The organism is Sphingopyxis indica (assembly GCF_032879645.1).
Taxonomy (GTDB): domain Bacteria; phylum Pseudomonadota; class Alphaproteobacteria; order Sphingomonadales; family Sphingomonadaceae; genus Sphingopyxis; species Sphingopyxis indica.
In genome coordinates, this window is sequence record NZ_CP076394.1 from 610,172 (window position 1) to 666,917 (window position 56,746).

General features: G+C 66.3%; 53 protein-coding genes (2 of these 53 cut by a window edge). 29 read left to right on the top strand and 24 right to left on the bottom strand.

The genetic code is table 11. From position 1 onward, the window contains the following. The 10 genes from purH to KNJ79_RS02870 all read right to left on the bottom strand — a co-directional run. Positions 1–106, bottom strand: partial view of a bifunctional phosphoribosylaminoimidazolecarboxamide formyltransferase/IMP cyclohydrolase gene (gene purH, locus KNJ79_RS02825; RefSeq protein WP_317152719.1) — the start only. Its footprint begins 1,487 nt before the window's first position; 106 of the gene's 1,593 nt are visible here — the first part of the coding sequence; it begins with the start codon at positions 104–106; its stop codon lies beyond the left edge, outside the window. Between the two features lie 211 nt (positions 107–317). Further along, positions 318–1,346 carry a phytase gene (locus KNJ79_RS02830; RefSeq protein ID WP_317152720.1) on the bottom strand — a complete coding sequence of 343 codons (1,029 nt, stop codon included), beginning with the start codon at positions 1,344–1,346 and terminating at the stop codon, positions 318–320. Between the two features lie 357 nt (positions 1,347–1,703). After that, positions 1,704–3,482, bottom strand: a complete 1,779-nt coding sequence (locus KNJ79_RS02835; protein WP_317152721.1) for a heparinase II/III family protein — start codon at positions 3,480–3,482, stop codon at positions 1,704–1,706. Beyond that, on the bottom strand, positions 3,482–4,156 hold the full coding sequence (gene rpe / locus KNJ79_RS02840) for a ribulose-phosphate 3-epimerase (protein ID WP_089216820.1): 675 nt from the start codon (positions 4,154–4,156) through the stop codon (positions 3,482–3,484). Before rpe ends, KNJ79_RS02835 begins: the two co-directional genes overlap by 1 nt. A 349-nt stretch (positions 4,157–4,505) precedes the next feature. Continuing rightward, positions 4,506–4,766: a hypothetical protein gene (locus KNJ79_RS02845; RefSeq protein WP_317152722.1), complete on the bottom strand. Its 261-nt coding sequence runs from the start codon at positions 4,764–4,766 to the stop codon at positions 4,506–4,508. A gap of 2 nt (positions 4,767–4,768) precedes the next feature. Beyond that, positions 4,769–4,972, bottom strand: coding sequence for a toxin-antitoxin system HicB family antitoxin (locus tag KNJ79_RS02850; RefSeq protein ID WP_317152723.1), 204 nt, complete (start codon positions 4,970–4,972; stop codon positions 4,769–4,771). Positions 4,973–4,993: 21 nt separating this feature from the next. Continuing rightward, entirely contained in the window at positions 4,994–5,899 is a 906-nt protein-coding gene (locus KNJ79_RS02855) for an SPFH domain-containing protein (RefSeq protein ID WP_317152724.1), read from the bottom strand. Positions 5,900–6,246: 347 nt separating this feature from the next. Next, positions 6,247–6,639 (bottom strand): hypothetical protein, encoded by a 393-nt coding sequence (locus tag KNJ79_RS02860; RefSeq protein ID WP_317152725.1) that lies wholly within the window; start codon positions 6,637–6,639, stop codon positions 6,247–6,249. A 227-nt stretch (positions 6,640–6,866) separates the two neighbouring features. Beyond that, a complete protein-coding gene (locus KNJ79_RS02865) occupies positions 6,867–9,062 on the bottom strand; it encodes a M3 family metallopeptidase (protein WP_394357166.1) in 2,196 nt (731 codons plus the stop codon). Positions 9,063–9,145: 83 nt separating this feature from the next. Continuing rightward, positions 9,146–10,015 carry an SMP-30/gluconolactonase/LRE family protein gene (locus KNJ79_RS02870; protein ID WP_317152727.1) on the bottom strand — a complete coding sequence of 290 codons (870 nt, stop codon included), beginning with the start codon at positions 10,013–10,015 and terminating at the stop codon, positions 9,146–9,148. Between the two features lie 333 nt (positions 10,016–10,348). Between KNJ79_RS02870 and KNJ79_RS02875 the strand changes: the two genes are divergently transcribed. From KNJ79_RS02875 to KNJ79_RS02890, 4 genes are all read left to right on the top strand, one after another. Beyond that, complete coding sequence (locus KNJ79_RS02875) at positions 10,349–11,503, top strand: acyl-CoA dehydrogenase family protein (protein ID WP_317152728.1); 1,155 nt, start codon at positions 10,349–10,351, stop codon at positions 11,501–11,503. A gap of 158 nt (positions 11,504–11,661) precedes the next feature. After that, a complete protein-coding gene (locus KNJ79_RS02880; protein WP_317152729.1) occupies positions 11,662–12,831 on the top strand; it encodes an acetyl-CoA C-acetyltransferase in 1,170 nt (389 codons plus the stop codon). 146 nt (positions 12,832–12,977) lie between these two features. Then, positions 12,978–13,760, top strand: a complete 783-nt coding sequence (locus KNJ79_RS02885; RefSeq protein ID WP_317152730.1) for an SDR family NAD(P)-dependent oxidoreductase — start codon at positions 12,978–12,980, stop codon at positions 13,758–13,760. A 1-nt stretch (position 13,761) separates the two neighbouring features. After that, on the top strand, positions 13,762–14,199 hold the full coding sequence (locus KNJ79_RS02890; RefSeq protein ID WP_089217006.1) for an acyl-CoA thioesterase: 438 nt from the start codon (positions 13,762–13,764) through the stop codon (positions 14,197–14,199). A 332-nt stretch (positions 14,200–14,531) separates the two neighbouring features. Here the strand turns inward: KNJ79_RS02890 and gmk are convergent, their stop codons facing one another. After that, a complete protein-coding gene (gene gmk, locus KNJ79_RS02895) occupies positions 14,532–15,194 on the bottom strand; it encodes a guanylate kinase (RefSeq protein ID WP_317152731.1) in 663 nt (220 codons plus the stop codon). A gap of 97 nt (positions 15,195–15,291) precedes the next feature. On the opposite strand from gmk, the gene KNJ79_RS02900 reads away from it, so the two are divergent. Continuing rightward, a complete protein-coding gene (locus tag KNJ79_RS02900) occupies positions 15,292–15,807 on the top strand; it encodes a DUF2585 domain-containing protein (RefSeq protein WP_317153849.1) in 516 nt (171 codons plus the stop codon). A gap of 47 nt (positions 15,808–15,854) precedes the next feature. Here the strand turns inward: KNJ79_RS02900 and KNJ79_RS02905 are convergent, their stop codons facing one another. Genes KNJ79_RS02905 through KNJ79_RS02920 form a run of 4 tightly spaced genes read right to left on the bottom strand, consistent with a single transcriptional unit; the run spans position 15,855 to position 18,448 of the window. Further along, the gene (locus tag KNJ79_RS02905) at positions 15,855–16,217 is read right to left on the bottom strand and encodes a hypothetical protein (RefSeq protein ID WP_317152732.1); all 363 of its coding nucleotides are present in this window, start codon (positions 16,215–16,217) and stop codon (positions 15,855–15,857) included. 20 nt (positions 16,218–16,237) lie between these two features. Further along, positions 16,238–17,653, bottom strand: coding sequence for a class II fumarate hydratase (fumC, locus tag KNJ79_RS02910; RefSeq protein ID WP_317152733.1), 1,416 nt, complete (start codon positions 17,651–17,653; stop codon positions 16,238–16,240). Next, positions 17,650–17,964: a hypothetical protein gene (locus KNJ79_RS02915; protein ID WP_089217001.1), complete on the bottom strand. Its 315-nt coding sequence runs from the start codon at positions 17,962–17,964 to the stop codon at positions 17,650–17,652. The genes fumC and KNJ79_RS02915 overlap by 4 nt, the downstream gene beginning before the upstream one ends. 4 nt (positions 17,965–17,968) lie before the next feature. After that, the gene (locus tag KNJ79_RS02920; protein ID WP_089217000.1) at positions 17,969–18,448 is read right to left on the bottom strand and encodes an SspB family protein; all 480 of its coding nucleotides are present in this window, start codon (positions 18,446–18,448) and stop codon (positions 17,969–17,971) included. 86 nt (positions 18,449–18,534) lie between these two features. Here KNJ79_RS02920 and hisB point away from each other — a divergent pair, with 86 nt between their 5' ends. The 5 genes from hisB (at position 18,535) to KNJ79_RS02945 (ending at position 22,687) form a co-directional block, all read left to right on the top strand. Beyond that, positions 18,535–19,122: an imidazoleglycerol-phosphate dehydratase HisB gene (hisB, locus tag KNJ79_RS02925; RefSeq protein ID WP_317152734.1), complete on the top strand. Its 588-nt coding sequence runs from the start codon at positions 18,535–18,537 to the stop codon at positions 19,120–19,122. Positions 19,123–19,228: 106 nt separating this feature from the next. Then, positions 19,229–19,837, top strand: coding sequence for an imidazole glycerol phosphate synthase subunit HisH (gene hisH / locus KNJ79_RS02930; protein ID WP_317152735.1), 609 nt, complete (start codon positions 19,229–19,231; stop codon positions 19,835–19,837). After that, positions 19,825–20,592 carry a 1-(5-phosphoribosyl)-5-[(5-phosphoribosylamino)methylideneamino]imidazole-4-carboxamide isomerase gene (hisA, locus tag KNJ79_RS02935; protein ID WP_317152736.1) on the top strand — a complete coding sequence of 256 codons (768 nt, stop codon included), beginning with the start codon at positions 19,825–19,827 and terminating at the stop codon, positions 20,590–20,592. The genes hisH and hisA overlap by 13 nt, the downstream gene beginning before the upstream one ends. Positions 20,593–20,668: 76 nt before the next feature. Continuing rightward, positions 20,669–21,454, top strand: coding sequence for an imidazole glycerol phosphate synthase subunit HisF (gene hisF, locus KNJ79_RS02940; RefSeq protein WP_317152737.1), 786 nt, complete (start codon positions 20,669–20,671; stop codon positions 21,452–21,454). A 156-nt stretch (positions 21,455–21,610) separates the two neighbouring features. After that, complete coding sequence (locus tag KNJ79_RS02945; protein ID WP_317152738.1) at positions 21,611–22,687, top strand: calcium:proton antiporter; 1,077 nt, start codon at positions 21,611–21,613, stop codon at positions 22,685–22,687. A gap of 118 nt (positions 22,688–22,805) precedes the next feature. On the opposite strand, the gene KNJ79_RS02950 is transcribed toward KNJ79_RS02945, so the two are convergent. Then, positions 22,806–23,942 carry a beta-ketoacyl-ACP synthase III gene (locus KNJ79_RS02950; RefSeq protein ID WP_317152739.1) on the bottom strand — a complete coding sequence of 379 codons (1,137 nt, stop codon included), beginning with the start codon at positions 23,940–23,942 and terminating at the stop codon, positions 22,806–22,808. Positions 23,943–24,132: 190 nt separating this feature from the next. On the opposite strand from KNJ79_RS02950, the gene KNJ79_RS02955 reads away from it, so the two are divergent. From KNJ79_RS02955 to trmB, 5 genes are all read left to right on the top strand, one after another. Further along, on the top strand, positions 24,133–24,684 hold the full coding sequence (locus KNJ79_RS02955; protein ID WP_089217019.1) for a hypothetical protein: 552 nt from the start codon (positions 24,133–24,135) through the stop codon (positions 24,682–24,684). A gap of 94 nt (positions 24,685–24,778) precedes the next feature. Then, on the top strand, positions 24,779–26,524 hold the full coding sequence (lnt, locus tag KNJ79_RS02960; RefSeq protein WP_317152740.1) for an apolipoprotein N-acyltransferase: 1,746 nt from the start codon (positions 24,779–24,781) through the stop codon (positions 26,522–26,524). A gap of 48 nt (positions 26,525–26,572) precedes the next feature. Beyond that, positions 26,573–27,799 (top strand): methionine adenosyltransferase, encoded by a 1,227-nt coding sequence (metK, locus tag KNJ79_RS02965; RefSeq protein ID WP_317152741.1) that lies wholly within the window; start codon positions 26,573–26,575, stop codon positions 27,797–27,799. A 65-nt stretch (positions 27,800–27,864) separates the two neighbouring features. Then, positions 27,865–28,950 (top strand): hypothetical protein, encoded by a 1,086-nt coding sequence (locus tag KNJ79_RS02970; RefSeq protein WP_317152742.1) that lies wholly within the window; start codon positions 27,865–27,867, stop codon positions 28,948–28,950. Positions 28,951–28,995: 45 nt separating this feature from the next. Continuing rightward, a complete protein-coding gene (trmB, locus tag KNJ79_RS02975; RefSeq protein WP_317152743.1) occupies positions 28,996–29,709 on the top strand; it encodes a tRNA (guanine(46)-N(7))-methyltransferase TrmB in 714 nt (237 codons plus the stop codon). Between the two features lie 115 nt (positions 29,710–29,824). On the opposite strand, the gene KNJ79_RS02980 is transcribed toward trmB, so the two are convergent. Then, positions 29,825–30,160 carry a hypothetical protein gene (locus KNJ79_RS02980; protein WP_089216990.1) on the bottom strand — a complete coding sequence of 112 codons (336 nt, stop codon included), beginning with the start codon at positions 30,158–30,160 and terminating at the stop codon, positions 29,825–29,827. Between the two features lie 83 nt (positions 30,161–30,243). Here KNJ79_RS02980 and KNJ79_RS02985 point away from each other — a divergent pair, with 83 nt between their 5' ends. Both KNJ79_RS02985 and KNJ79_RS02990 read left to right on the top strand, forming a co-directional pair. Then, positions 30,244–31,170: a LysR family transcriptional regulator gene (locus KNJ79_RS02985; RefSeq protein WP_089216989.1), complete on the top strand. Its 927-nt coding sequence runs from the start codon at positions 30,244–30,246 to the stop codon at positions 31,168–31,170. Positions 31,171–31,286: 116 nt separating this feature from the next. After that, positions 31,287–32,057, top strand: coding sequence for a sulfite exporter TauE/SafE family protein (locus KNJ79_RS02990; protein WP_089216988.1), 771 nt, complete (start codon positions 31,287–31,289; stop codon positions 32,055–32,057). A 34-nt stretch (positions 32,058–32,091) separates the two neighbouring features. Here KNJ79_RS02990 and KNJ79_RS02995 read toward each other — a convergent pair whose 3' ends face one another. Together KNJ79_RS02995 and KNJ79_RS03000 are read right to left on the bottom strand one after the other, a co-directional pair. After that, positions 32,092–32,841, bottom strand: coding sequence for a sterol desaturase family protein (locus KNJ79_RS02995; protein ID WP_317152744.1), 750 nt, complete (start codon positions 32,839–32,841; stop codon positions 32,092–32,094). Next, positions 32,838–33,383: a GNAT family N-acetyltransferase gene (locus KNJ79_RS03000; RefSeq protein WP_317152745.1), complete on the bottom strand. Its 546-nt coding sequence runs from the start codon at positions 33,381–33,383 to the stop codon at positions 32,838–32,840. The genes KNJ79_RS02995 and KNJ79_RS03000 overlap by 4 nt, the downstream gene beginning before the upstream one ends. Before the next feature lie 352 nt (positions 33,384–33,735). On the opposite strand from KNJ79_RS03000, the gene crtY reads away from it, so the two are divergent. Genes crtY through KNJ79_RS03020 form a run of 4 tightly spaced genes read left to right on the top strand, consistent with a single transcriptional unit; the run spans position 33,736 to position 37,896 of the window. Continuing rightward, positions 33,736–34,893 (top strand): lycopene beta-cyclase CrtY, encoded by a 1,158-nt coding sequence (crtY, locus tag KNJ79_RS03005; RefSeq protein ID WP_317152746.1) that lies wholly within the window; start codon positions 33,736–33,738, stop codon positions 34,891–34,893. Continuing rightward, positions 34,890–36,368, top strand: a complete 1,479-nt coding sequence (locus KNJ79_RS03010) for a phytoene desaturase (protein ID WP_317152747.1) — start codon at positions 34,890–34,892, stop codon at positions 36,366–36,368. The genes crtY and KNJ79_RS03010 overlap by 4 nt, the downstream gene beginning before the upstream one ends. Continuing rightward, positions 36,368–36,949: an LOG family protein gene (locus KNJ79_RS03015; RefSeq protein ID WP_317153850.1), complete on the top strand. Its 582-nt coding sequence runs from the start codon at positions 36,368–36,370 to the stop codon at positions 36,947–36,949. Before KNJ79_RS03010 ends, KNJ79_RS03015 begins: the two co-directional genes overlap by 1 nt. Continuing rightward, positions 36,949–37,896: a phytoene/squalene synthase family protein gene (locus KNJ79_RS03020; RefSeq protein WP_317152748.1), complete on the top strand. Its 948-nt coding sequence runs from the start codon at positions 36,949–36,951 to the stop codon at positions 37,894–37,896. The genes KNJ79_RS03015 and KNJ79_RS03020 overlap by 1 nt, the downstream gene beginning before the upstream one ends. A gap of 126 nt (positions 37,897–38,022) precedes the next feature. Here KNJ79_RS03020 and KNJ79_RS03025 read toward each other — a convergent pair whose 3' ends face one another. Together KNJ79_RS03025 and purD are read right to left on the bottom strand one after the other, a co-directional pair. Further along, positions 38,023–38,571: a hypothetical protein gene (locus tag KNJ79_RS03025; protein WP_317152749.1), complete on the bottom strand. Its 549-nt coding sequence runs from the start codon at positions 38,569–38,571 to the stop codon at positions 38,023–38,025. Between the two features lie 250 nt (positions 38,572–38,821). Beyond that, positions 38,822–40,099: a phosphoribosylamine--glycine ligase gene (gene purD / locus KNJ79_RS03030; RefSeq protein ID WP_317152750.1), complete on the bottom strand. Its 1,278-nt coding sequence runs from the start codon at positions 40,097–40,099 to the stop codon at positions 38,822–38,824. Between purD and xseA the strand changes: the two genes are divergently transcribed. The 5 genes from xseA (at position 40,098) to KNJ79_RS03055 (ending at position 46,417) form a co-directional block, all read left to right on the top strand. Further along, a complete protein-coding gene (xseA, locus tag KNJ79_RS03035; protein ID WP_317152751.1) occupies positions 40,098–41,510 on the top strand; it encodes an exodeoxyribonuclease VII large subunit in 1,413 nt (470 codons plus the stop codon). The two genes, purD and xseA, sit on opposite strands and share 2 nt — an antisense overlap. 124 nt (positions 41,511–41,634) lie before the next feature. Next, on the top strand, positions 41,635–41,847 hold the full coding sequence (locus tag KNJ79_RS03040) for a DUF2093 domain-containing protein (RefSeq protein WP_089216979.1): 213 nt from the start codon (positions 41,635–41,637) through the stop codon (positions 41,845–41,847). Next, positions 41,844–42,776: a M23 family metallopeptidase gene (locus KNJ79_RS03045; protein WP_317152752.1), complete on the top strand. Its 933-nt coding sequence runs from the start codon at positions 41,844–41,846 to the stop codon at positions 42,774–42,776. Before KNJ79_RS03040 ends, KNJ79_RS03045 begins: the two co-directional genes overlap by 4 nt. Before the next feature lie 272 nt (positions 42,777–43,048). Beyond that, positions 43,049–46,066 (top strand): TonB-dependent receptor domain-containing protein, encoded by a 3,018-nt coding sequence (locus KNJ79_RS03050; RefSeq protein ID WP_317152753.1) that lies wholly within the window; start codon positions 43,049–43,051, stop codon positions 46,064–46,066. A gap of 69 nt (positions 46,067–46,135) precedes the next feature. Continuing rightward, on the top strand, positions 46,136–46,417 hold the full coding sequence (locus KNJ79_RS03055) for a hypothetical protein (protein WP_317152754.1): 282 nt from the start codon (positions 46,136–46,138) through the stop codon (positions 46,415–46,417). A 90-nt stretch (positions 46,418–46,507) separates the two neighbouring features. Here the strand turns inward: KNJ79_RS03055 and KNJ79_RS03060 are convergent, their stop codons facing one another. Then, positions 46,508–47,035, bottom strand: a complete 528-nt coding sequence (locus KNJ79_RS03060) for a hypothetical protein (RefSeq protein WP_317152755.1) — start codon at positions 47,033–47,035, stop codon at positions 46,508–46,510. Between the two features lie 504 nt (positions 47,036–47,539). On the opposite strand from KNJ79_RS03060, the gene KNJ79_RS03065 reads away from it, so the two are divergent. From KNJ79_RS03065 to KNJ79_RS03075, 3 genes are all read left to right on the top strand, one after another. Continuing rightward, entirely contained in the window at positions 47,540–50,713 is a 3,174-nt protein-coding gene (locus KNJ79_RS03065; protein WP_317152756.1) for a TonB-dependent receptor domain-containing protein, read from the top strand. A gap of 97 nt (positions 50,714–50,810) precedes the next feature. Next, on the top strand, positions 50,811–52,325 hold the full coding sequence (locus KNJ79_RS03070) for a putative 2OG-Fe(II) oxygenase (protein WP_317152757.1): 1,515 nt from the start codon (positions 50,811–50,813) through the stop codon (positions 52,323–52,325). A 7-nt stretch (positions 52,326–52,332) separates the two neighbouring features. Further along, positions 52,333–54,216: a tetratricopeptide repeat-containing sulfotransferase family protein gene (locus KNJ79_RS03075; protein ID WP_317152758.1), complete on the top strand. Its 1,884-nt coding sequence runs from the start codon at positions 52,333–52,335 to the stop codon at positions 54,214–54,216. 216 nt (positions 54,217–54,432) lie between these two features. Here the strand turns inward: KNJ79_RS03075 and KNJ79_RS03080 are convergent, their stop codons facing one another. Beyond that, entirely contained in the window at positions 54,433–54,744 is a 312-nt protein-coding gene (locus KNJ79_RS03080; RefSeq protein ID WP_317152759.1) for a hypothetical protein, read from the bottom strand. 1 nt (position 54,745) lies between these two features. After that, a protein-coding gene (gene clpB, locus KNJ79_RS03085; protein ID WP_317152760.1) for an ATP-dependent chaperone ClpB crosses the window boundary here: on the bottom strand, positions 54,746–56,746 show its 3' portion. The gene runs 576 nt beyond the window's last position; 2,001 of the gene's 2,577 nt are visible here — the last part of the coding sequence; its start codon lies off the right edge, out of view; it ends in the stop codon at positions 54,746–54,748.

The following is a 56,746-nucleotide window of genomic DNA, read 5'->3' on the forward strand; positions in this document are numbered from 1 at the left end:
ATACCAGCTCGACGCCGTGGCGCACGAGCGCGGCGGCAAGCTCGGCGAGGCCCGCCTTGTCGCTGACGGACAGCAGGGCGCGGCGGACGGGAACGAGATCGGTCATGGGGAAGGCGGCCTTTTGCGAGACGGGAAAGACGCGGCTCCCCTAGGCGCGATGGAACGTCAGGGCAAGGCACCAGTGCCCAGAAGCCGCCTCCCCGAGCGAAGACGAGGGGCATTGCCGAGCGAAGTCGAGGCCGCTTGCTTGCCGGTTCTCGCTTCGCTCGAACGAGCCCCTCGTCTTCGCTCGGGGAGACGGGGAATTTTCGGGCGTTCTACAGCCCCAGCGCCGCCGCGATGCGGTCCCAGCGGACGATCTTGAAATTCTGCGCGTCCGGTGCATTGTCGCCGTCCTGCGCGATGAAGATGCCGTCGGGATAGGCGGCGCCGAAATTCCCCGCGACCGCTTCGATCCCATCGGTCTCGCTCGTCGCGCCAAAATCGCCTGCGGCGACCGCGAAGCGGCCGACATAGTCCACCCCCGGCAGACGGAACACCGCATAGGCATTGTCGCCCTGGCTCGACGCGATCAGATAGCGCTCGCCCTTGTGGTCGATCGTCGCGAGACCCTCGACATCGGCGACGAGGCGCTCGTTGTCGACCGGCGCGACGAGCGTCGCGTCTGCTGTCGTGCCATTCGGCACCAACCGCCAGATGCCCGCATCCTCTTCGCCGACGTAAAGCGTGTCGCCGTCGAAGACGCAGCCTTCGGACTGGGTCGGGATCTTATATTCCCACTGCACCGCGAATGCCGGCTGTGCGCCCTCGGCGAGCGTCAGCGTGCCCACGCGGACGGTGCCGTCCTTCACGATCAGCGCGGCGGTGATCTGCGCGCCCGGTGCGCTGCGCTGGACGCACAGGCCATAGGCTTCGCCCGTTCCGGCGCTGGCGCGGCCGAGCGGCGTGATGGCAGGCTTGTCGGGGTCGAGGCGGAAAACCGCCAGATGCGCGTTGACCCCGTCGTTGCGGTCGCTCGCGACGATGATGTCGCCCGCGACATCGACATTGTTGACCAGCCCGCCTTTGGTGAAGGCCAGGTCCTTGCCGGTGAGGTCATAGACGTGCAGCCCCGCCTTCTTGTCGGTCGCGACGATCAGCGCGCGGCGCGGGTTCGCGGGATCGACCCAGATCGCCGGATCGTCGGCGGCGTCGGCCTTGCCGGTGCCGACCGGCTGCGTCTCCCCGCTCGCCGTTACGGGCGCGGGGGGCAGGCCGGCGATCACGGGCTCGGCGGGCGCGCAGCCGCCGAGCAAGCCGGCGAGTGCCGCCGATAGCAGCAAGCGCTTCGACGTGAAGATCCTCATCGCATGTCCCCCTGTTTCCGGCCGCGCCGATTCTGTCGCGCGCCAGTCCCAGCAAAGCGGTTTCGCGTCAATCCCCCAATATTTCCGTCACTTGTTCGTCATGTGCGTGTCATATTACGGCGTCGGCCCGTTTGGCAGGCTCGGCGTTGTTTGATTCGCACGAAGCCACGAAGCCACAAAGAAATCTCTCGACCCCGTTCGCCCCGAGCTTGTCGAAGGGCTTTCCTTTCTCCAATCGGAGGAGAAATGCGGTGCTTCGGCAAGCGCAGCACGAACGGAAAAGAAGCCATCTTTGTGGCTTGGTGGCTTCGTGCGAACAAATTTTACGGCGCAGCTATCGCGGACGCACCGATGCCGTCAGCCGATATGCTTGAACAGCCAGCCGATGCTCGCGCCGCCCGCGGGCGCGGTGCCGGTGACGACGAGCTGCTCGGTCGGGTGCGGCCGGCCTTCGCCGTCGACCCACAGGCTTTCCTCGACGTCGAGCGCGCCTTCGGAGGTGCGGAACTGCCACAGCGGACCGCCGGCGACGCGCAGCAGCGCGCCCAATTTGTCGGCGGTCAGGCTCGCCGAGACATTGCGCCCCAGATGGAAGCGCAGGGTAAAGCCCTTGTCGCTCTTGCGCCGGCTGCGCGGGGCGGGGAGCAGCATGTCCTCGCCGCGCAGCTCGCGGCCGTTGGGGGAGAGGATGAGGAGGCGGCGGTGGATCAGTCCGTGACGGCGCGCATAGCCGTCGTGGCTCATCTCGAGCCGGCTGCCCTGCGGCGTCTCGCGCCGGTCGAGCTCGACCTCGGTGACGCCCTTGCCGAGCGTGCCATTGGGAAGGATCGCGGTCGAATTGCTGTCGGCGATCGTCAGCGTCGAATGCGCTGCGGTGGTGCGCAGCCCGCGCGCGAGGTCGGCGGGGATCGTCGCGCCGGTCAGTGCCGCGCCGCCGCAATTGACGACGATGCGCTCGTCGCCGTCGGACAGTTCGAAGGCGAGGGTCGAGGCGCATCCCGCCTCGGTCACGCGCGCGATCGGCGGCGGCGCCGCGTCGGCGAGGACGACGACCTTGCTCGCGACGAGCCGCTGATAGCCCCAGTCGCGCGCCTGCTTGAGCGGCCGCGTGCGCACCCCGCTCGCCCGGACGATCGCGTCGATCTGCTCGGCACTCGTAGCGCCGCTGCCCTGCCAGCTCCCCATGCCGCCGTCGCTGTGGGTCAGGCCGAGCAGCGCGGGCACGGTGCGGTCGAGCACCTCCTGCACGAAGGGCGGGATCTCCATGCGGCGCATGTCATAGGCGCGCGCGAGCATCGCCAGCGCCATGATCGCGTCGAGCTGCGCCTGCGGCGAGCGCGAGATATTGCCGCCGTCGGCATAGAAGCTCGTTTCGAGCACGCGGCGGAGCCCCGCCTCGCCGAACACTTGTCTCGGCTCGCCGCCGGGCATCAGCAGCGACGCGGCGACGATGCCGACCCATGCGACGAGCTGGCCGACGCCGGGGCGGGTCTTGTCGGCGATACGGTCGAGGTGGCGCGCCGCGCGCGCGAGATGGTTGAGCACCGCCGAGCGATAGATGAGGTCGCTCGACGACAGGATCAGCGGCGCGTGGCTCGCCCAGAACAGGATGCGCCAGCCGCTGTTTTCGGCGCTCCACGCGGGCTCGCTCACCGTCTCGCCGTGCGCGGTGAGCCACTGCCGGACCATCGTCTCGGCGATCGGCGCACTCTCGGCGCGCGTCCCTGCGGCGGCGAGATCGCGCAGCCAGGCGAAGCCGTGCAGATAATCGGCGAAGGCGGGCGCGACGCCCGGCGCGGCGAAATCGAGTTCGCCGATTGGCAGCTTGAGCCCGCGGTGGAGGAAGTGGCCGGCGCGGATCGCGGTGCCGGCGCGCACGTCGCCGGGCACGGGGTCTTCGGGAACGCCGAGCAGCTTAAGCGGAAAGCGCCCTTTCAGGCGAAAGGCGTGCAGCGGCGTACGCCAGGTCAGGCGCGTGATATGATTGGCGATGCGATCGCCGAGTGACAGCCCCTTGTCGGCGGGCAGGCGGATCAGCCTTTTGCCCGGCTCGATCGTGTCGTCGAGCGGCACCGCCGCTTCGGCGTCGGGAAGCGGGTCGGCGGGGGCCGAGGTCAAGGGCCGTCCCTCGCCCATCAGGCGCCGCGCAGCCGGCGGATATTGCCGGCATAGGCGTCGGGCCCGCCCTTGAAGGTCGCGGTGCCCGCGACGAGCACATCGGCGCCCGCCGCGATTGCCTGCGGCGCGGTGTTCGCGTCGATCCCGCCGTCGACCTCCAGCCTGATGTCGCGGCCCGACTTGTCGATCATCTTGCGCACCGCCTCGATCTTCCGGAGCTGGCTCGTGATAAAGCTCTGCCCGCCGAAACCGGGGTTGACGCTCATCACCAGCACCAGGTCGATCTCGTCGATCAGATAGTCGAGCATCTTCGCCGGCGTCGCGGGATTGAGCGACACGCCCGCCTGCTTGCCGAGCGACTTGATGTGCTGAACGCTGCGGTGGATATGCGGTCCGGCTTCGGGATGGACGGTGATGATGTCGGCGCCGGCGGCGGCAAAGGCGTCGAGGAAGCCGTCGACGGGGCTTATCATCAGATGGACGTCGAAGGGCAAGGTCGAATGCGGGCGCAGCGCCTTCACCACCGCGGGGCCGATCGTCAGATTGGGCACGAAATGGCCGTCCATCACGTCGATATGCACCCAGTCGGCACCCGCCGCCTCGATCGCGCGCACCTCCTGCCCCAGCGCGGCGAAATCGGCGCTGAGGATCGAGGGAGCGATGCGGACGAGGGTAGGCGTTTCGGCGGTCATGGACCGCCCTTAACCGTCCTGCGGGGGACGGGCAAGGTGCCGCCCGCTCGCTTGCGGCGGGCGCGGTGGATAATACGCCGATCCTCCCTGCGGTGCGCTGATGGGGGCTTGCAATGCCGAGGTGGAAATGGCGGGTTGCGGGCGGTAGCGGGCGTAATAAGCCCCTCCTCTTTAGAGGAGGGGTTGGGGGTGGTGGCGCGCGATAGCGCGCAAGACGTCTAGCACCACCCCGCTGCGACTAAGCCAGCAAGCTGGCAAGTCTCGCTGCCCCTCCTCTGAAGAGGAGGGGTTTGGTCGAATGTCAGCTAACCACCCCAAAGCCGACATCCAGGGATCTGGCGACGCTTGTTCAACCCTGGCGCCAGCGCCTGTCACCGTCGGTGCGCTTGCGGCAGACGATGAGGAAGATCGCCGTCGCGAGCAGCGCGAGGCCAAAGGCCATTCCGGCCGGCGTCTGGCCGGTTCCTTCTACGAGCCCGATGATTCCGGCGAGCGCGAGCAGATAGGATGCGATGAGCACCCAGCCTTGCCACTTGATCGGGATCGCGGCTCCCAGGCCGCGATCCTTGACGCGAAACCAGGGTTCCTTGCCCATAAACAGATGCAGCATCGTCATGTCTCCTTCCTGGGGGGGCGTCCGCGTTTCGGCGGCGCCGGCGGGTCGACCTTCACGCCGCGGCGGGCGAGCGCCTCGCGCAGCAGCACTTCGATTTCGGCATTGGCGCTGCGCAGGTCGGCCGCCGCTGCGCGCTCGATCGCCGCATAGAGCGCGGGATCGAGGCGGAGGGCAAAGGCCTTCTTGGGCGGCGCGGGCATCGTTCAGCCTTTCGGGACGGCTCAATAGAGCGTCCCGGCGTTGACCACCGGCTGGGTGTCGCGTTCGCTGCACAGCACGACCATCAGGTTCGACACCATCGTCGCCCGGCGCTCGTCGTCGAGGTGGACGACATCCTTTTCGGACAGGTGCCTCAGCGCCATCTCGACCATCGTTACCGCGCCCTCGACCAGCTTCTTGCGCGCGCTGATCACCGCTTCGGCCTGCTGGCGGCGGAGCATCGCGCCGGCAATCTCCTGCGCATAGGCAAGGTGGGTCAGGCCGCATTCGTCGACGGTGATTCCCGCGACCGCGAGCCGCTCGATCAGCGCCTTCTTGAGCTCGGCGCCGACTTCGTCATGGTTGCCGCGCAAGGTGATTTCCTGATCCTCGATGTCGTCATAGGGATAGCGCGAGCCGATCGCGCGCACCGCGGCCTCGATCTGCGCGATCACGAATTCCTTGTAATCGTCGACGTCGAACAGCGCCTGCGCGGTGTCGGTCACGCGCCAGACGACCTGCGCCGCCATCTCGATCGGATTGCCGCGCAGGTCGTTGACCTTGATCTTTTCCGAGATGATGTTGTTCGCGCGCACCGCGATCTTCTTGCGCGTCAGCCACGGCAATACCCAGCGCAGCCCGGTCGCGCGATCGGTGCCCTTGTAGCTGCCGAACAGCTGGATCGCCGCGGCTTCGTTGGGGTTGATCAGATAGAAGCCGCTGAGGATCAGCGTGCCGAGAATCGCCGCGACGACGACGACGGCCCATTTCCATGCGACCTGATAGTCGGCGGTGCCGTTGCTGATCCCAGCCCACAGCGCGAGGACGAGCAAGGCCAGCCAGACGAACAGCATCAGATAGCCGCTCGCGGTCGCGGCGCGCACCTCGCGCGTCGGATTGAGCGCGGCGGTCAGGTTCGAATCACTCATGACACCCTCCGATATAAAGATGATATCATATTTATATCGGATTGGGGGAGGGTCAAGCGGATTCGGCTGGAGGGGCGGTGTCGGCTTTGGGGTAATCTGTTGTTCTTGCCGTCTTCTGTTGTCGCGGGCGCCGCGTCGTTTCAAAGTTCAGTAAAGTTCAGCCTTGTGCGGCCGCCGCTGGGCCGCGTCCGCCGAACATGCCGCGTCGGCTCCCGTCCGTATCCGCAAACCGGGCCGTGACGGCATTTGTCCACATATCGAAAGAGCCGGATGAAGGCTGGCACAGTCGAATGATGTAGGACAGCAGTTTTTTCGGCGGATGCCCGGCTTGGGGTGGGGAGCGGACATTATTGACCGGTTGAGACGCGGTTCTTTGCCCACTCTAAATCACTCTCCGTGAGCGGAGCGCTTTCATCAGCGACGCGAAAAATCGCATCTGCAACCCCGTCATCCTCCCACTCGAAGTCTTCGCTCATGATTAGCGCATCCGCGATATAGCTGGCGGCGGCCATAGGCAGCTCGGCGGTGGAAAGAGCACCGATAAGAACCGCCACATGCTCAGGCGAGATCTTTGTCAGCGGGCCTGCCGTAATGACGACTGCTCCGACGCCACTCTTGGCGCAACCCGTGAGGCAATCGTTCACCTCGCGCTCAATCTCGCACCAAAGGTCTTCGGCGGTTCGTTTGCCATTGAGAAACAAGGTGAGGGATTCATGCTGCACGGCAGCGATCATATCCAACGAATGCAGATATCCGCAATCGGTCGATTCCGGACACCCCTATTCCCGTTCGTGTCGAGCGAAGTCGAGACACCCGCCTAAATAGCGCGACGCCGAGGGGCATCTCGACTTCGCTCGATGCGAACGGGTTGGGATAGGCCAGAACGTCCCCTTAGCGGTCGGAAAGCATCCAGCCCCTCGCCACCCCAAAACAAAGGGGGCCGAAGCCCCCTTGCCCGATGGCTGCCCTATTCGGTCGGGAAGCCGCGCCGTTCGAGCAGCGCCTTTACATCGGGGTCGCGGCCGCGGAAGGCGCGGTACGCTTCGGCGCGGTCGGTTTCGTTGCCGGTCATCAACAAGATGGTGCGGAACCGGTCGGCGACCTTGCGGTCCCACGGTCCGCCCGCTTCCATGAACGCCGCCCAGGTGTCGGCGTCCATCGTTTCGGACCAGAGATAGGAATAATAGCCCGCCGAATAGGCGTCGGAGCTGAACAGGTGGCCGAATTGCGGCAGCCGGTGCCGCATCACGATTTCCTTCGGCATTCCGATCTCGGCGAGCGTGTCGCGCTCGAAGGCGTCGATGTCGGTCACCGGCTCGGTACGGTCGTGCAGCTTCATGTCGACGATCGCGCTCGCCAGATATTCGACCGTGTCGAAGCCCTGGTTGAACTTCTGGCTCGCGAGAATCTTGTCGACCAGCGCCTGCGGCATCGGTTCGCCGGTCTGATAGTGCGTCGCATATTTCGACAGCACCTCGGGCGTCAGCAGCCAATTCTCGTTCACCTGGCTCGGATATTCGACGAAGTCGCGCGGCACGTTCGCGAGCCACGGATAGGTGACGTGCTGGAGCAGATAATGGATGCCGTGGCCGAATTCGTGGAACAAGGTCGAGGCATCGTCGAGGCTGACGAGTGTCGGTTCGCCCTTTGCGCCTTCGGTGAAATTATTGTTGTTCGAGGCGAGGACGTTGCGGTCGCCGCCCAGCGTCTGCTGGCTGCGATAGGTCGTCATCCACGCGCCCGAGCGCTTGCCGTCGCGCGCGAAATTGTCGAGATAGAGCAGCCCGACATTTTCGTTCGTCTTGAGATTATAGACCTCGAAGGTCTTCACCTTGGGATCGAACACCGGGACCTTCCCCCTATTCTCGCGGAAGCCGAGGTCATAGAGCCGCCCCGCCGACCAGAACATCGCGTCGCGCAGCTTGTCGAGCTGGAGATAGGGCTTCACCTCGCTTTCATCGAGGTCGTATTTCGCCTTGCGGACCTTCTCCTGATAATAGCGGTAATCCCACGGCTCGATCGTGATTTTCGGGCCCGTGCCGGCCTTTGCCTCGGCATCGGCGATTCGCTGCATGTCGGCGACCTCTTCGTGGACGCGCGCGACCGCGGCCGGCCAGACCTTCATCATCAGCGCCATCGCATTGGCGGGGGTCTTCGCCATGGTGTCGGCCATGCGATAGTCGGCGTGCGTCCTGAAGCCGAGCAGCTCGGCGCGCGCCTGGCGCAGCTTCAGGATCTCGGCGATCGTCGCATTGGTGTCGTTCGCATCGCCATTGTCGCCGCGACCCACGAAGGCGCGCCACACTTTTTCGCGCAGGGCCCGGTTGGTCGCGTTCTGGAGCACCGGCTGCGCCGACGAGCGGGTGTTCTTGATCGCCCATTGTCCCGGCTTGCCCTGCGCTTCGGCCGCCGCGGCGAGCGAGGCGACGAAGGCGGGCTCGAGCCCGTCGAGCTCGGCCTTGTCGGTTACGAACGTATAGAGCTTTTCGTCGGCGAGCAGTTTCGAGGAAAAGGCCGAGAACAGCCCCTCGAGCTTCGCATTCATCGCGACGAGCTTCGCCTTGTCGGCGGGCGACAGATTGGCGCCGTCGCGCACCATCTCGTCATAGCTGCGCTCGACGATCCGGATCTGCTGCGCGTCGAGGCCGCTGTCGTGGCGCTTGTCGTATATCGCCTTGTAACGCGCAAAGAGTTTGGGATCGAGGTTGAGCTCGGTGAAGAAGCTCGACAGTTTCGGGCTCCATTCGGCGTCGATCGCCTCGACGCGCGGGGTCGACTTGTTCGACGTCTGGACACCCCACAGCGCGAAGAGCCGCTCCATCGTCTCGCCCGCGAGCATCATCGGGACGAAGGTGTTTTCGAAGGTCGGGGGTTCGGGATTGTCGATCACCGCCTGCACCTCGGCCTTGGTTTCGGCCATCGCCTTTTCGAACGCGTCGGGGAAGAGTTCGGGGTCGAGCTTGTCCCACGGCGGCACCCCCTCGAAGGGGCCGGTCCATGGCGCGAGCAGCGGGTTGCCGCCAACGGGCTCGGTCGCGGCCGGGGCGGCGGCGGGTTCGGCGGCATTGGCAGGGGTCTGGCTGTCCATGCCGGCATAACCCGCGAAAAGCGCGGTGGATGCAAGCAGCATCGACAGGGAAGGGCGGGGCGCGGAACGCGGCATCATCATATCTCCCGGAAAGGATGGTTTCGAACGAAACCTTGTCCTGTCTTAACCGGATAAGACGGCGCGGCGCAAGCGGTCGCTTACCCCCCAAAACCCGGCTGCGCGATCCCCGGCACATCGACGCGGAAGGTGAAGAGACCGCCCGCGTGCGGCTGGCGCGCGCGTTCCTCGTCGGTCAGATTCTTGCCCGCGCTGGTGACGAAGGCGGTGCAGAGGTCGGGTCCGCCAAGGGTGATCATCGACGGGCGCTGCACCGGCAGTTCGACGGTCTGGAGCAGTTCGCCCGCGGGCGACAGGCGGACGACGCGCCAGCCGTCCCACAGCGCCGACCAATAGCAGCCCTCGGCATCGACCGTGCCGCCGTCGGGGCGGCCGGTGCCATGCTCGAACTGGTGGAAGAGCCGCCCTTCGCCGAGCAGGCCGGTCGCGGGATCGACATCATAGGCCTTCAGCGCGTGGGTCGGCGTGTCGGCGTGATAGAAGATGCGCCCGTCGGGGCTGAAGGCGGCGCCGTTGCTCGTCAGCAGTCCGCCGAACAGCGTGTGAAGCGCCCCGTCGGGGTCGAGGCGATAGAGGTGCGCGGCCGGGTTCGCCTTGTCGCTCGTCACGCTGCCGACCCAGAAGCGCCCCGCGGCATCGACGCAGGCGTCGTTGCAGCGCTGTTCGGGGATGCCGGCGAGCATCTGCGGTCCGAATGGGCGCGGCGTATCGCCCCAGGCGTCGATCAGCGCGCAGCCGTCCTTCAATCCCGCGATCAGCCCGCCGCCGGCGCGCGGCGCGATGCAGCCGACCGGCCCATCGAGCTGCATCACTTCGTCGGCCGCCGTTGCGGGATCGGTGCGGTGGATGCGGTGCGCGTCGATGTCGACCCAATAGAGGCGTCCGTCGGCGCTATTCCAGCGCGGCGATTCGCCCAGCAGCGCGCGGGCGTCGAGAAGCAGGTCAACCATGCGCGCGCCTTAGCGCGGACCGGCGTCGCTGCCCAGCGTCGCAGACCTATTCCGCACAGCGTGAAATAGCCGAATCGGCGTCTAACTCCTTGCGTCATCCCGGACTTGATCCGGGATCCAGATTTCGACGCGGCGCGATTGGACCCCGGATCAAGTCCGGGGTGACGAAAAGGAGGAGGCAGCGTCCAGGAACTTTGTGCCGTAACGGCATTTCTACTTGACGTGGACGTAAACGTAAGGTCCATTAGCATTCGAAGGACGCGCCGCGATGCGCGGCCAGTTGCTGCGGCCGGCTCCCTGCCTGCGTCCGGTCCGCGAAGGGAAAGGAAGACCATGTCGCTCGATAATCTGTCGCGTACCGCCTATAATGAGGATCATGAGGCGTTCCGCGCGACGGTGCGCCAGTTTCTCGAAAAGGAAGTCGCCCCCAACCAGGCGCAATGGGCCGAGGACAAGATCGTCCCCAAGGCGCTGTGGCCCAAGGCGGGCGAGATCGGCATGCTCTGCCCGACGGTGCCGGAGGAATATGGCGGGCTCGGCCTCGACTTCGGCTATAATGCGATCGTCGACGAAGAGAGCGCCTATTACGGGCGCGTGACCACCGGCTTCTCGCTCCAGTCGGACATCGTCGCCAATTATATCGTCCGCTACGGCAGCGAAGAGCAGAAGAAGCACTGGCTGCCCAGGATGGTCGCGGGCGAAGTCATCACCGCGATCGCGATGACCGAACCCGGCACCGGCAGCGACCTGCAGGGGATGCGCACGACCGCGAAGAAGGATGGCAATCACTATGTCATCAACGGGTCGAAAACCTATATCACCAACGGCCAGAACGCCGACCTGATCCTCGTCTGCGCCAAGACCGACACCGACGTGCAGCCGGCGTGGAAGGGCGTGTCGATCGTCCTCGTCGAAGCCGACCGTGAAGGCTTCGAGCGCGGCCGCAACCTCGACAAGATCGGGCAGGACGAGGCTGACACGTCCGAACTTTTCTTCAACGACGTCCGCGTGCCGATCACCAACTGCCTCGGCGAAGAGGGGCAGGGGTTCATCTATCTGATGAGCGAGCTGCCCCAAGAACGCCTGTCGATCGCGGTCAGCGCGCAGGCCTCGGCGCAGCGCGCCTTCGACGATACGGTCGACTATACCCGCGACCGCAAGGCGTTCGGCAAGCCGATCCTCGACTTTCAGAACAGCCGCTTCGTCCTCGCCGACCTGAAGGCGAAGCTGCAGGTCGGCTGGGCGCACCTCGACTGGGCGCTCGCGCGCCACATGAAAAAGGAACTTACACCCGAAGAGGGCGCCGCGGCGAAGCTGTGGCACACCGACCTCCAGTGGGAGGTGATGGACAAGTGCCTCCAGCTGTTCGGCGGCGCGGGTTACATGAACGAATATCCGATCGCCCGCGCCTGGCGCGCGGCGCGCGTGACGCGCATCTTCGGCGGCACCAACGAGATTATGAAGGAACTGATCGGGCGGAAATTATAACCCCCTCCCGCTTGCGGGAGGGGCAGCGAGACTTGGGAGCTCGCTCCCTAGTCGCAGCGGGGTGGGTCCGCTCACCCCCCGATGCTCGCTCCGCTCGCGCCCACCCCTAGCCCCTCCCGCAAGCGGGAGGGGGATTGATGCAGGAAAGGAACTCCCCAATGGCTACTGCTTATATCGTCGATGCCGTGCGTACCGCGGGCGGCCGCCGCGGCGGCCGGCTTGCGGGGGTGCATCCCGTCGACCTCGGCGCCGCGGTCTATGATGCGATCGCCGACCGCAACGATTTCGATACGTCGGCGATCGACGACGTCATCACCGGCTGCGTCAGCCAGGGCGGCGAGCAGACGATGGACCTCGGCCGCAACGCCGTCCTCGCCTCGAAGCTGCCCGACTCGATTCCCGCGGTCACGATCGACCGCCAGTGCGGATCGTCGCAGCAGGCGATGATGTTCGCCGCGCAGGCGGTGATGTCGGGAACGCAGGACATCGTGCTCGCGAGCGGGATCGAGAGCATGACGCGCGTGCCGATGGGCAGCGTCGCGACTTTGTTCATGAAGGAAGGGCTCGGCAATTATAAGTCGCCGCGGCTCGAGGAGAAATATCCCGGCATCATGTTCAGCCAGTTCATGGGCGCCGAGATGATCGTCAAGAAGCACGGCTTCACCAAGGACGACCTCGATGCCTTCGCGCTCGAAAGCCACCGCCGCGCCAAAGCGGCGACCGAGGGCGGCAAGTTCGAGCGCGAGATCGTGCCGATCGCGATCGAAACCCCCGAAGGCGCCGCGATGCACAAGGTCGACGAGGGCATCCGCTTCGACGCGACGCTTGAGGGTATCGCCGGCGTCAAGCTGCTCCAGGAAGGCGGCACGATCACCGCGGCGTCGAGCTCGCAGATCTGCGACGGCGCCTCGGCCGCGCTGATCGTCTCCGAACAGGCGCTCAAGGATCATGGCCTGACCCCGCGCGCGCGCATCCACCATATTTCGGTGACCGCGGGCGACCCCGTCATCATGCTCGAAGAGCCGCTGTTCGCGACCGAAAAGGCGCTGAAGAAGGCGGGGATGAAAATCGGCGACATCGACGCCTATGAGGTCAACGAGGCGTTCGCGCCGGTGCCGCTCGCGTGGATGAAATATCTCGGCGCCGACCATGCGCGGCTCAACGTCCACGGCGGCGCGATCGCGCTCGGCCACCCGCTCGGCGCGAGCGGCACCAAGCTGATGGCGACTTTGCTCGGCGTGCTCGACGCGACCGGCGGGAAGTACGGCCTCCAGACGATGTGCGAAGGCGGCGGGCAGGCGAACGTCACGATCGTCGAGCGGCTTTGAACATGAAACAGCCGTTCGTCCTGAGGAGCCATTGAGCTTGTCGAAATGGCGTCTCGAAGGACCGCGACCCAGCGCCCCTTCGAGACGGGGCTTCGACAAGCTCAGCCCCTCCTCAGGGCGAACGGGATTAGGGAAGGAACATTAGAATGAAACTCGATTCCACCGTATCCGCCGTCGTCACCGGCGGCGCTTCGGGCCTCGGCGCCGCCACCGCGCGCGCGCTCGCGGCAAAGGGCGTCAAGGTCGCGATCTTCGACCTGCAGGAAGAGAAGGGCAAGGCGATCGCCGAGGAAATCGGCGGCGTCTTCTGCGAATGCAACGTCACCGACGACGCGAGCGTCGATGCCGCCTTCGCCAAGGCGCGCGCCGCGATCGGGCAGGAACGCATCCTCGTCAACTGCGCCGGCACCGGCAATGCGATCAAGACCGCGAGCCGGTCGAAGGAAGACGGCAGCATCAAGCATTTCCCGCTCGATGCGTTCAACTGGATCATCCAGATCAACCTCGTCGGCACCTTCCGCTGCATCGCCAAGTCGGCGGCGGGGATGCTGACGCTCGACCCGATGGAGGACGGCGAGCGCGGCGCGATCGTCAACACCGCGAGCGTCGCCGCCGAGGACGGGCAGATCGGCCAGGCCGCCTATTCGGCGTCGAAGGGCGGCGTCGTCGGCATGACGCTCCCCGTCGCGCGCGACCTGGCGAGCGAGAGCATCCGCGTCAACACGATCCTGCCGGGGATTTTCGACACCCCGCTGCTCGCCGGCGCGCCGCAGAATGTCCGCGACGCGCTCGGCGCCTCGGTGCTCAACCCGAAGCGGCTCGGCGATCCGCAAGAATATGCGAACCTCGCCATGTGCATGATCGAGAACGGCTATTTCAACGGCGAGGACGTGCGCCTCGACGGCGGCATCCGCATGGGGCCGCGCTGATATGGCGAAACCGGAAAGCTGGCGGCTCGACGCCGCCAGCTACCCCGTCTGCATCGAATTGCAGACGCGCTTTCAGGACATGGACATCAATGGCCACCTCAACAATGTGGCCTTTGCCGCGCTGTTCGAAAGCGGCCGCGTGCTGATGAATCGCCGCATCCGCCCCTTCGGCGACCGCCCCGCGAACGAGCGCACGATGGTCGCCGCGGTCGAGATCAACTATCTGGCCGAGGGAAATTTTCCCGACCCGGTCGAGATCGCGACCGGCATCGGCCGGCTCGGCACCTCGAGCTGGACGATCGTCCAGGCGATGTTCCAGAACGGCCGCTGCATCGCGACTTGCGACACGGTCGTCGTGTGCCGCACCGACGGGCAGGCGAAACCGCTGCGTGCGGAGATGGTGGCGGAACTGGAAACGAATCTGGCGCGGGCGGGTTGATTGCTCGTCCATCGCTAGCCGCTTCGGGATGGGACGTCCATTGCCATTCCTTCGTCATCCCGGACTTGATCCGGGATCCATTCCTCCGGCGCTGGTGTGGATGGATCCCGGATCAAGTCCGGGATGACGATGAAAGCGACCAATTAAATAGGGACTGTCCCTATTTAGAGCAAATTGCGCGAAATCTGAATCATCCGCATCCCCGAGCGAAGACGAGGGGCTCGTTCGAGCGGAGCGAGAACCGCAGCGTCGCCGCCTCGACTTCGCTCGGCAGAGCCCCTCGTCTTCGCTCGGGGAAACGGTGCAGATTTCCGGCACGATGCTCTAATTGCCTAAAGCGTCGGATCGGCCTCGGGCACCGAGCGGATCAGGTCGCGGGCGAAGCCGATCAGCCCGATCTGGCGGCGGCGCTTCAGCCGTTCGGCGCGCAGGATCGCCTTCACCTCGTCGAAGCAGCCTTCGACATCGTCGTTGATCAGCACATAGTCATAGCCGTCCCAGTGGCTGATCTCGTTCGCCGCGCGCGCCATGCGCGCCGCGATCACCTCGTCGCTGTCGGTCTTTCGCGCGCGCAGCCGGCGTTCGAGTTCGGCCATCGTCGGCGGCAGGATGAAGACGCGCACGACGTCGGGGCCGGCCTCCTGATACAGCTGCTGCGCGCCCTGCCAGTCGATGTCGAACAAGACGTCCTTGCCCGCCGCGAGCAATTCCTCGACCCGCGCGCGCGGCGTGCCATAGCGGTGGCCGAAGACATGCGCCCATTCGAGGAATTCGCCGTCGGCCGCCATTTTCTTGAAGGTATCGACGTCGACGAAATGATAGTCGACCCCGTCCTTCTCGCCGGGGCGCATCGGCCGCGTCGTCGCCGAGATCGACAGCGCGATGGCCGGATCGCCCGCGAGCATCTTTTTCGAAATGGTGGTCTTTCCCGCGCCCGACGGCGAGGATAGGACGAACAACACGCCGCGGCGATCGAGATGCATGGATTCAGCCATTGGGGCTATTTGCGCGAGGACGCGCCGCGGTCAAGCGCGAAGGGGGACGATCATCTTAGGAATTTCACGCAGGGGCTGGTTCGTGGCCGCGGCGCTAATGCTGCTCTTCGCCGCGATCCTGTTCGCGATGGGGCGCCCGCCGATCTGCCCGTGCGGCACGGTCAGCCTGTGGCACGGCACCGTCCAGTCGAACCAGAACAGCCAGCAAATCTCCGACTGGTACAGCTTCAGCCATGTGATCCACGGCTTCATCTTCTATGGCCTGTCGCGCTGGCTGATGCCGCGCGCGCCGCTCGGCGCCGCGCTGGCGCTCGCGATCGGGATCGAGGGCGCGTGGGAGGTCCTCGAAAATTCGCCCGTCATCATCGACCGCTATCGCGAGGTGACGATGGCCTATGGCTATTCGGGCGATTCGATCCTCAATTCGGTGAGCGATGCGGGCTTCATGATTCTCGGTTTTCTCGCTGCAAGCCGGATGCCGTGGCGCGCGACGTTTGCCATGGCGATCGCGTTCGAATTGTTCACGCTATGGGCGATCCGCGACAATCTGACCTTGAACATATTGATGCTCGTCGCGCCGGTCGAGGCCGTAAAGGACTGGCAGGGAGGCTGATCGTCCGCCGCCCCGGCTTTCGCTGGGGCGACGATTGGTGATGCGTGTCAGTGGATCGACGGGCGTGTTCCATCGCCGCCGACGGGAATGGCGGGCGGCAGCGCGTCGCCGATGCTCCGGCCATCGGGCTCGTCGATGCCGGCATAGGTGTCGACCACATCTTCAGACACAATATTCGGATCAGCGACGTGCGCCGCCGCGGCTGCCCGCCGCGCCTCCGCCCGGTCGGCCCATTTTTTGGTCAGATAGGCGGCCGCCGCGGTTGCGGCGATCACCGCATAGCGCTGCGGAAACAGCCGCCGCGCCGCGAACAGCGTGCCCGCGCCGATCACCGCACCCGCGACCGGGTGATTGCCCTTGCCGCGGCCGATCAGGCTGCCGAGCGCGCCGCCGACGATCCGTCCCATCATCTCGTCTCTCCTTCGCCCCCTCAATCCGCGGGAGGGCGGCCGGGTTCCGTGCCCAGCATCCGCCGCGGATCGACGAGGCGGTCGAAGGTCGCGGCATCGACATAGCCGAGTGCCAGCGCCGCCTCGCGCAGGGTCGTCCCTCGCTCGTGCGCCTGCTTGGCGATCTTCGCTGCCTTGTCGTAGCCGATCTCGGGCGCAAGCGCGGTCACGAGCATCAGCGAGCGCTCTACGAGTTCGGCGATGCGGCCTTCGTTCGCCTCGATCCCCTCGACGCAGCGGGCCGCGAAGCTCTCCATGCCGGTCGCGAGCAGGTCGATCGAGCGCAGGACATTGGCGCCGATCAGCGGCTTGAACACGTTGAGCTCGAGATGCCCCTGCATCCCGCCGACCGTCACCGCCTGATGGTTGCCGATGACCTGCGCCGCAACCATCGTCAGCATCTCGCACTGGGTCGGGTTGACCTTGCCCGGCATGATCGAGCTGCCCGGCTCGTTCGCGGGCAGCGACAGCTCGCCGAGCCCCGCGCGCGGACCCGAGCCCAAAAGGCGGATGTCGCCCGCGATCTTGGTGAGCGCGACCGCCAGTGTATTCAGCGTTCCCGACAGATGGACGAGCGGGTCGTTCGACGCGAGCGCCTCGAACATATTCTCGGCCGGCAGGAAGGGATGGTTGCTGATTTCGCTCAGCGCCGCGCAGAATTCGTCCGAAAAGCCGGCGGGCGCGTTGAGCCCGGTGCCGACCGCAGTGCCGCCCTGCGCCAGCCGGTTGGTGCCGTTGACGATCGCCGGTTCGATCCGCCGTCCGGCGCGATAAAGCTGGTTGGCGTAGCCCGAAAATTCCTGCCCCAGCGTCAGCGGCGTCGCGTCCTGCAAATGGGTGCGGCCGATCTTGACGATGCCTGCCCACGCCGCCGCCTTCGCGTCGAGCGCGTCGCGCAGCCGCGCCAGCGCGGGAAGCAGCCGCTTCGTCGCGGCGAGCGAACAGGCGATGTGCAGCGCGGTGGGGAAACTGTCGTTCGACGACTGGCTGCGGTTGACGTCGTCGTTCGGATGCACCGGCGCCTTGCCGCCGCGCGTGCCGGTCAGCATCTCGTTGGCGCGCCCCGCGATCACCTCGTTGACGTTCATGTTCGACTGGGTGCCGCTGCCGGTCTGCCAGATGACGAGCGGAAACTGGTCGTCGTGCTTGCCCGCGACCACTTCCCGCGCCGCCGCCTCGATCGCGTCGGCCTTATCGGGCGCAAGCCCGTGGCGGCGGTTGACCCGCGCCGCAGCCTGTTTGACCAGCGCGAGCGCGTGGACGATCTCGACCGGCATCCGCTCGCGCGCGCCGAAGGGGAAATTCTCGATCGACCGCTGCGTCTGCGCGCCCCAATAGGCGCCCGCCGGCACGGCGATCTCGCCGATGCTGTCGCTCTCGATCCGCGTGTCGCTCATCCCAGCAATATCCTCGTGACCAGCACCGATCCGGCCCAGATCGCCGCGACCAGCCCCAGCATCTGCCAATAGCCGCCTTCGCCGACCCGCCGCCGCAGCCACGCCGCGGCGCTCCAGACGAGGACGAGCGCCGGGGTGAGGACCAGCAGGCCGAAGCGCAGCAGCCCGTCGGCGATCTGGCCGCGCGGATAGTGGCTTTCGATCATGGCATAGCCCTCGACCCCCCACCAGAAGGCCGCGGTCAGCACCACCATCCCGGCGAGCGCCCAAAATTGCCAGAAACGGCTGGGGGGCCATAGGGGGCCGCCCACCGCGCTATTTCTTCTTGCCGAAATCCACGGTGACGACGTTCGACCCGTCCTCGCTCGCGACCTCGGGGCGGTCGTTGTGCGCCTCGTCGTGCGGTTCGGGCTCTTCGGCCTCGTCGCTGACCTGGAACTGCAGCCCGAAATCGACCGACGGATCGACGAAGGCGGTGATCGCCGCATAGGGAATGGTCAGCATCGTCGGGGTCTGGTTGAACGACAGGCCGACGCTGAAATGATCGTCCTCGACAGCCAGGTCCCAGAAGCGGTTCTGCAGCACGATCGTCATCTCGTCGGGGAATTTGGCGATCAGATGCCCCGGAATCGCGACGCCGGGCGCCTGCGTCTTGAAGGTGATATAGAAATGATGCTCGCCCGGCAGGCTCTCGTGCCCCTCGATCTGGCGCAGCACGCGGCCGACCACGGCGCGCAGCGCGTCCTGCACGATCTCGTCATAGGGAATCAGGCTGTCGCGGACTTCGTCGTTCATAGGCGAGGGGGATGAACGGCGCGTGTTCGCGGGTCAAGAGGGGAGAGTCACCTTGCACGGCGAAAAGTGAGTGCTATGGGGGCGCCATGCGAACCGCCACCGTCCAGCGCACGACCAAGGAAACGGATATCGCGATCACCGTCGATCTCGACGGCACGGGCGACTATTCGGTATCCACCGGCATCGGCTTCCTCGACCATATGGTCGAGCAGCTGTCGCGCCATTCGCTGATCGACATTTCGATGACCGTGAAGGGCGACCTTCATATCGACCAGCATCACACCGTCGAGGATTCGGCGCTCGCGCTGGGCGAGGCGGTAGCCAAGGCGCTCGGCGACAAGCGCGGCATCGCGCGCTATGGCGAAGCGCATGCGCCGATGGACGAGACGCTGACCCGCTGCGTGCTCGACATTTCGGGGCGCCCGCATTGTGTCTGGAAATCGGGCTTTTCGCAGCCGCGCCTCGGCGAGATGGACACCGAGTTGTTCCCGCACTGGTTTCATAGCTTCGCGCAGACCGCGGGCATCACGCTGCACATCGAAACCCTCTATGGCGAGAATAATCATCATATCGCCGAGAGCATGTTCAAGGCGCTCGCGCGCGCCTTGCGGCAGGCGGTGGAGATCGACCCGCGCAAGGGCGATGCGATCCCGAGCACCAAGGGGGTTTTGTGACGCTCCCCTCCCGCTTGCGGGAGGGGCCGGGGGAGGGCCTGTTTCAGGTCACCGCCATTCGTCAGGCACGCCCTCCCCTAACCCCTCCCGCAAGCGGGAGGGGAATTTGAGCGCCATCGCCCTGATCGACTATGGCGCTGGCAACCTCCGCTCGGTGCATAATGCGCTCGTCGCGGCGGGTGCGGAGGGCGTCGCCGTCACTGCCGACCCCGATACGGTCGCAAAGGCCGACCGCATCGTGCTGCCCGGCGTGGGCGCCTTCGCCGCCTGCATGGCCGGGCTCGGCGCGATTCCGGGCCTGATCGAAGCGATGGACCGGCGGGTGCGGGGGCAGGGCGCGCCCTTCCTCGGCATCTGCGTCGGGATGCAATTGCTCGCCGATGCGGGCGAGGAGCATGGCACGCACAAGGGGCTCGGATGGATCGGCGGCACCGTGCGGCCCTTCGCCCCGGCGCCAGGGCTGCGCATCCCGCACATGGGCTGGAACGACGTCGTCCCGACCTTCGCGCATCCGGTGATTGCGCGCGGCGAGGCCTATTATCTCCACGGCTATCATTTCGCGGGCGCCGCACATGCCGCGGCGACGAGCGACCATGGCGGGCCGTTCACCGCCGCGGTCGCGAAGGACAATCTGGTCGGCGTCCAGTTCCACCCCGAAAAAAGCCAGGCCTATGGCCTTGCGACATTGGAAAGATTTCTCGCATGGCGCCCGTAGATTCTGGCCTGACCATCTTTCCCGCGATCGACCTCAAGGGCGGGCAGGTGGTGCGGCTTGCCGAGGGCGATATGGCGCGCGCGACCGTCTATGGCGACGACCCGGCCGCGCAGGCGCGCCTGTTCGCCGAGGCGGGCGCGACGCACCTCCATGTCGTCGATCTCGACGGCGCCTTTGCGGGGGAAAGCGTCAATGGCGCGGCGGTCGAAGCCATCGTCGCGGCCTTTCCCGGCAAGGTGCAGGTCGGCGGCGGCATCCGCAATCGGGAAGGCGTCGACCGCTGGCTCGCGCTCGGCGTCTGCCGCGTCATCATCGGCACCGCGGCGCTGAAAGACCCCGAATTCGTCAAATCGGCGGCGCGCGACCTGCCGGGGCGGATTATCGTCGGCGTCGACGCCCGCGATGGCATGGTCGCGACCGAGGGCTGGGCCGATGTGTCCGACGTCCGGGTCGAGGACCTCGCGCGCCGCTTCGAGGATGCGGGGGTCGCGGCGCTGCTCTTCACCGACGTCGGGCGCGACGGGCTGCTGAAAGGATGCAATGTCGCGGCGACGGTGGCGCTGGCCAAGACGGTCGATATAAAGGTGATCGCGAGCGGCGGTGTGGCGGGAATTGCGGATATCCACGCGCTGCGCGGCCATGTTGGCGACGGCATCGAGGGGGTCATCACCGGCCGCGCGCTCTATGACGGGCGGCTCGATCTGGCCGAGGCGATTGCGGCGGGAAATTCCCCTGCCGCAGGCGGGAGGGGTTAGGGGAGGGCATGTTTTACACGCCGACTCTTGACGACATGCCCTCCCCCAACCCCTCCCATAAATGGGAGGGGAGCAGATGACCGTCCGCGTCCGCGTCATCCCCTGCCTTGATGTCGCCGACGGGCGCGTCGTCAAGGGCGTCAATTTCGTCGACCTGCGCGACGCCGGCGATCCGGTCGAGGCGGCGCGCGCCTATGACGCCGCGGGCGCCGACGAGCTGTGCTTCCTCGACATCAGCGCCAGCCATCAGGGGCGCGGCACGCTGCTCGACATGGTCGCGCGCACCGCCGAGGTCTGTTTCATGCCGCTCACCGTCGGCGGCGGGGTGCGCAGCGCCGACGATGCGCGCGCGCTGCTGCTCGCCGGTGCCGACAAGGTCGCGGTGAACAGCGCCGCGGTCGCGCGCCCCGAACTCGTCGCCGACATCGCGGACCGCTTCGGCAGCCAGTGCGCGGTCGGCAGCATCGACGCGCGCCGCGTTGTGGAGGGGCGCTGGGAAATCTTCACCCACGGCGGGCGCCAGCCGACGGGGATCGACGCGGTCGCCCATGCGGTGCGCCTTGCGACGCTCGGCGCGGGCGAACTGCTCGTCACCAGCATGGACCGCGACGGGACGAAGGATGGCTATGACCTCGCGCTCACCCGTGCGATCGCCGATGCGGTGTCGGTGCCGGTGATCGCGAGCGGTGGGGTCGGCAATCTCGACCATCTCGTTGCCGGCGTCCTCGAGGGCGGCGCGAGCGCCGTGCTCGCCGCAAGCATCTTCCATTTCGGCGAGGCAACGATCGCCGAGGCGCATGCGCGGTTGGCAGCGGCAGGACTTCCCGTTCGCGCGCAGCATATGAGGGCAGTTCCCGATTAAAAAGCCGTGTGTCCCCGCGAAGGCGGGGACCCATCTCCGAACGGCTCCATGCCGAGCCGGCAGGAGATGGGCTCCCGCCTTCGCGGGAGCACATGGGCTATGCTTTGTCGTTATGCGGGGCTGGCGCGGCGGCGCGCTGGCTGCAATAGATGGGCGATGACGAGCCCGATCCGCCGCTACGCCCCCGAAGCCTTCCCCATCCTCGGTTTCGTCGCGGCGCTGGCGAGCTTCGCGATGCCGCTCAATCCTTTCCTCGTCGGCCTGATCCTCGCGGGTGCGGTCGTTGCGGCGGTTCACCATGCCGAAGTGATCGCGCACCGCGTCGGCGAACCCTTTGGCACGCTGATCCTTGCGCTTGCGGTGACGGTGATCGAGGTCGGGCTGATCCTGACGCTGATGCAGGCCGAACCGGCGAAGGCCGCGACGCTCGCGCGCGATACGGTGTTCGCGGCAGTGATGGTCATCCTCAACCTGCTGATGGGACTTTGCCTTTTGAGCGGCGCGATCCGCCATCACGAACAAAGATTCCAGCGCACCGGCATCGGCGCCGCGCTCGCGACGCTGACCGTGCTGACGATCGTGACGCTGGTGCTGCCCAATTTTACCTCGAGCGTTCCGGGGCCGCGCTATTCGACATCGCAGCTCGCTTTCGTCGCGGCCGTCTCGCTGATCCTCTACGCGACCTTCGCGCTCGTGCAGACGGTGCGGCACCGTGACTATTTCCTGCCCGAGGGCGAGGCGCAGGACGAGCCCGACGCGCATGCTGCACCGCCGGGCAAGCGGCGCACCGCCCTGTCGGGTGCGCTGCTGCTCGCCAGCCTGTTCGCGGTGGTGATGCTCGCCAAATCGCTTTCGCCGGTGATCGGCGAACTGCTCGCCGGGGCCGGGGCGCCGCCCGCCGTGCTCGGCGTGCTGATCGCGGCGCTGATCCTCGCGCCCGAGGGGCTGGCGGCGGTGCGCGCGGCGAAGGCCGACCGCTTGCAGACCAGCCTCAACCTCGCGCTGGGCTCGGCGCTCGCGACGATCGGCCTCACGATTCCCGCGGTCGCGATCCTGTCGATCGTCGCCGACATGCCGATCAGCCTCGGCCTCGACGCCAAGTCGACGGTGCTGCTGTTCCTGTCGCTGATCGTCGCCTCGCAGACGCTTGCGAACGGGCGGACGACGGTGCTGCAGGGCGCGATCCACCTGATGCTGTTCGCGATCTATCTGTTCACGACCTTCGTGCCGTAAGATGATGAATAGTCTTTCGTCATTGCGAGCGGAGCGAAGCAATCCAGAGCGGTTTACACAGGCTCTGGATTGCCGCGTCGCCTTCGGCTCCTCGCAATGACGATTTAAGGCTTACGCCTCACGTCTTCCGGACGAACACCGTTCCCGCCGAATATCCCGCCCCGAACGAGCAGATCAGCCCATTGTCGCCTGCCACCATATCTTCATGGTTCAGGTGAAAGGCGATGATCGACCCCGCGCTCGACGTATTGCCATAGGTGTCGAGCACCGTCGGGCTCTCGTCCTCGCTCGCCTCGTGGCCGAGCACGCGCTGCGCGATCAGACGGTTCATATTGGTGTTCGCCTGATGCAGCCACAGGCGGCGCATGTCGGCGCCTTCGAGTCCCAGCTTTTCCATCTCCGCGACGATCATCGCCGCGACCATGGGGACGACCTCCTTGAACACCTTGCGGCCTTCCTGGACGAAGAGCTTGTCCGACTTCGGCCCAGACTGGTCGATCGCGCCGTGGGTGCGGTTGAGGAAACCGAAATTGTTGCGGATATTGTTCGAAAAGACCGTCTTCAGCCTGGTCCCCAATATGTCCCAATGGCCCGCGGGCGCTATGTCCTTGTCCTCGACCAGGATCGCGGTCGCGACGTCGCCGAAGATGAAATGGCTGTCGCGGTCGCGCCAGTTGAGGTGCCCCGAACAGATTTCGGGGTTCACGACGAGCACGCTCTTCGCATGATCCGCGCGGATATAGTCGGCGGCGGTCTGGATGCCGAAGGTCGCCGACGAGCAGGCGACGTTCATGTCGAAAGCGAAGCCGTCGATGCCGAGCGCGTCCTGAATCTCGATGGCCATCGCCGGATAGGCGCGCTGCATGTTCGACGCCGCGCACAGCACCGCATCGACGTCCGAAGCGTCGCGTCCGGCGCGTGCGAGCGCATCCTTCGCCGCCGCGACGCCGATCTCGGCAAGGATCGACAACTCGTCGTTCGCGCGCTCGCGAAGCCGCGGCGCCATATGTTCGGGGTCGAGGATGCCCGCCTTGTCGACGACGTGGCGCGAGCCGATACCGCTCGCCTTTTCGATGAATTCGACGCTCGATTCGGTCAGCGCGGCAACCTCGCCCGCCGCGATCGCTTCGGTATATTTTCTATTGTGCAGTGCAACATATTCGTTAAAACTGGCGACAAGTTCTTCGTTGGAGATGGCTTCGGCGGGGGTGAAAAGGCCGGTGGCGGAAATCACCGGCTGCGGTGCGTCGGGCATGATGGCTCTCTTGCGGATCTATGGTTTCAAGACGCTGATTAGGCCTGCCGCCCGTGCTGCGCAACGCCCCGCGACCTTGCTGAACCTGTCCCGACGTCGTGGTTAACCAGCCGCTAACCGGCCTGGTGGCATAGTGGCAGATGCAGGCCTCCGGGGGATGGCTTTCCGGGCGCCGTGCGGGAGCATGACGATGGCGACGCGTTCAGGACCGGCAGCGGGCGATCTCTCGATCGCCGAAATCAGGGAGTTTGCGGGCTTCCCCGCCGCGACCCAGCGCTATATCCGCCGCTCGCTCGACATCGGGCTCGAACGCGAGGACGCGATCGCGCGCTGGTCGCGCGACATGGTCGAGGAAACCGCGATCCGCGTGCAGGCCAAGGTCTATCAGCGGCTCGGCGAGATTCGCGCGCACATCCCCGACGATAGCGGACTCGATTCGCTCGAAGGCTTCATGGCGCCGCTCGTCACCGTGTCGGCGTTCGATCTGGGGCAGGACCGGCTTCCGGGCTTCTCGCCCTATCGCTTTCTTTACGAACGCCTGCTCGGCGCGCACGCTCGGCCGTGGCTGCCCGGCGCCTTTTGTGCCGCCGCCTCGCTGCCGCACCTTCACCCCGACAAGCGCAAGACGCTGCTCCAGTCGATCAGCGAAGCCGCCGCCACCGCGCCGGGCTGGTCGGCGCGCGAGCCGAGCTTCTATCCCGAATGGGTCGACAAGATCGACGAGACGCGGCCGGCGAACTGACGCACAGCGCGGCCGACGCCGCCGGCCGGCCGGTTTCGTCGCGGCGGTCCATGCCGCATTGTCGCGGCGCCGCGGCGCGGTTAAAGCAGCGCGCGTGACCGCCTCTTCTTCCCGCATCGCTGTTTTCGCCGACCGCTGGCCCAAGGGCCTGGCACTACTGCTCGGCCTCGTTTCGGCGACCGGCTTCGCGCCGCTGAACCTGTGGCCGCTGACCCTGCTCGCGCTCGCGGGGTGGATGCTGCTCGTCGCACGAGCTCCGCGCGGCTGGCGCGCGCTAGGGATCGGCTGGGCCTTCGGGGTCGGCCATTTCGCGCTCGGGCTGGGCTGGATCGCGACCGCCTTCACCTATCAGGCGGCGATGCCGGCGTGGCTCGGCTGGGTCGCGGTACTGCTGCTGTCGCTCTACCTCGCCCTTTATCCGGCGCTCGCGGCGTGGGGGGCGTGGATTGTCACCGTCGCCCCCGCGAAGCCTGTCCTGAGCGCCTGCACGGCAGTCGAAGGGGCGGGGGCCGCAATCGGTTTACACCGCGATGCTGGAACAAGCCCTCCAGCGGCCCCCGCCTTCGCGGGGGCGACGTTCTCCTTCATCCTCGCCTTCGCCGCATTGTGGACGCTTACCGAGTGGCTGCGGAGTTGGTTGTTCACAGGTTTTGCGTGGAACCCGCTGAGCGCAATCTTTGTCCCGCTGACCCCAATTCTCGCGCCGACACGCATCATTGGGACATATGGCATGTCAGCGATATTGATCCTGCTTGCCGGCATTCTGCTGATGGAAGCGATCCGCCGGCTGCCCGCTTGGCATCGCGCGCTCGCACCATCGTTCAAGGACGGAACGTTTCCGACAATCATTCTCGGCGGTCTGCTGCTGGCGATCGCCGGTTTCACGGCCATCCTCCTCGAACTCAACCAGTTGTCCAGCGCCATTGCCCCGGCCCAGCCGGGTCGCGCGAACTCGACCCCCATCACCCTCGTCCAGCCCAATATCGGGCAGGAGGACAAGTGGGAAGGGGGCAAGGCCGACGTCAATTTCGTCAAGCTCGCGCGGCTCACCGCGCCGAAGGACGCGCGCCCGCGTCTGATCCTGTGGCCCGAGGCGGCGATCCCCGATTATCTCGAAACCGGCTATCCGGCCTATTATTACGACCGCTCGCCCGCCGAGGCGCGCGGGCGGCTGACCAGCCTGATGAACCCCGGCGACGTGATGCTGCTCGGCGCGCTGAAGCTGGAGATCGACCGGACGGGCGAGGCGGTCGGCGCGCGCAATGCGGTGATGACGGTGCATTCCGATGGTTCGCTCGGCCCGCGCTACGACAAGGCACATCTCGTCCCCTATGGCGAATATCTGCCGATGCGGCCCTTGCTGTCGGCGATCGGCCTGTCGCGGCTCGCACCCGGCGACATCGACTTCTGGCCGGGGCCGGGGCCGCGGACGCTCGACCTTGGTGCGTTCGGCAAGGCGGGGCTGCAAATCTGTTACGAGATCATCTTTTCGGGACAGGTCGTCGACCGCGCCCACCGGCCTGATTTCATCTTCAACCCGTCGAACGACGCGTGGTTCGGGGCGTGGGGGCCGCCGCAGCATCTGGCGCAGGCGCGGCTGCGCGCGATCGAGGAGGGGCTGCCGATCGTGCGCGCGACCCCGACCGGGATCAGCGCGGTGATCGACGCCGAGGGGCGCGTGCTCGAATCGATCCCGATGCACGCGGCGGGGCGCATCGACACGGTGCTGCCGCGCCCGCACGCGCCGACGCTATTTGCACGCCATGGCAACATCCTGCCCGTCGGTTTCGCGCTGCTGCTGCTCGCACTCGCCATTGCGTTCCGTCGTCGCGGCCGCTAACAGCAATCGCACATAAAGCTTCCTTTATATCGCTTCAGAAAGCCTCACATGCGCAACAGCTTCCTCTTCACCTCCGAAAGCGTGTCCGAAGGGCATCCCGACAAGGTGTCCGACCAGATTTCGGATTCGATCGTCGACCTGTTCCTGTCGAAGGACCCCGAAGCGCGCGTGGCCTGCGAGACGCTGACCACCACCCAGCTCGTCGTGCTCGCGGGCGAGATACGCTGCAAGGGCGTCTATGAAGATGGCGCGTGGGCGCCCGGCGCGATCGAGGAGATCGAAGCCACCGTGCGCAAGACGGTGAAGGACATCGGATACGAGCAGGACGGCTTTCACTGGGAGACGCTGCGCCTCGAAAATCACCTGCACGGCCAATCGGCACATATCGCGCAGGGCGTCGATGAAGGCGAGAACAAGGACGAGGGCGCGGGCGATCAGGGGATCATGTTCGGCTATGCCGCCGACGAGACCCCCGACCTGATGCCCGCGACGCTCGATTACAGCCACAAGATCCTGCAGCGCCTGGCCGCGGACCGCAAATCGGGCAGGGCGCCCTTCCTCGAGCCCGATGCGAAGAGCCAGGTCACGCTGCGCTATGCCAACGAGCGCCCGGTCGAGGCGACCGCGATCGTCGTGTCGACCCAGCACGCGCCGGGCTATTTTTTCCACGGCGGCGAGGGCGACGAAGCGAAATATGAGGAACTGCGCGCCTATGTGAAGGGCGTGATCGCCGACATCCTGCCCGCCGAGCTGCTCACCGCGAATACCGTCTATCATATCAACCCGACCGGCCGCTTCGAGATCGGCGGGCCAGACGGCGACGCGGGGCTGACGGGGCGCAAGATCATCGTCGACACCTATGGCGGCGCGAGCCCGCACGGCGGCGGCGCGTTCAGCGGCAAGGACCCCACCAAGGTCGACCGCTCGGCGGCCTATATCACCCGCTATCTGGCGAAGAATATCGTCGCCGCCGGCCTCGCGCGCCGCTGCACCATCCAGCTGTCCTATGCGATCGGCGTCGCCGAGCCGCTGTCGGTCTATGTCGATTTGCATGGCACGGCGGCGGAGGGCGTGACCGAAGCGGCGCTCGAACAGCTCCTGCCGCAGCTCGTGCGCCTGACCCCGAAGGGCATCCGCACCCACCTCGGCCTCAACAAGCCGATCTACAAGCAGACCGCCGCCTATGGCCATTTCGGCCGTCAGGCGAGCGGTGACGCCTTCCCGTGGGAGCGCACCGACCTCGTCGACAGACTGAAGGCGGCGTTCGACCGATAAGAAGCCGCTTGTCATACGCACGGCGATCTGCCAGCGTCCGGGTCTGGTCGGGCTGGGGGGCACGCATGGCAAGGCATTGGTTCAGAGGCTTTTTCTGGGCAGCGATGGCGGCGGCGTCCGCCATCCCGGCCGGCGCCGCGGCGCTCGAGCCGGCGGAAGTCGCCGTGCCCGCCGGGCAGGCATGGACGCACCCGCACAGCGGCATCGCAGTCCCGGCAACGCTGGGCGGCATTACGCGCACGAAGGTCATTGCATTCGCCCCGGACAATCTTGACGTCGGGGTTGCCTTTGAAACCAAGGGGGCGGCCGAATCGCTTACCCTCTATGTCTTTCGCGATACCAGTGGCGACATTCCCGTCTGGTTCGCGCAGGCGCAGGGCAGCGTCGAAGCTCGCGCTCTGTTCGGGAATCCGAGCCCGGCCATAGCGCCGCAAGCTTTCGTGCCGCCGGGCCAGGCCACCGCGTCGGCGCTCCGCACCGTCTATGCCCCACATGGCGATTCGGGATATCGCAGCACCGGCATCGTCATGCTCGCCGTCGGTGACTGGTATGTGAAATTGCGTGCCTCGTCGAAATCGCGCGGCCCCGCCGAGCTCGCCGCGTGGATGAACGACATTCTGGCCGAAATCCGATGGCCCGACCGGATTGAGGGACATGCGCCCGCAACACCCGTCACCGACTGCGCCGTCCCGCTCGCCTTTGCCGCCGACGCCGCCGATGCGCCGAGCGATGCGGGAAGCCGCGCCGCCGCGGCGTTCGGCGTCATGTTCCAGCAACAGGGCACATCGTCCAATCCGTTCAAGGCGCAGCCCATCGCCCGCTGGTGCCGCGACGAGGTGGTCGGCGACAATATGCGTGTCTATCGCCCCGACGATGGCAGCGACCGCTATCTGATCGCGCTCGGCGACAATGGCAACGCCGTGCTCGTTGGCAAGACGGGCGCCTGGAGCGCGGTCACGCCTGCCGGCAACGCCTCGGCGCCCTATCAGATCCTGCTGGTCAGCGCGGCCGAAACCATGCTCTATGCGCCGCAAACAGGCCTTCCTTCGATCGACCGTGTCGCCGAGGTCCTCAACGCGGGCCATCCGGTCGCCCGGTTGAGCGGCTGGGGCAAGGATGCGGAGATCGACATACTGACCGATCCGAAGTAGCGGACACCCTTTCGCTTGCCGCGCCCGCGCGCTAGGGCGCGCGGCATGACCGCTTTCAAGTCGGGCGATCCGACAACCCTCAACCGCCTCTATGGCCGCGCCAAGGGCAAGCCGCTGCGCGCCGGCCAGCAGGACCTCGTCGACAATCTGCTGCCGCAGATCGCGGTGCCGGCCGAGGGCGCGATCACCGCCGAACGGCTGTTCGGTTACGACCGCCCGCTGCATTTCGAGATCGGCTTCGGCGGCGGCGAGCATATGGCGGCGCGCGCCGACATGCTGCCCGATCATGGCTTCATCGGGGCCGAACCCTTCGTCAACGGTGTCGCGCAGGCGCTGGTCCATGTCGCGGGCGACCATGGGGCGCATCCGCCGCTCGGCAATGTCCGCATCCAGCACGGCGACGCGCTGGAGGTGCTGCGGCGCATCCCCGATGGCGCGCTCAGCTTCGCCTATCTGCTCCACCCCGACCCGTGGCCCAAGGCGCGCCACGCCAAGCGGCGGATGATGAACGACGGGCCGGTCGACCTGATCGCCGCCAAGCTGAAACCCGGCGGCGAGTTCCGCTTCGGCACCGACCATCCCATATATCTCGCCCACGCGCTGATGGTGATGCGCCGCCACCGCCACCAGTTCGAATGGCTGGCAGAGAAGGCGAAGGATTTCCTTGCCCGCCCCGCCGGCTGGCCCGAAACGCGTTACGAGGCCAAGGCGCGGGCGCAGGGGCACGAAGTCTGGTACTTCCGCTATCGGCGGCGCTGAAGGACGCGCCGCGCCCGCGAATCAAAATGGGGCGGCCCCTTTTTTGGGTGCCGCCCCAGTTGTGGTGCCTGCCGTGGAGAGGGAGAGAGGCAGGCCGGAGATTGGTGTCGAAGGCTCAGCGGGCCGCCATCTTGCTGTCGGTTTCGACTTCGGCGACGCCGGCGATCTTGAGCGCGGCGCGATACTGCTTGGCGGCGGCGCGTTCGTTGCCCGCTTCGCACAGCTTGTTGCCGGTCGCGACGAAGCGCTGCGCGCTCGACTGCTTGTCGCCCTGCGTATCGTTGGCCGCGGTCTTCGCCTGATCGGCGAGGCCCGTGCAGCGATAATCCTGGCTGTCGCGGGCATAGGCCGGCGAGGTCGAGGCGATCAGGCCGGTGAAGGCGAGCGCCGAAGCCGCGACGATCGCGAAGGCGGATGGGAAACGGCGGTAAGAGGAGAGCTGATAGGTCATGGGAGAGGGTCCTTTCGTTTCGTTGTGCAACCTTTTTAGCCGCGATTGCGCCAATAGATAATCCGCTATAATCTGCAAGTGCCTTGAAGCAGGATTTAACAATTCCCCATGGGGCGCTCGACGGGATCGAAGCTTTCCTGCGTGTCGCGGAGCGGCGGAGCTTTTCCGCCGCCGCCGCCGACCTCGGCGTGTCGCCATCGGCGATCAGCCAGACCGTAAAGGCGCTCGAGGCGCGGGTCGGTGCGCCGCTGTTCATGCGCACGACGCGCAGCGTCGGGCTGACGCAGGCGGGCGAAATGTTTCTCGAGCGCGCGGCGCCTGCCTATGCCGGGCTCGCCGACGCCTATGAAGCGGCGCGCAATCTTGGCAACCGGCCCGCGGGACGGTTGCGGATCAATCTGATGCGCGGCGCGGTCCAGCCATTGTTCGAACCGATCATCGCGGGCTTCTGCGAAACCTATCCCGACATCGAACTGGAAATCTTTGCCGACGATGCGCTCGCGGATCTGAGTGCGGACGGGTTCGACGCCGGGGTGCGGATGGGCGAATCGCTCGATGCCGATGCGGTGGCAGTCCGTCTGACCGGCCCCTTTCGCTTCGTCGCGGCTGCCTCGCCCGCCTATTTCGAACGCCACGGCCGCCCCGGACATCCCGACGATTTGCGCGATCATCGGTGCGTGCGGATGCGCATGACAACCGGCGCGATGATGCCGTGGACCTTCGAACAGGGTAATCGCGAGTTCGAGGTCAACGTCACCGGTCCGGTGATCGTCAATGATTTCAGCGCGATGATGGTCGCCATGCGGGCGGGGGTCGCGATCGGCATGATTGCCGAGCCGACCGCCAAATTGCAGGTCCAGACCGGACTGCTCGAACTGACGCTCGTCGACTATGCCGCGTCGACTTCGGGCCTGTTTCTCTATTATCCAAGCCGCAAGCAGGTGATGCCCAAGCTGCGCGCCTTCATCGACTATGTTCGCGAACATCTGCCCGACGACATAACAGGCTGAGCGCCGCTCGCCTCGCCGCGCAAAGCATTCCCTTCGGCGCCAGCAGAAAAATTGCACTCGCCAGCGCCTCCGATTTGCGCCATCCATTTCTCAACTAAAACAGTTGGGATGGTGACATGGTCGATATTTCTGTGCTCGACATCGCAGCGCTTCTGCCGTTCGTGCTCATCGGCTTTGCCGCGCAACTCGTCGACGGGGCGCTCGGCATGGCGTTCGGCGTCATCTGCAACACGTTGCTCGTCGCCGTCCTCGGTGTGCCGCCCGCGACTGCCTCGGCGCGGATCCATGTCGTCGAGGTGTTCACGACCGGCGTGTCGGGGATCAGCCACCTCCTCCATCGCAACATCGAATGGCCGCTCTTTTTCGGCCTGCTCGTGCCTGGGCTGATCGGCGGCGTGGCGGGCGCCTATGTCCTGAGTTCGATCAGCGGCGAACTTATGAAGCCGTTCGTGCTCGGCTATCTGGTCTGCGTCGGTGCATGGCTCCTGATACGCGGCATATTCTATCCGCCAAAGATCAAGAAACCCGCGGTCATTGCGCCGCTCGGGCTGATCGGCGGCTTCCTCGACGCCGCGGGCGGCGGCGGCTGGGGCCCGGTCGTGACTTCGAACCTGCTGGTTCAGGGCGCCGAGCCGCGCAAGGTCGTCGGCACGGTCAACAGCGTCGAATTCTTCCTGACGCTCGCGGTGTCGGCGACCTTCATCTGGCATTTGGGGTTCGCCGACGTCGCGGGCGCGACACTCGGGCTGCTGATCGGCGGCGTGATCGCGGCCCCGATGGGCGCCTTCATGGCGAAACGCTTCTCGCCCAAGCTGATGCTCATTCTCGTCGGTATCGTCCTGACCGCGACCAGCGCGTTCAGCCTGTGGCGTGTGCTGACGGCTTGATCCTTCATGGAGAGCGTTTGCTGGACCTCGCCGGTCACCGCGAAGCTCGCAGCCTTGAAGCAGCGGCAAGATCGCCAAACCCCAGATCGGTGCCGCACGCCTTGTCCCAGAAACGGAAATAGAGGCCGTAATTCCCCCGATAGGCGGCATGATGCCGCTCGTGATGCGTCGCGGTTATCAGCCAGCGCCCGGCCGGTCCGTGAACGAGGGCGCGCGGAAACATCTCCCACCCCATATGATTGCCGACCCCCATGATCGTCATGATCGCAAGCACGGCGCCGAGCACCGCGACATGGATCGGGATCAGGAAGACGAGCGCGGGGATCACCACCGCGCCGGTTGCCGCTTCGATCGGATGAAAGCTCATCGCCGCCCAGGCGGTGGGTGGGCGGCTGTCGTGATGCACCGCGTGGGCGATACGGAAGCAGGTGGGGCGGTGCATCAGCCGGTGGGTCCAATAGAAGCATGTGTCGTGGAGCAGAAGATAGGCGAGGAGGCTGACCGGCAGATAGCAGAGCGGATAGTCGCCGACGCCCGAATAGATGCGTGTCCAGCCCTGCGCCTGCCACCCCCAGGCGACGATGCCCGCGGGGATGCCATAGATCGCCGCACTCGCGAGGCTCCAGCCGATCTCGCGCCGCATCTGCGCCTCGAGCCCGCGATAGAGGCCGGGCCGCCTGAGCCGCGTCGCAAGGGCGAAGGCGCCGCTCGTCAGCAGATAGCGCGCGCCGACGATTGCGGTCATTGCGAGCGCCGAGAGCGCGATGGCGAGGCCTGCGCTCATTCGTCCGCCTCGTCGGGCGGGCTGGCGCTGCCGTCGCCGAGCGCGCGCTGCATATAGACGGTGTCGAGCCAGCGGCCGTGCTTCCAGCCGGTTGCGTCGAGCCGGCCGGCGTGCGCGAAGCCGCACGCGGCGTGGAGCGCGATCGAAGCGGGCTCGGCGCCGCCGATCACCGCGATCATCGTGCGAAAGCCCGCGGCTTCGCTGGCGCCGATCAGCGCCTCGAGCAGCGCGCGTCCGACGCCGCGACCCTGCGCGGCGGGGCCGACATAGATGCTGTCCTCGCACGTCCAGCGATAGGCAGGGCGCGGGCGGAACTGGCTGGCATAGGCATAGCCGAGCACATCCCCGCCGGCGTCGCGCGCGACGAGGAAGGGCCAGCCCTTCGCGATGTGCTCGGACACCAGCGCTGCGGTCACAGCGACGCTCCGCGGTTCGATGTCGTAGGTTCCCGTCCCGCGCGCGACATGGTGGGCATAGATCGACGCGATCGCCTTCGCGTCGGCGGGCGTTGCGGCTTCGATAAAGGGCGAGGCGCGGGGCACGCTCCGGTTCTGCCGCAAGGCGGGCCGTTTGTCATCCGCCGCGAAGCGGCTTCCCCGCCGCTATGCGCTCGGCTAGGGTCGGTACTCGATTACGGCGCCGTCGAGGTTTGAAGCAAAATGGCCCAGTGCGAGGAGAGAAGGCGCAGACATATGTCGATATTTCAAGGCTTCTCGACGAAGCAATGGGCCATTTTGCTTCAAATCCCTGTGGGACGCCCAAATGGCTTCCATCTCGGCCCGAAAGCCGCTTGGAAAGGCAACCAGCCTTCCCGGCGCGTCTTTCGCCCCGAGCTGTTCGCCATTTGGGCGCCTCGACGGCGTCGTAATTGAGTACCGACCCTAGGCAGGGGCGATGACCGGCACGCGCCCCCTTCGCTGCGACATCGCCATCGTCGGCGGCGGGCTTGCCGGCGGGCTCGCGGCGCTCGCGCTTGCGGCGAAGCGGCCCGAGCTCGACGTGCGGCTGGTCGAAGCCGGCGACGTCGGGGGCAATCACATCTGGTCCTTCTTCGACAGCGACATCGCGCGGCGCGACCGCTGGCTGGTCGCGCCGCTCGTCCGCCACCACTGGCCGGCCTATGACGTCCGCTTTCCAGGCCGCGCCCGCACGCTGCGCATGGGGTATAAGAGTGTCACCGGCGAAGCGCTCGCCGGGGCGGTTGCCGCGGGGTTGCCGCCGGGCCATATCGTCGCCGACCGCGCGCTCCACGTCGCGCCCGACCATGTGCTGCTCGCCGCCGGAGGCCGGCTCGACGCGCGGCACGTCATCGACGCGCGCGGCGCCGGCAACCTGTCGGCGCTGACCTGCGGCTGGCAGAAATTCGTCGGACAGGCGCTCCGCGTCGAGGGCGGGCACGGGTTGACGCAGCCCGTGGTGATGGACGCGCGGGTCGAGCAGTCGGACGGCTATCGCTTCGTCTATCTGCTGCCCTTCGACGCCGAGAGGATCTTCGTCGAGGATACCTGTTACAGCGACGATGCGGCGCTCGACGTTGCGGCGATCCGGCAGCGCATCGCCGCCTATGCGGACGCGCAAGGGTGGACGGTCGCGGCGCCGGCGGAGCGCGAGGAAAGCGGCGTGCTGCCGGTCGTCATTGCGGGCGATTTCGATCGCTATTGGCCGCCGTCCGATCGCACCGCGCGCATCGGCGCGCGCGCGGGAGCTTTTCATGCCACGACGGGCTATTCGCTGCCCGATGCGGTGCGCACCGCGAGCGAACTGCCCGGCATGATCGGCCCCGACCTGCCCGCGCGGCTGCGCGAGCGCGCCGCGGCGTCGTGGCGGCGCCAGCGCTTCAATCGAATGCTCTCCGCCATGCTCTTCCGTGCCGCCGAGCCCGCCGGGCGCTATCGCATCTTCGAACGTTTCTACGGCCTGCCCGCCGGGGTGATCGCGCGCTTCTATGCCGGGCGGTCGCGCCCCGGCGACAAGCTGCGCATCCTGTCGGGCCGCCCGCCAGTGCCGGTCGGCCGCGCGATCGCGGCGCTGAAGCGCTTCGACTGGCGGTGACGCGCCGCGCCATCGTCATCGGCGCCGGCTTCGGCGGCCTCGCGCTCGCGATCCGGCTCCAGTCGGCGGGCGTCGAAACCGCCGTCGTAGAGGCGCGCGACAAGCCCGGCGGGCGCGCCTGGCACTGGAAGCGCGACGGCTTCACCTTCGATGCCGGCCCGACGGTGATTACCGACCCGCCTTGCCTGAAAGAACTATGGGCGCTGAGCGGACAGGACATCGCCGCCGACGTCGATCTGATCCCGGTCACGCCCTTCTATCGCCTCGACTGGCCCGACGGTTCGACCCTCGACTATTCGAACGACGAGGCCGCGCTCGCGGCGGAAATAGCCAAGCTCAACCCCGCCGACGTCGCGGGCTATGAGCGGTTCCTCGCTTATTCGAAAGGCGTGTATCGGGAAGGCTATGTGAAGCTCGGCTCGGCCGCCTTCCTCGATTTCGCCTCGATGCTGCGCGCGGCGCCGTCGCTGATGAAATATCGGGCGTGGCGCAGCGTCTATTCGGTCGTCGCTTCTTATGTGAAGGACGAGCGGCTGCGGCAGGCGCTGTCGTTCCACACCTTGCTCGTCGGCGGCAATCCGATGACGACGAGCGGCATCTATGCGCTGATCCACACGATCGAGAGGGAGGGCGGCGTCTGGTTCGCGCGCGGCGGGACCAATGCGCTCGTCGCGGGGATGGTGCGCCTGTTCGAGCGGCTCGGCGGCGCGCTCCGCCTCGGCGATCCGGTGGTGCGGATCGAAACCGAGGGTGAGCGCGCCACCGGCGTCGTCACCGAAAGCGGCTGGCGCGGCGAAGCCGACAGCATCGCGTGCAACGGCGACCTGATGCATAGCTATCGCGACCTGCTCGCCGGCCACCCGCGCGGCGCAAAGGTGGCGAAGCGTCTCGCGCGCAAGCGCTGGTCGCCGTCGCTGTTCGTCGTCCATTTCGGGGTGAAGGGCGACTATCCCGCCATCGCGCACCACAGCATCCTGTTCGGCCCGCGCTACAAGGGGCTGCTCGACGACATCTATCGGAACGGCGTCGTCGCGGACGATTTTTCGCTCTACCTCCACCATCCGAGCATCACCGATCCCGGCATGGCGCCGCCGGGTCACGCCGCCTTTTACGCGCTCGCCCCCGTCGCGCATCTCGGCAAGGCGCAGGCCGACTGGGACGGCGCATTCGGCGACCGTTTCGCCGATTCGATTCTGGAAGAGGTCGAGCGCCGCCTGCTCCCCGGCCTGCGCGCCAACCTCGTCACGCGCTTCCATTACACGCCCGCTGACTTCGGCCGCGACCTCGCGGCGCATCTGGGCAGCGCGTTCAGCCTCGAGCCGCTGCTGTGGCAGAGCGCCTGGTTTCGCGCGCACAATCGCGACGATGCGATTTCCAACCTTTACTTCGTCGGCGCGGGCACCCATCCCGGCGCCGGTATCCCCGGAGTCGTCGGCAGCGCCAAGGCGACCGCCAGATTGATGTTGGAAGAATGATGAAACGCCTTGCCGTCTATTGCGGGTCCGCGACCCCCGAAGATCCCGTCTATATCGAAACCGCGCGCCTCGTCGGCCGGACGCTTGCCGAGCGGGGCATCGGCGTCGTTTATGGCGGCGGCCGTCTGGGGCTGATGGGAGCGGTCGCCGATTCGGCGCTCGCGGCGGGCGGCGAGGTGATCGGGGTGATCCCCGACGCGCTCGTCGGCGCCGAGGTCGCGCACAAGGGGGTCACCGAACTCCACGTCGTTTCCGGTATGCACGAGCGCAAGCGGATGTTCACCGACCTCTCCGACGGATTCCTGACCATCCCCGGCGGGGTCGGGACGATGGACGAGCTGTGGGAAGCGATCAGCTGGGCGCAGCTCGGCTATCACGACAAGCCCGTCGGCCTGCTCAACGCCGCGGGCTTCTACAATGAGCTGATCGCCTTCAATCGCCACATGATCGAGGTCGGTTTCATCCGCCCCGCGCACGCCGGAATCATGATCGTCGACGCCGGGCTCGACGAGTTGCTCGACAAGATGGCGTTCTATCAGCCGCACAAGTCGATCTTCGCGATGAAGGCCGACGACCTCTGATGTCGGCAGCGGGGGGCTATGACGCGCACGAGCTTCATGGCTTCGCGCACGACAGTATCGTGCGGGGTTCGAAGAGTTTCGCGCTCGCGAGCCAGCTCTTCGATCGCTTCACCCGCGAGCGCGTGTGGCTGCTCTATGCCTGGTGCCGCGCCGCCGACGATCTGACCGACGGGCAGGACCATGGCGGCACCGCGGCGGCCGGCCATGATGCGAAGGCGGCGGTCGCGCATATCCATGCACTGACCGACCGGGCCTATGCCGGCCAGCCGACCGGCGAGCCCGCCTTCGACGCGCTCGGCCTGCTGCTCACCGAAATCGCCATCCCGCGCGCGGTGATCGACGACATCATCGCTGGTTTCGAACTCGACGCCGACGACTGGCGCCCGCGCAGCGAGGCGGATCTTCTACGCTATTGCTATCATGTCGCGGGCGCGGTCGGGGTCGCCATGGCGCTGGTGATGGGGATCGACCCCGCCGACGAGCGCACGCTCGACCGCGCCGCAGACCTCGGCATCGCCTTTCAGCTCGCCAATATCGCGCGCGACGTGGCCGAGGATGCCGCCGCCGACCGCTGTTATCTGCCCGTCGACTGGCTCGTCGAACTCGATATTCCGCCGGGCCAGCACATGCACCCGCGCTATCGCGGGCGGCTCAGCGTCATGGCTAAATGGCTTGCCGAAATGGCCGGGGAATATGAAGCGTCGGCGCGCTGGGGCGCCCGCAAACTGCCGCCGCGCAGCCGCTGGGCGGTGCTCGCCGCGATGGGCATTTACGGCGACATCGCGCGCGAAGTGCGGCGCCGGGGCGACCATGCGTGGGATCACCGCACCGTGACCTCGTTCGTCGCCAAACTGGTTTGGGTCGCACGCGCCGGCTGGTCGGTGCTGCGCCGCCCGCCGCTCCGCCGCATCGACCGCGACGGGCTGTGGACGCGGCCGCGATCCTAGAGTGCGTTCGATTTTGATAGAATCAAAACCGGCACTCTAGATTCCTGTTTTGCCGTGATTTCCGAGCCGTGAAATGTTCCATTTCACTCGCAATCACTCTAGAGTGCGTTCGGCTCTCCGGCCCGGTCAGAGTTCGCCGCCCAGCGCCCCATATCTGGCTTCGAAGCCCGCCTTGTCGCGGCGCGCGAGATAGCCGGCCTGATCGACCCAATTGTCGCGCGCGATGCGGCCCGAAAAATTGCCGAGCCGCGCGTCGATCGCCGCGATATCGGCGTCGCTCCAGTTCGCGATCTGTTCGAAGCTGGTGACGCCGAGGTCGCCCAGCAGCTTGGCGAGCTTTGGCCCGACGCCCTTCAGCAATTGCAGATTGTCGGCCTGACCCGCGGGCGCCGCGGCTGCGGGCGGCGGCGGGGCTTCGGTTTGCGGAGCGGGCGCGGGCGCGGGTTCGGGTGCCGGGGGAGGCGGGGTCGGCGCGGCGACGGGGGCCTTTTTGAAGGCTGGTTCGGCGGCGACAATGTCGGGTTTTGCCGGCTCGAGCGGCTTCGCGGGCTTCGCCTCGACCGTCGGCGGCACGACGTCGCGGGGCTGCCGCCGCGCGGCGAGCCACCAGACGAGTGCGACGACGACGATCAGCACGATCAGCGCGACGATCCAGTTTTCCTGAAGCCAAGTCATGTCTATCCCCTTGTTTCGAGGGCGCCCCACCGGAAGCCAGCCTATCGGCCGGGCGGCGCTGGGTCCAGAGGGCGTCTATTTTGCCTCGCGCGCGCCCTCGCGCCAGCCCCTTAGCGCGCCTCGCGCGCGCCCTCGCGCCAGCCCCTTAGCGCGCCTCGCGCGCGCCCTCGCGCCAACCCCTTAGCGCGCCTCGCGCGCGACCTCGCGCCAGCCCCTTAGCGCGCCTCGCGCGCGCCCTCGCGCCAACCCCTTAGCGCGCCTCGCGCGCGACCTCGCGCCAACCAATGTCCCGGCGGCAGAATCCGGTCGGAAAGTCGATGCGGTCGAGCGCCGCATAGGCGGCGGCCTGCGCCTCGGTCACGCTCTTGCCCGTCGCCGTGACGCTGAGCACGCGCCCGCCGGCCGCGACGATCGCGCCGTCCTTGCGCGCGGTGCCGGCGTGGAAGACGCGCACGCCGCCCTTTTCGGCATCGGCGATGCGGCGGATCGTTCCGCCCTTTTCGGGGGTGCCCGGATAGCCGTTCGCCGCCATCACGACGGTCAGCGCATAATCGGCGGCGAAATGCGGCGGCTCGGCGCCGGCGAGCGTGCCGGTCGCGGCGGCGTGGAGCAGCGCGGCGAAATCGCCCTTCAGGCGCATCATCAACACCTGGCATTCGGGGTCGCCGAAGCGGCAATTATATTCGATCAGCTTGGGGCCGTCGGCGGTGAGCATCAGCCCGGCGAAGAGCACGCCGACATAGGGCGTGCCCTCGGCGGCGAGTGCCTTTACCGTCGGGCGGACGATGCGCTCCATGACCTCGGCCTCGATCGCGGGCGTGAGCACCGGCGCGGGGCTGTAGGCGCCCATGCCGCCGGTATTGGGGCCGGTGTCGCCTTCGCCGACGCGCTTGTGATCCTGCGCGCTGCCGAAGGCGATGACGTCGGTGCCGTCGGACAGCGCAAAGAAGCTCGCTTCCTCGCCGGCCAGATAGTCCTCGATCACCACCTCGGCGCCCGCCCCGCCGAACGCGCCGGCGAACATCTCGTCGATCGCCGCGGCCGCGGCCGCGCGCGTTTCGGCGATGATCACGCCCTTGCCCGCGGCGAGCCCGTCGGCCTTGATGACGACGGGGATGGCGAATCCGTCGAGGGCGGCATGCGCTTCGTCGGCGCTCGTGCAGCGGACATAGGCTGCGGTCGGGATGCCGGCGCGCGCGCACAGGTCCTTGGTGAAGCCCTTCGACCCTTCGAGCTGCGCCGCGGCGGCGCCGGGGCCGAAGACCGCGACGCCGGCCTCGCGCAGCCGGTCGGCGAGCCCCGCGACGAGCGGGGCCTCGGGGCCGACGACGACGAACTCGATTCCGTGGACACGCACCAGCGTCATCAGCCCGTCGAGATCGTCTGCGGCGACGGGCAGGCATTCGGCGTGGAGTTCGATCCCCGGATTGCCGGGCGCGGCATAAAGCTTGTCGCAGCTCGGCGATTGTGCGAGCTGCCACGCCAGTGCATGTTCGCGGCCGCCCGAGCCCACAAGCAGGATATTCATGTCAGTTCCTTTTCCCGAGTCCGATGGCGACACGCCCGCGCGGCTGTTAGCCGAGGCGGGGACGCACGACAATGCGCCCGCGCTTTCGGTCAGCCAATTATCCGCCGCGATCAAGCGCACCGTCGAGGACGGCTTTGCGCGCGTGCGCGTGCGCGGCGAGCTGTCGGGCGCCAAGCGCGCCGCGTCGGGGCATTTCTATGGCTGCCTGAAAGACGATAATGCGCTGATCGACATCGTGATGTGGAAGGGGCAGGCGGCGCGCCTCGCCTTTCGCCCCGAGGACGGGATCGAGGTGATCGCGACCGGCAAGCTCACCACCTATCCCGGCCGCTCGAAATATCAGCTCGTCGTCGAAAGCCTCGAGGTCGCGGGCGAAGGCGCCTTGATGCTGCTGTTCGAAAAGCTGAAGGCGCGGCTCGGCGCCGAGGGGCTGTTCGACCAGGCGAAGAAGCGCGCGCTGCCCTTCCTGCCGCGGACGATCGGCGTCGTGACATCGCCCACCGGCGCGGTGATTCGCGACATTCTCCACCGGCTCGCCGACCGCTGCCCGAGCCATGTGATCGTCTGGCCGGTGCTCGTTCAGGGTGAAGGCGCCGCGGCGCAGGTCGCGCGCGCGGTGCGCGGCTTCGATTCGCTTGCACCGGGCGGGCCGGTGCCGCGCCCCGATCTGGTGATCGTCGCGCGCGGCGGCGGGTCGATCGAGGATCTGTGGGCGTTCAACGAGGAAATCGTCGTGCGCGCGATAGCCGAGTGCCGTATTCCGACGATCAGCGCGGTGGGGCACGAAACCGACGTGACCCTATCCGACTATGCCGCCGACGTGCGCGCACCGACGCCGACCGCGGCGGCCGAGATGGCGGTGCCGGTGCGCGCCGAGCTCGCCGCGCAGCTCGCGACGTGGAGCGGGCGGATGATCGGCGCGGCAAGCCGGCATCAATCGCTGGCGAGCGAGCGGCTGACGGCGCTCGCGCGGCACTTGCCGAAGCGCGAGGCGCTTTATGCGCCGCAGCGCCAGCGGCTCGACGATGCGGGCGACCGGCTCGACCGCAGTCAGCGCCACCGGCTCGCGGTGACGAGCGAGCGACTCGCGTCGCGCGCCGCGGCGCTGCGTCCGTCGCTGCTCGCGCGGGCGTGGGACCGCGACCGGGCGCGGCTCGAAGGACTGGCGCGGCTGCTCGCCTCGCTCGACCCGCGCGCGCTGCTCTCGCGCGGCTACGCGATGGTGCGCGACAGGGGCGGCGGCCTCGTCACCACCGCGGCGCGCGCGCGCGACGCCGGGCATATGCGGTTGCAGTTCGCTGACGGCGAGGTGTCCGTCGCCGCGGAGGACGCGCCGCCGTCGCCCTCGCCGCGTCCGGCGCGCAAGCCGCCCGCCGCACCGCCGGGCAAAGGGCAGGGCGAGTTATTCTGACGAATTCGTCGCCCCAGCGAAAGCTGGGGCGACGGACTCCTTTGCGGCGCCCAGGGGTGGCCGCGCGCGCCGATGCTGTTATAGTCGCATCAAGAATGTCAGTCTTTCCAACGGATATCGAATCATGCTGATCGCCAGCCGCAACCGCCTCGCCCGCCTCCAATATGGCCCCAACGGCTTTCGCGTCGTGTCGCCCGGCGACCATGTGCTGTGCGCGGTGACCGGCGTGCCGATCGGGCTCGACGAGCTGCGTTACTGGTCGGTCGCGCGGCAGGAGCCCTATGCCAGCGCCGCCATTTCGGTGCAGGCCGCGCTCGACCACGCCCGCAAGGCATGAGGGCAGGCAAGGCTGCTCATCGCGCCGCGCTGACGGCGCTGTTCGCCGCGCTCGCCGGCTGTGTGCCGCCCGCCGCCGGACCGGTCGAGCCGGCGCCGACACCCGCACCCGTCCCGCCGCCCGCCTCCCGGCCTGCGCCCGCTCCGCCGCCCGCGCCCGTCGACGCCGACTTCACCATCCTGCGCGGGACCCCGGTGCAAGGCGGAATGCTGCTCGGCCGCGTTCCCGCAACGACGCGGACGCTGACGCTCGACGGTAGGGCCATTCCCTTCGCGCGCGACGGCGGCTTCATCATCGCCTTCGACCGCGACGCGCCCGCGGGCGAGCGGCTCGTCGCGACGCTGGCCGACGGGCGCACGATCGCGCGCGACCTCAGCATCGCCGCGGGCGACTGGCGGATCGAGCATATCGACGCCCCCTATCGCGGCAGCGCATCGAGCGACGCCGAGTTCCAGCGCCGCCGCCCCGCCGAGCTGGCGCAGATCGCCGAAGCGCGCCGCGTCGATCACGACGTCGACGGCTGGCGCCAGCGCTTCCGCTGGCCGGCGACGGGGCGTCTCTCGGGCTTCTTCGGCTCGCAGCGCGTCTATCAGGGCAAGCCGGGCAGCTATCACGGCGGCACCGACATCGCCGTCCCCGCAGGCACACCCTTCTATGCGCCCGCCGACGGCGTGGTGACGCTCGCCGCGACGACGCCCTTCACGCTCGAGGGCAACCTCCTTATCGTCGATCACGGCATGGGGCTCAACAGCGCCTTTCTCCACTGCCAGAGCCTCGACGTGAAGGTCGGCGACCGGGTGGTGCAGGGGCAGCGGCTGGGGACGGTCGGGCAGAGCGGCCGCGCGACCGGGCCGCACCTCCACTGGGGCCTCAAATGGCACGACGCGCGGCTCGATCCGGGCACGCTCGCGGGACCGATGCCGCGCTGAAACATTCGATGCTGCGCTGCAACATTGTAACCGTTGAAACAAAGTTTCGCAAAATGCCGCGCCGCGGCACGATGTGTTGCTTTGCCTCTCGCGGATGTTGCAAATACGTCACAATCCCGTTGGAAACCGCAGAAACGGTGGGGAATTTCCTTTACTCAAAATGAATGAGGGGTCATCCCGCAGCCTATCGGGGTGTATCGCGCGAGGGGCGATTCAATCGGCGCGCGCCATTCATTCAGGTAATACGGCCACCAGTAGCAAGGGACTGCACTGTGAAGAAAACCCATTTTTCGAAGCTGAAATTGAGCGTCGCGCCCGTCGTTTTGGGTGTTGCGCTCGTTTCGGCTCCCGCCTTCGCGCAGGACGTATCCGCAGATGATGAGGGCGCGGTCGCGCCCGATGACATGATCATCGTCACGGGTTCGCGTATCGCCAGCCCGCAGGTCGAATCGAACGCGCCGCTGCAGATCGTCAACAGCGAAGCGATCCAGCAGTCCGGCGTGACCAACGTTCAGGAATTGCTCCTGAAAAACCCGGCATTCGGTACACCGGCGCTCAGCCGAACCAACTCGGCCTTTCTGACGTCGGGCACTGGCGTCGCCACTGTCGATCTTCGCGATCTCGGTTCGGACCGCACGCTAGTGCTGGTCAACGGGCGCCGCGTCGTCTCCAGCCTCAGCGGCAGTTCGACCGTCGACCTCAACGTCATCCCGACCCAGTTCATCGAGCGCATCGACTTCCTGACCGGTGGCGCTTCGTCGCTCTATGGTTCAGACGCGGTCGCGGGTGTCGTCAACTTCGTCTACAAGAAGGACTTTCAGGGTCTTGAAGGCAACGCCCAATATGGTCTGACCGAAAAGGGTGACGATATTCGCTACCAAGCCAATCTGACCATGGGTGCGAATTTCGACGATGGTCGCGGCAACATCATGGTCCACTTGGGCTATTCGAACGAGCGCGGCCTGTTGTCGCGCGAGCGCAAGAACACGTTCACAGACGACAGCGACACGGCTGCGCTGACGGGTGATCTTGCCGACTATGGCGTGCCCACCGAGCCTTTCTTTTCGAGCTTCCCGGAGCAGGGGCGTTTCGTCGCAGGTGACTATACTTTCACTTACAGCCCCTCTGGCGCGCTACAGCCGTGCTTCACGACCAATGGTCCGACGTGTACCACCGACATAGGGAATGGCGTTGGACCCAACGGCTTCAATCGCCAATATTATCGCACGCTCGCCGTTCCGGTGAAGCGCTATACCGTGGCGGCGGTCGGCCACTATGACGTCACCGACAGTGTCTCGATGTTCTTCGAAGGCACCTATAACAAGACGCAGTCGTCGCGCATCATTGAACCGTTTGCGCTTTCGTCCGACGGATCGACTGGCATTTATCCGGCGTCGGGCGTCATGCCGATCGAAAATTATATCATCGCCCCCGACGGTACGACGACGATCGCGGTCAACCCGATCGTCCCGGGCGCGATTGCGGCACAGGCGACCGATTCCGATGGCGATGGCTTGCGCGACATCGGCTTTGCACGCCGTCTGAGCGAATTCGGCACCCGCAATGGCCAGACGACGCGCGACTTCCTGCGCTTCGTCGTCGGCTTCGAGGGCACGCTCGCCGACCGGTTCAACTGGGACCTCAGCTATAATTATGGCCAGGTTACCGAGAATCAGGTGTCGAACGGCCAGGTCAATGTCGTCAATTTCCGCAACGCCCTCGCGGCAATGACGGACGTGAACGATGTCAATGGCAACGGCCTGACCACCGACGTCATCTGTGTCGACGCCGAAGCGCGTGCCAACGGCTGCGTACCGATCAACATCTTTGGCAAAGGTGCGATCACGCAGGAAGCGATCGACTATATCGCCGCTCAGCAATCGCTGCAGACCGATATCAAGCAGCAGGTCGTCCAGGGCAATATCAGCGGTTCGCTCTTCGAGCTTCCGGCGGGGCCGCTCGGAGTTGCCGCTGGCTTCGAATATCGCAAGGAAGAAAGCGTTGAGGACAATGACGCGCTGACCAATCAGGGGCTGAACGCCGGCAACAAGCTGCCCGACACGAGCGGCCAGTTCGACGTCATCGAGGCTTATGCCGAGGTCAAGGTACCTATTCTGCGCGATCAGCCCTTCTTCCGCCTGCTCGAACTCGGCGGAGCCTTCCGCGTCGCGGATTATTCGACGGTCGGAACGATCTACAGCTACAATGTGCAGGGCACTTGGGAACCGTTCGAGGATCTGCGCCTGCGCGCGACTTGGGCTCGCGCTGTGCGCGCCCCGAACATCGGCGAACTCTTTTCAGGACTGTCGCAGACCTTCCCGTCTGGCCTTCAGGATCCCTGCGCGGGGATCGGCGCCACGGGCGGCGGCGCTCTCGGCGACAATTGCCGGGCCGACCCGGGCGTAGCCGCGAACATTGCCGCAAACGGCACGTTCACGCTCACGCAGGGCGACATTCAGGGGATCAGCGGCTTCAACGGCGGCAATCCGAACCTGGAAGAAGAAAAGGCGGATTCGTGGACGGTCGGCGCAGTGCTTAATCCGCGGTCAATCGACGCGCTGCGCAACCTGACGATCACGGCTGACTATTATAATATCAAGATCGACAATGTCATCGCTACTGTCGGCCGTGGCACGATCCTCGACCAGTGCTATAATCAGGGCAATTCGCAGCTGTGCGACTTGGTCATCCGGCGCCCGACCAACACGGCGACCAACAGTGCCGGTTCGATCGAGTTTATCAACGATCTTGCGGTCAACGCGGCGAAGCTCGAAACGCAGGGTCTCGATGTCACCGTCAACTGGTTCACACCGGTCGACTTTTTCAGTGCCGATGGCCGGCTAAACTTCAACCTCTCCTACAACCATCTGTTCCAGAACGACTATACGCCGCTTCCCGGCGCGACCGTCGACCGGGCGGACGGGGAGATCGGGACGGCCGCCGACCGCTTCACCGGCACGCTCGGCTATTCGAACGACAAGTTCAAATGGTCGTTCACCGGCACCTATATCGGCAAGTCCTATGAAGACGACGTCAGCTGGTGCGCCTTCTTCGGTGATGGCTCGCCGCGTTGCGTCTCGGTGCCGGCTGAATTCTATCTGGACACCCAGATGAGCTTCCTGCCGGATGAAAAGTTCGAAGTCTATTTCGGCGTCGACAACCTGCTCGACAACAAGGCTCCGAACATTCTGACGAACACGACCTTCAATGTGACCGGAACCGACACGGCTGCCGATGTCTACGACATATTCGGCCGCCGCTATTACGCAGGTGTCCGTTTCCACTTCTGATAGATGCGGAAATCGTCATAAGGGGATGTGGTGAGTATTCACCACATCCCCATTTTTTAAGGCCTTCCTGTGCGTTATCTGTTGCTACCCATCGCGTTGGCTTTTTCGATTCCGGTCGTCGCCTCGGCCGAGAAGAATGCTGCAGCCGAAAAGAATGCAGCGGCCGAAAAGAATGCAGCGGCCGAAAGGGATCCGGACGCGGTTCGTTGCCGTGCCGTCAAGGAATTGGGCTCGCGCATTCCGATGCGGGTCTGCAAAACCAACGCCGACTGGGCGCGTGCGGAGGCCGAAGCGCGGGAGGCGATGGCGGATCGCAATCGCAACAGCCATTGCAGCGGGGATTTTTGCTGACCGCCCAAGGCTTCGCCCATCTTTCGACGACGTTCCAGAGCGTGGACGGACTATGATCGAAAAGCTCGACTCAACAGCCGGACGAAAGCGTTATTTCACCCGCTTGACGCCGACTTCGCGCGTCTTGCCTGCCAGTGTCAGACGATAGCCACCGAGCGGACCCGATTCGACGGTTACTTTCTGTCCGATACGCGGAACCGTGCTCAATCCGCCGAAAGAGGTCGTTTGCCAGACCTGGTTATTATCGAGCACGAAGACGGTGCCGTATGGACTCATATCAAGATCGGCGATCGCGGCTTCGATACGCAAATTTCCCTCATGCGAGACGCGCTGTCCGCTCTTCTCTTTCGGATGCTTGCGCTGGGCCGCTTCGTTACGCTGGATCGCCGTCAGGCCGAAATCGGCCTTGCTCTTCGCCGCCGCTTCTGCCTGACGCTGAACTTCACTCTTACGAGCCTCCGGGATCAGGGCGTCGAAACATCGAAGTCGTGCCGCTTCCTGGTCGATCTCGCCGCATCGCACGACATCGTTGGCAAGGTCTTGCGCCGTAGCATTCGGACTGGAAAGGGCGATCAGCCCTCCCATCACGCTGCCGACGGCGACAATGGCATTTTTCATCGACGAACCTCCCTTGTCGGTCAAGCGAACATGGCGGGGAACAGACGGCCAAGACCTCACACTATCAACGCTCCGTGCCCGGTCAAGCGCAGAACAGGCAGCGGCCGGGGCGGGCGGGTCGCGGTGCATTTTCGATGGTCGATATATTCGCCGCGGATCGACACTGCCACGTGGGGAAAACGCGCCGATGGTGGACAGCTCAAGCCTCGATTTTCAGCCCTCAGGTAAGATCGAACTTTCGCATGCTGCGGTGCAAAATCGTATCCTTTGAAACAAAATGTCGCGGAGCGGGGTGATCTCGACTTTGTGTTTCGCAATGTCCCGTGGATGTTGCAAATACGTCACAATCCCGTTGGAAACCGCAGAAACGGCGGGGAATTTCCTTTACTCAAAATGAATGAGGGGTCATCCCGCAGCCTATCGGGGTATCTTTGCAGGGGGTGAAGCCGCTCTTTGCAGCGTATGCCCGGGTATCCTAACCACTCAGTAGCAAGGGACTGCACTGTGAAGAAAACCCACCTTTCCGCGTTGAAGCGCGGCGCTGCGCCGTTCGTGCTCGGCGTTGGCCTTTTGGCCATGGCGACTCCGGCAATGGCGCAGGATGCGCCCGCCGATGAAGGCGCCGCCGACCTCGGCGCGCCGATCGTCGTTACCGGTTCGCGCATCAAGCAGCCGAACCTCGAGTCGGCCAGCCCCGTCACCGTCATCAGCAACGTCGAATTCAAGCAGACCGGCACGACCCGCGTCGAGGATCTCGTCAACTCGCTGCCGCAGGTCTTCGCGAGCCAGGGTGCAAACGTCTCGAACGGCTCGACCGGTACGGCAACGCTGAACCTGCGCGGTCTCGGCGACGAGCGTACGCTGGTTCTGGTCAACGGTCGCCGTCTTGTCCCGGGTGACCCGACGACGTCGGCCGCCGACATCAACGTCATTCCCGCTGCGCTGATCGAGCGCGTCGATGTGCTCACCGGCGGTGCGTCGTCGGTGTACGGTGCCGACGCTGTGTCGGGCGTCGTCAACTTCGTGATGGACACCGACTTCGAAGGTTTCAAGCTCGACACGCAATATTCGCTGTACAACCACGATAACCGCAACAAGAGCAAGTTCACCGATCCGCTCGATGCGAGCGGCAACGGCTATCCGCGCGGCATGTCGACCAACGGCGGCACCTTCGACGCAACGTTGGCGTTCGGTGCGGGCTTCGACGACGGCCGCGGCCATGTCACCGGCTATGTCGGTTATCGCAAGATCAAGCCGGTCAACCAGGCGACCCGCGACTATTCGGCGTGCGCATTGTCGGCGAACACGGCGGCTTCGGTCGAGGCCGGCGGACGCCTCTACAATTGCGGCGGCTCGGCGACCTCGCCGCAGGGCACCGTCTTTGCCTATGATTCGTTCGGTGATCCGACCGATCTCACCGGCGGCGGACCCAATGGCGACCAGCCGGACGGCATTGCCGATGCGTTTACGTCGACGATTTACCAGTTCGGCCCGAACCGCTCGCTTCTCGGCGGCTTTACGCCGTACAACTTTGCGCCGCTGAACTATTTCCAGCGTCCCGACGAGCGCTACACGGCCGGCGTCTTCGCCGACTATGAGATCTCGGAAGCGCTGCACCCCTATATGGAGTTCATGTTCATGGACGACCGCACGGTCGCCCAGATCGCTCCGTCGGGGAACTTCGGCAACTCGCTGTCGATCAACTGTGACAACCCGCTGCTGTCGGCCGAACAACGCGCCGTCATCTGTGACACCGAAAACCTGCTGATCAGCGCCGACCCGCGCGATGCGTTCGAGGTGGTTGGCAACAACCCGGGCTCGGCTCCGGCCCAGTTCTTCGACCCGGTGACGGGTGCCGCCTATAACCGCGGCTTCGCGCAGATCCTGCGCCGTAACGTCGAAGGCGGCCCGCGCCGCGACGACCTGCAGCACACCAGCTATCGCGCGATCCTCGGTATGCGCGGCGATTTGAGCCCGGCCTGGTCTTATGACGCCTATTATCAATATGGCCGGACCAATTTCGCCGAGACCTATACCAACGACTTCTCGGTGACCCGCATCAACCGGGCGCTCGATGTCGTCGACAATCCGAACACGCCGGAACTCGATCCGGTCTGCCGTTCGGTGCTCGACGGCACCGATCCGAACTGCGTGCCGTGGGACATCTTCTCGCCGGGCACCAACCCGCCGTCGGATGCCGCAACCGCCTATCTTTCGACCCCGGGCTTCCAGCGCGGCGTCGTGAGCGAGCAGGTCCTTTCGGGCTATGTCACGGGTTCGCTGGGCGAATATGGCATCCAGTCGCCGTGGGCGGATGAAGGCGTGGGCATCGTGCTCGGCGCCGAGTATCGCAAGGAAAGCCTCGAGTTCCTGTCGGATCTCGCTTTCTCGACGGGCGATCTTGCCGGTCAGGGTGCGGCGACGCTGCCGGTCAGCGGCTCGTTCAACGTGAAGGAATTCTTCACCGAGGTCAGCCTGCCGATCGCGCGCGACAGCTGGGTCTATGACTTCACGATCACCGGCGGTTATCGCTATTCGGACTACAGCACGGGCGCGTCGACCGACACGTACAAGATCGAAGCCGAATTCGCTCCGATCCCCGACATCCGCCTGCGTGGCGGATACAACCGTGCGGTTCGCGCGCCGACCGTGCAGGATCTGTACGCCCCGGTTCGCGTCGCGCTCAACGGTTCGAGCGATCCGTGCGCGGGCGCTGCGATCACCGCCGATGACGTCGGCTGTCTCGCTCAGGGTCTGACGGTCGGTCAAGTTGTCGCGCCGAACCCGGCCGCGCAGTATAACGGCCTGATCGGCGGCAACCCCGACCTGCTTCCCGAAGTCGCCGACACCTACACGGTCGGCGTGGTGCTTACGCCCACCTTCCTGCCGGGCTTCTCGGCCAGCGTCGATTATTTCAAGATCGACCTGACGGGCGCGATCCAGGGCTTTGGTCAGGACACGATCCTCAGCCTTTGCACCGAATATGCGGATCCCCAGTTCTGCGATCTCGTTCATCGTGACGCGTCGGGTTCGCTGTGGCGCAGCTCGGACGGCTATGTCGAGGATCTGTCGCGCAACGTCGGCGGTGTCAGCACCTCGGGCATCGACGTCAACGCGAACTACAGCACCGAGATCGGCAACGCCGGTCGTCTGGGTCTGAGCTTCGTCGGCACCTATCTCGACAGCCTGGTCACCGACACGGGCATCGAGCAGGCCGGCAGCTATGACTGCGCCGGGCTTTACGGCAACGTCTGTAGCGCGACGGCGAACTCGGGCACGGTGAACCCCAAATGGCGTCACCAGGCTCGCCTGAGCTTCGACATGCCGAACGGCTTCGGCGCGTCGCTGCGCTGGCGCTATGTCGGCAAGGTCACGCTCGACGCGATCGAGGACAATCCGAACCTGCGCGACGAGTCGAACTCGGGTCCGGCTCCGGGCGGTGTCGCTCGCCCGGGTCTCGCGAAGTTCAACGCGGTCAGCTACTTCGACCTCGCCCTGACGATGAAGGTCGGCGACCACTACAACTTCCGTTTTGGTGCCAACAACCTTCTCGACAAGGAACCGCCGACGACCGGCTCGCAGGCTTGCCCCGCGGGCCCGTGTAACGGCAACGTCTTTGCGCAGACCTATGACGCGCTCGGCCGTTACCTCTACGCCGGTGTGACGATGGACTTCTAATCGTCAAACGATCGACAAATGGGAATGGCGGGTCCTGGTGGCCCGCCATTTTCATTTGTGGCATAGACAATGTTCCCGCGCACAAGGTTGAGGCTTCGTGAACCGGCAAGACGCCGACGACATCGCCCATTCGCTCCCGCTCGACGATCCCGAAGCGGCGTTTCGCAGCGGTATCGTCAGGGTGCGCGCCGGGCATTTCGACGCGCTGGCCGGCGCGGTGCGCGAGGTGACTCGCCGGCATCCGGCGCACGGGCGACTCTGGCAGCTTCGCGGGCTCGTCGCGCGCGCGCTCGGGCTCGGCGGCGAAGCGCGCGATGCTTTTGCACGCGCAGCGTCCCTCCTGCCCGCCGATCCGCTCATCGCCCACAGCCATGCGCGCGCAGCGCTCGAGGCGGGCGACCCGGCGGTTGCGCTGTTTGACCGGGCTGCGAAGCTCGCCCCCGCCGACGGTTCGCTTCTGCAGGGCCGCGCGGCTGCCCAGATCGCCGAGGGCGCGCCGGAACGCGCGATCGCTGATCTCGAAGCGATCCTGCGGCGGAACCCGATGTGGCTCGACGGCCAGCGGACGCTCGCGCGCATCTATGGCCAGCTGGGCTGTCCCCCCGCCGCGGGCGTGACGGCAGCGCTGGACCGGCTGCCCGCGCAGCCCGAACTCCACCGCGAGCATATCCATATCCTGCTCGAAGCGCAGGATCTCGCCGGCGCCGCGGCGGCATGCGCGGCTGCCAAGGCGCGGATCGGCCGGCCCGACTGGTTGACCGACCTGATGGCCCACATCGAATCCGAACAGGGCCAGATCGCCGCGGCCGATGCGCTTTTCGACACGCTCCCCGAGCCGAGAGACGCCGACGCAGTGTCAGGGCGCGCGCGCCATCTGGTCCGCGCCAACCGGCCCGACGCCGCCATCGCGCTGATCGAGCCGTGGATCGGGCGCGACGAGCAGCGCCTGCTCTGGCCTTACCTCTCGCTCGCATGGCGCATGACCGACGATCCGCGCTGGCAGTGGCTTGAGGGCCACGAAGCGCTTGTCCGCACGTTCGATCTGGGTGATTCGCTGGGCGACCTGGACGCGCTCGCGCACCATTTGCGGCGACTGCACACGGCGCTTGCGCCTCCGCTCGACCAGTCGGTTCGTGGCGGCACCCAGACCGACGGGAATCTGCTCGTGCGCGCCGAGCCCGAGATCGAGGCGCTGCGCAGCACGCTCCTCACCGCAGTCGATGCCTATATCGCCGGGCTGCCATTGCCCGAGGAGGGCCACCCGACGCTGCTGCCGCGGCGCGATCCCGTTCGTATCGCCGGTGCCTGGTCGGTGCGGCTCGAGGGCGAAGGCTTCCACACCGACCATGTACACAGCCAGGGTTGGATCAGCTCGGCGCTCTATATCGCGCTTCCCGAAACCTCGCCCGAAGGCGCGGCGCGGCACGAGGGCTGGCTGAGCCTCGGCGAAGCGCGCGATCTCGTCCCCGGGCTCGCACCTTTGCGGCTGATCGAACCCCGGCCCGGCCGCCTCGTCCTGTTTCCATCGACGATGTGGCATGGTACGCGCCCCTTTCCCGCGGGCGAGCGCCTGACCGTCGCCTTCGATATTGCCCGCCCACCACAAGGTTGAATTGACGATGGCGACACGCCCCACCAAGCCCATGATCCCTCCGCCGGCATTGCTAGAGGCGATGCAGGCGATGCGCCGCGGCGACATGCAGGGGGCGCTCGATACCATCGAGGCCGCGCTGCCCGATGCGGCGGACCGCGTTCCCTATCTGGCGCTTGCGGGGCACGCCGCCTTGCATCTCGGCCTCACCGAACGAGCCATCGCCTATCTCGACGAATTGCTCGCGCTGCGTCCCGACGACCGCGCGACGCGCGCAAACCTCGCCAATGCGCTGCTGAGCACCGGCGAGAGCGGCCGCGCAATGGCGCTGGTCGAAGGCGCGCCCGAAGCCTCGCTGGCGCGGATCGAGGGCTATATTCATCAGCAGGAAGGGCGCAGCGAGGCCGCCGCCGCGGCGTATCGCCGCGCCATCGCGGCCGACCCCAACGACCTGTCGAGCTGGAATAATCTCGGCAATATTCTCGCGGAAAGCGGAGACATCGAAGGTGCGATCGCCGCGTTCGAACGCGCGATCACGCTCGCGCCGGCCGATCTGCCCATCTACCTCAATCTCGCCGAACTGCTCCGCGTCGCGCAGCGCCACGAGGCGCGGCTCAAGACGCTGCTCGATGCCGGGGCCTTCGCCCCCCACGATCCCAAATTGCTCACCGAAACCGGCATGGCTCATGCGGCGCTCGACGATCTCGATTCGGCGATCGCCAGCCTCGAGCGCGCGCTCGAAGTCGCTCCCGATTTCGGCGAGGCCCAGCTCGAACTCGGAATGATCTATGAAAGCCTGAACCGCGTCGACGATCTCGCGGCGCTGATCGCGCGAACCGACAAGGACAGCGCGCCGCCCGAATTCGCCTTTCTGCTCGCCTGGCAAGCGCGGCGCGAAGAGCGGTTCGACGACGCGCAGGCGCTCGCGGCGCGCATCCCCGAAACGATCCATCCGCTGCGCCGCCTCCATCTGATCGGCGGCATCGCCGACCGCTGCGACGATCCCGACGCGGCCTTTGCAGCCTTCGAGGGCATGAACCAGGCCGCCCTGGCCGAGGCGACGCCGCTGTCGGGACCGAGTTTTCGCGAACAGGTCGAAGCTGACGTCGCGGCGTGGAACGAGGAGTGGGCGGCGGGATGGACCGCATTCGAGCCGGCGGCGGCACCCTCTCGCGATCCGATTTTCCTCGTCGGCTTTCCGCGGTCGGGGACGACGCTGCTCGACACGATGCTGATGGGCCTCGACGATCTTTCGGTGATCGAGGAGCGTCCGATGGCCGCCCGGACGAAGGCGCTCGTCGAGGGCGATCTGGCGGCGCTGACCCCGGCACATATCGACGAATTGCGCAGCGCCTATTTCGATTTCGCCCGCGAACATGGGTGGGACGGCAAACGCTGGCTCGTCGACAAGCATCCGCTCAACATGACGCGTGCCCCGCTGCTCCATCGGCTGTTCCCGCAGGCGCGCTTCATCTTCGCCGAGCGGCATCCCTATGATGCGGTCCTCAGCTGCTTCATGGCGAATTTCCAGATGAACTTCGCCATGCGCAGCTTCACCTCGCTGGGCGAGGCGGCGCGCACCTATGACGCCGCTTTTACCGCATGGCACCGCGCGACGAGCCTCTTTCCCGTAGACACCCATGCCGTGCGCTACGAACGACTCGTCGTCGATCCCGCGGGGGAACTGGCGCCGCTCGTCGATTGGCTGGGGCTTGCTTGGGACGATGCGCTGCTCGATCATACGCAGGTCGCCCGCAATCGCGGCCGGGTGCGCACCGCGAGCTATTCGCAGATCGGCGAACCGCTCTACACGCGCGCGGCCGAGCGTTGGCGGCGCTATGCCGATCATCTCGCTCCGGTGATGCCGATCCTTCGCCCGTGGGCCGAGCGCATGGGCTACGAGACCGCATAGCTAGAGCAAATTGCAGGAAATCTGAATCGACTCGTCTCCCCGAGCGAAGACGAGGGGCTCGTTCGAGCGGAGCGAGAACCGCAGCGTCGCAGCCTCGACTTCGCTCGGCAGAGCCCCTCGTCTTCGCTCGGGGACACGGTGCAGATTTAAGGCTCGCTGCTCTAGAGTCTAAACGGCCATAGGGTCTCGTCGGAGTGCCCGAACGTCCTTGAGGGCTTAATTCTGGCGCGGACGGTTCGCCTGCACGCGCTCGGTGGCTTGCCGCTGTTCGGCGCGCATCTGGGCCCATTCGGCTTCGGTTGCGCAGGTCTTCTTCGAGCCGAGGCGCGACCCGATGATCTTCTCGCGCTTGCAGATCACGCGATTCTGATCGCCGTCCTTGCTGGCATCGTCCTTCTGCGCGCTATCGGAAGCCGCCGGCTCCAAAGCGACGGCCGAGGCCGGGGCGAGTGTCAGGGCGGCGATGCCAACGATCAATGCTTTCATCATTAAAATCCTCGAAACTTCGATAATTGCCGATTCTGCCACCTCATACCGACAAGGTCAACGCGCCGTCGCCTTCGTCGACCTTCACCGTCGCGCCGTCGCGCACCTCGCCTTTCAGGATCAGGTCGGCGAGCGGGTCCTGCAGATATTTCTGCACCGCGCGTTTCAGCGGCCGCGCCCCATAAACGGGGTCGTAGCCGACGCGGCCGAGCCAGTTGCGGGCGGCGTCGGTCAGGTCGAGCGTGATCTTGCGGTCGGCGAGCAGTTTCTGCACGCGCGCCACCTGGATATCGACGATCCCGCCCATATGCTGCTGCCCCAGGCGGTGGAACAGCACGATTTCGTCGAGCCGGTTCAGGAATTCGGGCCGGAAATGCGCGCGCACCACCTCCATCACCGCGGGCTCGGCCTGTTCGACCGGCGCGTCGTCGGGAAGCGCGGCGATCGCCTGGCTGCCGAGGTTCGAGGTCAGGATGATCAGCGTGTTGGTGAAATCGACCGTGCGCCCCTGCCCGTCGGTCAGCCGCCCGTCGTCGAGCACCTGAAGCAAGATGTTGAACACGTCGCCATGCGCCTTTTCGACCTCGTCGAACAGCACGACCTGATAGGGCCGGCGCCGCACCGCTTCGGTGAGCACCCCGCCTTCTTCATAGCCGACATAGCCCGGCGGCGCGCCGATCAGCCGCGCGACGCTGTGCTTTTCCATGAATTCGGACATGTCGATGCGCACCATCGCGGCATCGTCGTCGAACAGGAAGCGCGCGAGCGCCTTGGTGAGCTCGGTCTTGCCGACGCCCGTCGGGCCGAGGAAGAGGAAGCTGCCCAAGGGGCGGTTGGGGTCCTGTAGCCCGGCGCGCGCGCGGCGCACCGCGGTCGACACCGCGCGCACCGCCTCGTCCTGCCCGATCACCCGCTGCCCCAGATGCGCTTCCATGCCGAGCAGCTTTTCGCGCTCGCCCTCCATCATCCGGTCGACCGGGATGCCGGTCCAGCGGCTGACCACCGCGGCGATGTCGTCGGCGGTGACCTCTTCGCGCAGCATCGCATTGCCGGCGACCGCCTGCGCTTCCTCGAGCTGTTTTTCGAGGGTCGGAATGGTTCCGTAGCTGAGCTCGCCCGCCTTCGCGAGATCGCCCGCGCGCTGCGCCTGCTCGAGCTGAACGCGCGCCGCGTCGAGCGCTTCCTTGATCTTCGCCTCGGCGTGGATCTTGTCCTTTTCGGCCTGCCATTTCTGCGTCAGCTCGGCCGATTGCTGCTCGAGATTGGCGAGTTCGGCCTGCAGATTGGCGAGCCGCTCCTTCGATGCGTCGTCGCTTTCCTTGCCGAGCGCCGATTCCTCGATCTTCATCTGGATGATGCGGCGGTCGAGATTTTCGATCTCCTCGGGCTTCGATTCGACCTCCATGCGGATGCGGCTCGCCGCCTCGTCCATCAGGTCGATCGCCTTGTCGGGCAGGAAGCGGTCGGTGATGTAGCGGTTCGACAGCGTCGCGGCGGCGACGATCGCGCCGTCGGTGATCCGCACCCCATGGTGCAGCTCATATTTTTCCTTGAGCCCGCGCAGGATGCTGATCGAATCCTCGACCGTCGGCTCGCCGACGAACACCGGCTGGAAGCGTCGCTGGAGCGCGGGGTCCTTTTCGACATATTTGCGATATTCGTCGAGCGTCGTCGCACCGATGCAGTGGAGTTCGCCGCGCGCCAAGGCGGGCTTCAAGAGGTTCGAGGCGTCCATCGCGCCCTCGCTCGCGCCCGCGCCGACGAGCGTATGCATCTCGTCGATGAACAGGATGATCTCGCCCTCGGCGGCCTTGACGTCGTCGAGCACGCCCTTCAGCCGCTCCTCGAACTCGCCGCGATATTTGGCGCCCGCGATCAGCGCGCCCATGTCGAGCGCGAGCAGGCGGCGGTCCTTCAAACTGTCGGGCACGTCGCCATTGGCGATGCGCAGCGCCAGCCCCTCGGCGATCGCGGTCTTGCCGACCCCGGGCTCGCCGATCAGCACCGGATTGTTCTTGGTGCGGCGCGCGAGGATCTGCACGGT

What these genes read in the sequence shown, in the direction of transcription:
- KNJ79_RS02830 (WP_317152720.1), bottom strand. Translation starts at nt 1,346, where the DNA reads ATGAGGATCTTCACGTCGAAGCGCTTGCTGCTATCGGCGGCACTCGCC.
- KNJ79_RS02835 (WP_317152721.1), bottom strand. Translation starts at nt 3,482, where the DNA reads ATGGGCGAGGGACGGCCCTTGACCTCGGCCCCCGCCGACCCGCTTCCC.
- rpe (WP_089216820.1), bottom strand. Translation starts at nt 4,156, where the DNA reads ATGACCGCCGAAACGCCTACCCTCGTCCGCATCGCTCCCTCGATCCTC.
- KNJ79_RS02845 (WP_317152722.1), bottom strand. Translation starts at nt 4,766, where the DNA reads ATGCTGCATCTGTTTATGGGCAAGGAACCCTGGTTTCGCGTCAAGGAT.
- KNJ79_RS02850 (WP_317152723.1), bottom strand. Translation starts at nt 4,972, where the DNA reads ATGCCCGCGCCGCCCAAGAAGGCCTTTGCCCTCCGCCTCGATCCCGCG.
- KNJ79_RS02855 (WP_317152724.1), bottom strand. Translation starts at nt 5,899, where the DNA reads ATGAGTGATTCGAACCTGACCGCCGCGCTCAATCCGACGCGCGAGGTG.
- KNJ79_RS02865 (WP_394357166.1), bottom strand. Translation starts at nt 9,062, where the DNA reads ATGCCGCGTTCCGCGCCCCGCCCTTCCCTGTCGATGCTGCTTGCATCC.
- KNJ79_RS02870 (WP_317152727.1), bottom strand. Translation starts at nt 10,015, where the DNA reads ATGGTTGACCTGCTTCTCGACGCCCGCGCGCTGCTGGGCGAATCGCCG.
- KNJ79_RS02875 (WP_317152728.1), top strand. Translation starts at nt 10,349, where the DNA reads ATGTCGCTCGATAATCTGTCGCGTACCGCCTATAATGAGGATCATGAG.
- KNJ79_RS02880 (WP_317152729.1), top strand. Translation starts at nt 11,662, where the DNA reads ATGGCTACTGCTTATATCGTCGATGCCGTGCGTACCGCGGGCGGCCGC.
- KNJ79_RS02885 (WP_317152730.1), top strand. Translation starts at nt 12,978, where the DNA reads ATGAAACTCGATTCCACCGTATCCGCCGTCGTCACCGGCGGCGCTTCG.
- KNJ79_RS02890 (WP_089217006.1), top strand. Translation starts at nt 13,762, where the DNA reads ATGGCGAAACCGGAAAGCTGGCGGCTCGACGCCGCCAGCTACCCCGTC.
- gmk (WP_317152731.1), bottom strand. Translation starts at nt 15,194, where the DNA reads ATGGCTGAATCCATGCATCTCGATCGCCGCGGCGTGTTGTTCGTCCTA.
- KNJ79_RS02900 (WP_317153849.1), top strand. Translation starts at nt 15,292, where the DNA reads ATGCTGCTCTTCGCCGCGATCCTGTTCGCGATGGGGCGCCCGCCGATC.
- KNJ79_RS02905 (WP_317152732.1), bottom strand. Translation starts at nt 16,217, where the DNA reads ATGATGGGACGGATCGTCGGCGGCGCGCTCGGCAGCCTGATCGGCCGC.
- fumC (WP_317152733.1), bottom strand. Translation starts at nt 17,653, where the DNA reads ATGAGCGACACGCGGATCGAGAGCGACAGCATCGGCGAGATCGCCGTG.
- KNJ79_RS02920 (WP_089217000.1), bottom strand. Translation starts at nt 18,448, where the DNA reads ATGAACGACGAAGTCCGCGACAGCCTGATTCCCTATGACGAGATCGTG.
- hisB (WP_317152734.1), top strand. Translation starts at nt 18,535, where the DNA reads ATGCGAACCGCCACCGTCCAGCGCACGACCAAGGAAACGGATATCGCG.
- hisA (WP_317152736.1), top strand. Translation starts at nt 19,825, where the DNA reads ATGGCGCCCGTAGATTCTGGCCTGACCATCTTTCCCGCGATCGACCTC.
- hisF (WP_317152737.1), top strand. Translation starts at nt 20,669, where the DNA reads ATGACCGTCCGCGTCCGCGTCATCCCCTGCCTTGATGTCGCCGACGGG.
- KNJ79_RS02945 (WP_317152738.1), top strand. Translation starts at nt 21,611, where the DNA reads ATGACGAGCCCGATCCGCCGCTACGCCCCCGAAGCCTTCCCCATCCTC.
- KNJ79_RS02950 (WP_317152739.1), bottom strand. Translation starts at nt 23,942, where the DNA reads ATGCCCGACGCACCGCAGCCGGTGATTTCCGCCACCGGCCTTTTCACC.
- KNJ79_RS02955 (WP_089217019.1), top strand. Translation starts at nt 24,133, where the DNA reads ATGGCGACGCGTTCAGGACCGGCAGCGGGCGATCTCTCGATCGCCGAA.
- metK (WP_317152741.1), top strand. Translation starts at nt 26,573, where the DNA reads ATGCGCAACAGCTTCCTCTTCACCTCCGAAAGCGTGTCCGAAGGGCAT.
- KNJ79_RS02970 (WP_317152742.1), top strand. Translation starts at nt 27,865, where the DNA reads ATGGCAAGGCATTGGTTCAGAGGCTTTTTCTGGGCAGCGATGGCGGCG.
- trmB (WP_317152743.1), top strand. Translation starts at nt 28,996, where the DNA reads ATGACCGCTTTCAAGTCGGGCGATCCGACAACCCTCAACCGCCTCTAT.
- KNJ79_RS02980 (WP_089216990.1), bottom strand. Translation starts at nt 30,160, where the DNA reads ATGACCTATCAGCTCTCCTCTTACCGCCGTTTCCCATCCGCCTTCGCG.
- KNJ79_RS02990 (WP_089216988.1), top strand. Translation starts at nt 31,287, where the DNA reads ATGGTCGATATTTCTGTGCTCGACATCGCAGCGCTTCTGCCGTTCGTG.
- KNJ79_RS02995 (WP_317152744.1), bottom strand. Translation starts at nt 32,841, where the DNA reads ATGAGCGCAGGCCTCGCCATCGCGCTCTCGGCGCTCGCAATGACCGCA.
- crtY (WP_317152746.1), top strand. Translation starts at nt 33,736, where the DNA reads ATGACCGGCACGCGCCCCCTTCGCTGCGACATCGCCATCGTCGGCGGC.
- KNJ79_RS03015 (WP_317153850.1), top strand. Translation starts at nt 36,368, where the DNA reads ATGAAACGCCTTGCCGTCTATTGCGGGTCCGCGACCCCCGAAGATCCC.
- KNJ79_RS03020 (WP_317152748.1), top strand. Translation starts at nt 36,949, where the DNA reads ATGTCGGCAGCGGGGGGCTATGACGCGCACGAGCTTCATGGCTTCGCG.
- KNJ79_RS03025 (WP_317152749.1), bottom strand. Translation starts at nt 38,571, where the DNA reads ATGACTTGGCTTCAGGAAAACTGGATCGTCGCGCTGATCGTGCTGATC.
- xseA (WP_317152751.1), top strand. Translation starts at nt 40,098, where the DNA reads ATGTCAGTTCCTTTTCCCGAGTCCGATGGCGACACGCCCGCGCGGCTG.
- purD (WP_317152750.1), bottom strand. Translation starts at nt 40,099, where the DNA reads ATGAATATCCTGCTTGTGGGCTCGGGCGGCCGCGAACATGCACTGGCG.
- KNJ79_RS03040 (WP_089216979.1), top strand. Translation starts at nt 41,635, where the DNA reads ATGCTGATCGCCAGCCGCAACCGCCTCGCCCGCCTCCAATATGGCCCC.
- KNJ79_RS03045 (WP_317152752.1), top strand. Translation starts at nt 41,844, where the DNA reads ATGAGGGCAGGCAAGGCTGCTCATCGCGCCGCGCTGACGGCGCTGTTC.
- KNJ79_RS03060 (WP_317152755.1), bottom strand. Translation starts at nt 47,035, where the DNA reads ATGAAAAATGCCATTGTCGCCGTCGGCAGCGTGATGGGAGGGCTGATC.
- KNJ79_RS03075 (WP_317152758.1), top strand. Translation starts at nt 52,333, where the DNA reads ATGGCGACACGCCCCACCAAGCCCATGATCCCTCCGCCGGCATTGCTA.